General features: G+C 39.0%; 53 protein-coding genes and 1 tRNA gene (1 of these 54 cut by a window edge). 20 read left to right on the top strand and 34 right to left on the bottom strand.

Going from position 1 to position 57,671, the window contains the following annotated elements; genetic code table 11:
- The 5 genes from BM073_RS04275 to BM073_RS04255 all read right to left on the bottom strand — a co-directional run.
- Positions 1-172, bottom strand: partial view of an aspartate aminotransferase family protein gene (locus BM073_RS04275; protein ID WP_091650823.1) — the 5' end (the start) only. Its footprint begins 962 nt before the window's first position; 172 of the gene's 1,134 nt are visible here — the first part of the coding sequence; its start codon is at positions 170-172; its stop codon lies off the left edge, out of view.
- Positions 173-230: 58 nt separating this feature from the next.
- Positions 231-1,199 carry an N-acetyl-gamma-glutamyl-phosphate reductase gene (gene argC, locus BM073_RS04270; protein WP_091650820.1) on the bottom strand — a complete coding sequence of 323 codons (969 nt, stop codon included), beginning with the start codon at positions 1,197-1,199 and terminating at the stop codon, positions 231-233.
- Entirely contained in the window at positions 1,192-2,385 is a 1,194-nt protein-coding gene (locus tag BM073_RS04265) for an argininosuccinate synthase (protein WP_091650819.1), read from the bottom strand. The genes argC and BM073_RS04265 overlap by 8 nt, the downstream gene beginning before the upstream one ends.
- A gap of 32 nt (positions 2,386-2,417) precedes the next feature.
- The gene (locus tag BM073_RS04260; protein ID WP_091650962.1) at positions 2,418-3,101 is read right to left on the bottom strand and encodes a GNAT family N-acetyltransferase; all 684 of its coding nucleotides are present in this window, start codon (positions 3,099-3,101) and stop codon (positions 2,418-2,420) included.
- Positions 3,102-3,488: 387 nt separating this feature from the next.
- Positions 3,489-4,742, bottom strand: coding sequence for an aminotransferase class V-fold PLP-dependent enzyme (locus BM073_RS04255; protein ID WP_091650816.1), 1,254 nt, complete (start codon positions 4,740-4,742; stop codon positions 3,489-3,491).
- Between the two features lie 226 nt (positions 4,743-4,968).
- Between BM073_RS04255 and BM073_RS04245 the strand changes: the two genes are divergently transcribed.
- Complete coding sequence (locus tag BM073_RS04245) at positions 4,969-5,676, top strand: DsbA family oxidoreductase (protein ID WP_091650812.1); 708 nt, start codon at positions 4,969-4,971, stop codon at positions 5,674-5,676.
- 57 nt (positions 5,677-5,733) lie between these two features.
- Here BM073_RS04245 and BM073_RS04240 read toward each other — a convergent pair whose 3' ends face one another.
- Positions 5,734-6,657, bottom strand: a complete 924-nt coding sequence (locus tag BM073_RS04240; protein ID WP_091650810.1) for an SMP-30/gluconolactonase/LRE family protein — start codon at positions 6,655-6,657, stop codon at positions 5,734-5,736.
- Between the two features lie 9 nt (positions 6,658-6,666).
- On the bottom strand, positions 6,667-7,560 hold the full coding sequence (locus tag BM073_RS04235) for a hypothetical protein (RefSeq protein WP_091650959.1): 894 nt from the start codon (positions 7,558-7,560) through the stop codon (positions 6,667-6,669).
- A gap of 50 nt (positions 7,561-7,610) precedes the next feature.
- Here BM073_RS04235 and BM073_RS04230 point away from each other — a divergent pair, with 50 nt between their 5' ends.
- The 3 genes from BM073_RS04230 to BM073_RS04220 all read left to right on the top strand — a co-directional run bounded on the left by BM073_RS04230 (position 7,611) and on the right by BM073_RS04220 (position 9,474).
- Positions 7,611-8,693, top strand: coding sequence for an oxygenase MpaB family protein (locus tag BM073_RS04230; protein ID WP_091650807.1), 1,083 nt, complete (start codon positions 7,611-7,613; stop codon positions 8,691-8,693).
- Positions 8,694-8,801: 108 nt separating this feature from the next.
- On the top strand, positions 8,802-9,107 hold the full coding sequence (locus tag BM073_RS04225; protein ID WP_091650804.1) for a DUF2752 domain-containing protein: 306 nt from the start codon (positions 8,802-8,804) through the stop codon (positions 9,105-9,107).
- Positions 9,100-9,474, top strand: coding sequence for a TM2 domain-containing protein (locus BM073_RS04220; protein ID WP_091650801.1), 375 nt, complete (start codon positions 9,100-9,102; stop codon positions 9,472-9,474). The genes BM073_RS04225 and BM073_RS04220 overlap by 8 nt, the downstream gene beginning before the upstream one ends.
- 60 nt (positions 9,475-9,534) lie before the next feature.
- Here BM073_RS04220 and BM073_RS04215 read toward each other — a convergent pair whose 3' ends face one another.
- Entirely contained in the window at positions 9,535-10,236 is a 702-nt protein-coding gene (locus BM073_RS04215; RefSeq protein WP_091650797.1) for a VLRF1 family release factor, read from the bottom strand.
- Positions 10,237-10,481: 245 nt separating this feature from the next.
- Between BM073_RS04215 and BM073_RS04210 the strand changes: the two genes are divergently transcribed.
- Together BM073_RS04210 and BM073_RS04205 are read left to right on the top strand one after the other, a co-directional pair.
- Positions 10,482-11,003 carry a HEAT repeat domain-containing protein gene (locus BM073_RS04210; protein WP_091650956.1) on the top strand — a complete coding sequence of 174 codons (522 nt, stop codon included), beginning with the start codon at positions 10,482-10,484 and terminating at the stop codon, positions 11,001-11,003.
- A gap of 40 nt (positions 11,004-11,043) precedes the next feature.
- The gene (locus tag BM073_RS04205) at positions 11,044-11,664 is read left to right on the top strand and encodes a hypothetical protein (RefSeq protein ID WP_091650791.1); all 621 of its coding nucleotides are present in this window, start codon (positions 11,044-11,046) and stop codon (positions 11,662-11,664) included.
- On the opposite strand, the gene hrpB is transcribed toward BM073_RS04205, so the two are convergent.
- From hrpB to BM073_RS04185, 4 genes are all read right to left on the bottom strand, one after another.
- The gene (gene hrpB, locus BM073_RS04200) at positions 11,661-14,147 is read right to left on the bottom strand and encodes an ATP-dependent helicase HrpB (RefSeq protein WP_091650789.1); all 2,487 of its coding nucleotides are present in this window, start codon (positions 14,145-14,147) and stop codon (positions 11,661-11,663) included. The two genes, BM073_RS04205 and hrpB, sit on opposite strands and share 4 nt — an antisense overlap.
- Positions 14,148-14,213: 66 nt before the next feature.
- Positions 14,214-14,726 carry a DUF2911 domain-containing protein gene (locus BM073_RS04195; RefSeq protein WP_091650787.1) on the bottom strand — a complete coding sequence of 171 codons (513 nt, stop codon included), beginning with the start codon at positions 14,724-14,726 and terminating at the stop codon, positions 14,214-14,216.
- Between the two features lie 84 nt (positions 14,727-14,810).
- The gene (locus BM073_RS04190; RefSeq protein WP_091650783.1) at positions 14,811-15,959 is read right to left on the bottom strand and encodes a Gfo/Idh/MocA family protein; all 1,149 of its coding nucleotides are present in this window, start codon (positions 15,957-15,959) and stop codon (positions 14,811-14,813) included.
- A gap of 127 nt (positions 15,960-16,086) precedes the next feature.
- Complete coding sequence (locus tag BM073_RS04185; RefSeq protein ID WP_091650780.1) at positions 16,087-17,253, bottom strand: MBL fold metallo-hydrolase; 1,167 nt, start codon at positions 17,251-17,253, stop codon at positions 16,087-16,089.
- A gap of 210 nt (positions 17,254-17,463) precedes the next feature.
- Here BM073_RS04185 and BM073_RS04180 point away from each other — a divergent pair, with 210 nt between their 5' ends.
- A complete protein-coding gene (locus tag BM073_RS04180; RefSeq protein ID WP_091650774.1) occupies positions 17,464-17,922 on the top strand; it encodes a (2Fe-2S)-binding protein in 459 nt (152 codons plus the stop codon).
- 2 nt (positions 17,923-17,924) lie between these two features.
- Positions 17,925-20,087, top strand: a complete 2,163-nt coding sequence (locus BM073_RS04175) for a xanthine dehydrogenase family protein molybdopterin-binding subunit (protein WP_091650770.1) — start codon at positions 17,925-17,927, stop codon at positions 20,085-20,087.
- Between the two features lie 70 nt (positions 20,088-20,157).
- On the opposite strand, the gene BM073_RS04170 is transcribed toward BM073_RS04175, so the two are convergent.
- From BM073_RS04170 to BM073_RS04155, 4 genes are all read right to left on the bottom strand, one after another.
- A complete protein-coding gene (locus BM073_RS04170; protein ID WP_091650954.1) occupies positions 20,158-22,185 on the bottom strand; it encodes a glutamine--tRNA ligase/YqeY domain fusion protein in 2,028 nt (675 codons plus the stop codon).
- Between the two features lie 114 nt (positions 22,186-22,299).
- Complete coding sequence (locus BM073_RS04165) at positions 22,300-22,647, bottom strand: hypothetical protein (RefSeq protein WP_091650767.1); 348 nt, start codon at positions 22,645-22,647, stop codon at positions 22,300-22,302.
- Between the two features lie 28 nt (positions 22,648-22,675).
- Positions 22,676-23,293 carry an NADPH-dependent F420 reductase gene (locus BM073_RS04160; protein WP_091650765.1) on the bottom strand — a complete coding sequence of 206 codons (618 nt, stop codon included), beginning with the start codon at positions 23,291-23,293 and terminating at the stop codon, positions 22,676-22,678.
- Between the two features lie 4 nt (positions 23,294-23,297).
- Positions 23,298-24,074 carry a type 1 glutamine amidotransferase domain-containing protein gene (locus BM073_RS04155; RefSeq protein ID WP_091650762.1) on the bottom strand — a complete coding sequence of 259 codons (777 nt, stop codon included), beginning with the start codon at positions 24,072-24,074 and terminating at the stop codon, positions 23,298-23,300.
- 114 nt (positions 24,075-24,188) lie between these two features.
- Here BM073_RS04155 and BM073_RS04150 point away from each other — a divergent pair, with 114 nt between their 5' ends.
- Positions 24,189-24,539 carry a winged helix-turn-helix transcriptional regulator gene (locus BM073_RS04150; protein WP_091650759.1) on the top strand — a complete coding sequence of 117 codons (351 nt, stop codon included), beginning with the start codon at positions 24,189-24,191 and terminating at the stop codon, positions 24,537-24,539.
- A 10-nt stretch (positions 24,540-24,549) separates the two neighbouring features.
- Positions 24,550-25,692 carry a cysteine desulfurase family protein gene (locus BM073_RS04145; RefSeq protein ID WP_091650757.1) on the top strand — a complete coding sequence of 381 codons (1,143 nt, stop codon included), beginning with the start codon at positions 24,550-24,552 and terminating at the stop codon, positions 25,690-25,692.
- Between the two features lie 3 nt (positions 25,693-25,695).
- On the opposite strand, the gene BM073_RS04140 is transcribed toward BM073_RS04145, so the two are convergent.
- The 3 genes from BM073_RS04140 to BM073_RS04130 are packed head-to-tail and all read right to left on the bottom strand — an operon-like array spanning position 25,696 to position 28,672.
- Positions 25,696-26,283 carry a nucleotidyltransferase family protein gene (locus tag BM073_RS04140; RefSeq protein WP_091650754.1) on the bottom strand — a complete coding sequence of 196 codons (588 nt, stop codon included), beginning with the start codon at positions 26,281-26,283 and terminating at the stop codon, positions 25,696-25,698.
- Positions 26,280-27,398, bottom strand: coding sequence for an XdhC family protein (locus BM073_RS04135; RefSeq protein WP_091650752.1), 1,119 nt, complete (start codon positions 27,396-27,398; stop codon positions 26,280-26,282). The genes BM073_RS04140 and BM073_RS04135 overlap by 4 nt, the downstream gene beginning before the upstream one ends.
- A 14-nt stretch (positions 27,399-27,412) precedes the next feature.
- Complete coding sequence (locus BM073_RS04130) at positions 27,413-28,672, bottom strand: sterol desaturase family protein (protein ID WP_091650749.1); 1,260 nt, start codon at positions 28,670-28,672, stop codon at positions 27,413-27,415.
- A 157-nt stretch (positions 28,673-28,829) separates the two neighbouring features.
- Here BM073_RS04130 and BM073_RS04125 point away from each other — a divergent pair, with 157 nt between their 5' ends.
- The 3 genes from BM073_RS04125 to BM073_RS04115 are packed head-to-tail and all read left to right on the top strand — an operon-like array spanning position 28,830 to position 32,004.
- Positions 28,830-30,350 carry a M20/M25/M40 family metallo-hydrolase gene (locus BM073_RS04125; RefSeq protein WP_091650746.1) on the top strand — a complete coding sequence of 507 codons (1,521 nt, stop codon included), beginning with the start codon at positions 28,830-28,832 and terminating at the stop codon, positions 30,348-30,350.
- On the top strand, positions 30,347-31,492 hold the full coding sequence (locus BM073_RS04120) for a DUF819 family protein (RefSeq protein ID WP_175557838.1): 1,146 nt from the start codon (positions 30,347-30,349) through the stop codon (positions 31,490-31,492). Before BM073_RS04125 ends, BM073_RS04120 begins: the two co-directional genes overlap by 4 nt.
- 41 nt (positions 31,493-31,533) lie before the next feature.
- Positions 31,534-32,004, top strand: a complete 471-nt coding sequence (locus tag BM073_RS04115; RefSeq protein ID WP_091650742.1) for a hypothetical protein — start codon at positions 31,534-31,536, stop codon at positions 32,002-32,004.
- Between the two features lie 51 nt (positions 32,005-32,055).
- Here the strand turns inward: BM073_RS04115 and BM073_RS04110 are convergent, their stop codons facing one another.
- Complete coding sequence (locus tag BM073_RS04110; protein ID WP_091650739.1) at positions 32,056-33,639, bottom strand: CHRD domain-containing protein; 1,584 nt, start codon at positions 33,637-33,639, stop codon at positions 32,056-32,058.
- Positions 33,640-33,907: 268 nt separating this feature from the next.
- Between BM073_RS04110 and BM073_RS04105 the strand changes: the two genes are divergently transcribed.
- From BM073_RS04105 to BM073_RS04095, 3 genes are all read left to right on the top strand, one after another.
- Complete coding sequence (locus BM073_RS04105) at positions 33,908-35,377, top strand: SLC13 family permease (protein ID WP_091650736.1); 1,470 nt, start codon at positions 33,908-33,910, stop codon at positions 35,375-35,377.
- A gap of 205 nt (positions 35,378-35,582) precedes the next feature.
- Positions 35,583-37,004, top strand: coding sequence for a sensor histidine kinase (locus BM073_RS04100; protein WP_091650733.1), 1,422 nt, complete (start codon positions 35,583-35,585; stop codon positions 37,002-37,004).
- Positions 37,005-37,008: 4 nt separating this feature from the next.
- Positions 37,009-37,692, top strand: a complete 684-nt coding sequence (locus BM073_RS04095; RefSeq protein WP_091650730.1) for a LytR/AlgR family response regulator transcription factor — start codon at positions 37,009-37,011, stop codon at positions 37,690-37,692.
- Here the strand turns inward: BM073_RS04095 and BM073_RS04090 are convergent.
- Entirely contained in the window at positions 37,689-38,561 is an 873-nt protein-coding gene (locus tag BM073_RS04090) for an AraC family transcriptional regulator (protein ID WP_091650727.1), read from the bottom strand. The two genes, BM073_RS04095 and BM073_RS04090, sit on opposite strands and share 4 nt — an antisense overlap.
- A 132-nt stretch (positions 38,562-38,693) precedes the next feature.
- On the opposite strand from BM073_RS04090, the gene BM073_RS04085 reads away from it, so the two are divergent.
- From BM073_RS04085 to BM073_RS04075, 3 genes are all read left to right on the top strand, one after another.
- Positions 38,694-42,194, top strand: coding sequence for a PVC-type heme-binding CxxCH protein (locus BM073_RS04085; RefSeq protein ID WP_091650722.1), 3,501 nt, complete (start codon positions 38,694-38,696; stop codon positions 42,192-42,194).
- A gap of 1 nt (position 42,195) precedes the next feature.
- Positions 42,196-43,056, top strand: coding sequence for a sugar phosphate isomerase/epimerase family protein (locus BM073_RS04080; protein WP_091650720.1), 861 nt, complete (start codon positions 42,196-42,198; stop codon positions 43,054-43,056).
- Between the two features lie 69 nt (positions 43,057-43,125).
- Positions 43,126-44,244 carry a Gfo/Idh/MocA family oxidoreductase gene (locus BM073_RS04075; RefSeq protein ID WP_091650717.1) on the top strand — a complete coding sequence of 373 codons (1,119 nt, stop codon included), beginning with the start codon at positions 43,126-43,128 and terminating at the stop codon, positions 44,242-44,244.
- A gap of 186 nt (positions 44,245-44,430) precedes the next feature.
- Here BM073_RS04075 and BM073_RS04070 read toward each other — a convergent pair whose 3' ends face one another.
- The 5 genes from BM073_RS04070 to BM073_RS04050 all read right to left on the bottom strand — a co-directional run bounded on the left by BM073_RS04070 (position 44,431) and on the right by BM073_RS04050 (position 47,930).
- Positions 44,431-44,739, bottom strand: coding sequence for a GIY-YIG nuclease family protein (locus tag BM073_RS04070; RefSeq protein ID WP_091650715.1), 309 nt, complete (start codon positions 44,737-44,739; stop codon positions 44,431-44,433).
- Between the two features lie 78 nt (positions 44,740-44,817).
- Positions 44,818-45,144: a GIY-YIG nuclease family protein gene (locus tag BM073_RS04065; protein WP_245756363.1), complete on the bottom strand. Its 327-nt coding sequence runs from the start codon at positions 45,142-45,144 to the stop codon at positions 44,818-44,820.
- Between the two features lie 16 nt (positions 45,145-45,160).
- A tRNA-Thr gene (locus tag BM073_RS04060) sits at positions 45,161-45,233 on the bottom strand.
- A gap of 108 nt (positions 45,234-45,341) precedes the next feature.
- Positions 45,342-47,312: a DUF349 domain-containing protein gene (locus BM073_RS04055; protein ID WP_091650710.1), complete on the bottom strand. Its 1,971-nt coding sequence runs from the start codon at positions 47,310-47,312 to the stop codon at positions 45,342-45,344.
- A gap of 48 nt (positions 47,313-47,360) precedes the next feature.
- A complete protein-coding gene (locus BM073_RS04050) occupies positions 47,361-47,930 on the bottom strand; it encodes a YqgE/AlgH family protein (protein ID WP_091650708.1) in 570 nt (189 codons plus the stop codon).
- Positions 47,931-48,031: 101 nt separating this feature from the next.
- Here BM073_RS04050 and pdxH point away from each other — a divergent pair, with 101 nt between their 5' ends.
- Positions 48,032-48,667 (top strand): pyridoxamine 5'-phosphate oxidase, encoded by a 636-nt coding sequence (gene pdxH / locus BM073_RS04045; RefSeq protein WP_091650705.1) that lies wholly within the window; start codon positions 48,032-48,034, stop codon positions 48,665-48,667.
- Here pdxH and bshB1 read toward each other — a convergent pair whose 3' ends face one another.
- The 8 genes from bshB1 to BM073_RS04005 form a co-directional block, all read right to left on the bottom strand.
- Positions 48,668-49,384, bottom strand: coding sequence for a bacillithiol biosynthesis deacetylase BshB1 (gene bshB1 / locus BM073_RS04040; RefSeq protein WP_091650703.1), 717 nt, complete (start codon positions 49,382-49,384; stop codon positions 48,668-48,670). It lies immediately after the preceding gene.
- 5 nt (positions 49,385-49,389) lie between these two features.
- Complete coding sequence (locus BM073_RS04035; RefSeq protein ID WP_091650700.1) at positions 49,390-50,430, bottom strand: LysM peptidoglycan-binding domain-containing M23 family metallopeptidase; 1,041 nt, start codon at positions 50,428-50,430, stop codon at positions 49,390-49,392.
- Positions 50,431-50,438: 8 nt separating this feature from the next.
- A complete protein-coding gene (trxB, locus tag BM073_RS04030; protein ID WP_091650697.1) occupies positions 50,439-51,383 on the bottom strand; it encodes a thioredoxin-disulfide reductase in 945 nt (314 codons plus the stop codon).
- A 168-nt stretch (positions 51,384-51,551) separates the two neighbouring features.
- Positions 51,552-52,415: a sigma-70 family RNA polymerase sigma factor gene (locus BM073_RS04025; RefSeq protein ID WP_026954085.1), complete on the bottom strand. Its 864-nt coding sequence runs from the start codon at positions 52,413-52,415 to the stop codon at positions 51,552-51,554.
- Positions 52,416-52,471: 56 nt separating this feature from the next.
- The gene (gene pnp / locus BM073_RS04020; RefSeq protein WP_091650694.1) at positions 52,472-54,619 is read right to left on the bottom strand and encodes a polyribonucleotide nucleotidyltransferase; all 2,148 of its coding nucleotides are present in this window, start codon (positions 54,617-54,619) and stop codon (positions 52,472-52,474) included.
- A gap of 99 nt (positions 54,620-54,718) precedes the next feature.
- On the bottom strand, positions 54,719-54,994 hold the full coding sequence (rpsO, locus tag BM073_RS04015; RefSeq protein WP_091650692.1) for a 30S ribosomal protein S15: 276 nt from the start codon (positions 54,992-54,994) through the stop codon (positions 54,719-54,721).
- A 60-nt stretch (positions 54,995-55,054) separates the two neighbouring features.
- Complete coding sequence (locus tag BM073_RS04010; protein WP_091650689.1) at positions 55,055-56,848, bottom strand: LptF/LptG family permease; 1,794 nt, start codon at positions 56,846-56,848, stop codon at positions 55,055-55,057.
- A gap of 70 nt (positions 56,849-56,918) precedes the next feature.
- On the bottom strand, positions 56,919-57,314 hold the full coding sequence (locus BM073_RS04005) for an START-like domain-containing protein (RefSeq protein ID WP_091650686.1): 396 nt from the start codon (positions 57,312-57,314) through the stop codon (positions 56,919-56,921).
- Positions 57,315-57,671 lie beyond the last annotated feature (357 nt).

Below are 57,671 nucleotides of genomic sequence, written 5' to 3'. Positions count from 1 at the left end.
TCAATTGATCCTGAATCCTCTTCACATAATGCGGATGGGTATGTCCAATGGAAATTACAGCATGACCACCATACAAATCCAAATATTGATTTCCTTCATCATCCCAAAGTTTTGACCCTTCTGCCTTAGCAATAGTCACTGGAATTAGGGGATATACATCAAATAGATTCATTCTGTTTTTGATTGATTAAAAAGCTTCGAGTAATCTAAGCTTTGTTGGGTCTTTACTATTAGAAAGCAATAGATTTTAAATTCAGTCCGGTTTTTTCATCCAATCCAAAAGCTAGATTGAAATTTTGAACTGCCTGGCCGGATGCTCCTTTCAACAAATTATCTATGGCGGAATAGATTACCAATTGCCCTTCTTGTTTTTGAACATGAAGAATACATTTATTAGTATTTACGGCCTGCTTCAAATCAATATCTTGCTCCGAAACGAAAGTAAAAGCTGCATCCTGATAAAATTCCTGATAGGCCTTTACCGCCTCATCCTGAGTTCCCTCAAATGGAAAGTAAGCCGTAATCCAGATTCCTCTGGAGAAATTACCTCGATATGGTACAAACAGTATCTCAGAATCATAGGATAAATTAACCTGATTGAAAGTCTGCTTGATCTCTTTCAAATGCTGATGATTGAAGAGTTTATAGACAGACATATTGCCTGTTCTATAACTGAAATGAGATGTTTTTGCCAGCTTTTTTCCCGCTCCGGTACTTCCAGTGATTCCTGATAGATGCAAGGTTTCTTTTACCCAACCTTTTGAAATAGCCGGAAGTAAAGCCAATTGAATACCTGTTGCAAAACAACCAGGATTAGCAATTCTTTTTGAGGATTGAATTCGATTTTTGTTTATCTCAGGAAGTCCATAAATAAACCCATTAGACTCATCTCTAAAGTCAGTGGATAAGTCTATGATTACTGTTTGATCAGAAAAGGAATGATTTTCTAAAAAGCCCTTCGTTTCACCATGCGGAAGCCCCAGGAATACAGCTTCTATTCCTTCTGTTTGAACTTGATCTGTAAATACCAAATCACAATCTCCAATAAGATCAGGATGAACAGAAGTTACAGGCAGACCTTTTTGACTATTAGAATGCACATAAACCAATTCACACTGAGGATGATGAACCAGTAATCTCAGTAGCTCTCCACCAGTATATCCTGCTGCACCAATAATGGCTGTTTTGATTTTAGTCATTGCCAGAATTTACTTGATGGAAAATAGCTGTTTGATTGCCCAATATTCTGGTAAAACCTTTCACATCCTCACCGGTATAGCCTTTGTTCATTTCTCCGTAGCTACCGAACTTATTGGACATCAAGTCGTGGGCTGAATGTATCCCCAATAGCGTAAAACGGTAAGGCTGCAACAATACTCTGACATCACCACTCACAAACTCTTGGGTACTTTGCATAAAGGCTTCCAAGTTTCTCATGACAGGGTCCAAGTAATGACCTTCATGAAGGTGGTTTCCATAAAATTCAGCCTGCTGATTTTTCCAGAAAAGTTGCCATTTGGTCAAAGTATGCTTTTCCAAGAGTTGATGAGCCTTAATAATGATCAAAGGCCCTGCTGCTTCAAAGCCAACCCTTCCTTTAATCCCAATAATCGTGTCACCAACATGAATATCACGTCCAATTCCAAATGGGGATGCCAAGGCCTGAACCTTCTGAATAGCGTCTACGGGATTATCAAATTGCTCACCATTGACTCCCTTAAGTTCACCTTGAACGAAAGTCAATTTTATTTCTTTTGCTTCTTTTTCAGTCGCTTGTGTAGGCCAAGCTTCTTCCGGTAAATATTCGGATGAAGTCAATGTCTCTTTTCCACCTACAGAAGTTCCCCAAATACCCTTATTGATAGAATAAGCAGCTTTTTCAAAGTTCATAGAAACTCCGTGCTTCTTCAGGTATTCAATTTCTTCCTGGCGCGAAAGTTTCAGATCACGAATAGGGGTGATGATTTCAATATCAGGAACAATCGTCTGAAAAATCATGTCAAATCTTACCTGATCATTTCCGGCACCTGTGGATCCATGTGCAACAGCTTTAGCTCCGATTGATTTGGCATATTCAGCCAATGATTTTGCCTGCAAAATTCTCTCAGCAGATACAGATAGGGGATAGGTCTGGTTTTTTAATACATTCCCAAATACCAGATACTTGATAACCTCTTGATAATAAGTATCAACTACTTCTAATATTTTAAATGAAGCGATGCCCAGACTTTTTGCCCTGCTTTCAATTGCCTGAAGCTCTTCAGGAGAAAAGCCTCCAGTATTTACCAAAACCGCATGAACTTCATAGCCTAAATCCTTGGATAGATGTAAGGCACAGAATGTGGTATCAAGGCCTCCGCTATAAGCTAAAACAACTTTTTTCATAATATAAGGGGTTCCAAATAGGTTTGAGATGATTAAAGGAAAATGCTTGTTGCTGCGTTTTTGGTTTTATTCAGCTTGAGCATCACATATTTTTTTAATCTGACCCAGCGGTCAAATAATTTGATTTTCTTTTTAAAATCTTGTCTTAAAGCCAATTCTGCCATTTGATTTTTCTTGGCATGTGGATCATAAAGCATGGCTGTACAAAGACAGTTTTGTCTGTTTTTAGCCATCAAAATCTCATAATTGATACAGCTCTGACACCCCTTCCAGAATTCATTATCATCTGTCAGGTCAGAATAAGAAACAGGGATATAGCCCAACTCAGAATTGATTTTCATTACAGCAGCTCCTGTAGTCAATCCGAAAATCTTGGAATCGGGATATTTCAAACGGCTTAATTTGAAAATTTCCTGCTTGATTTTTCTGGCTAGCCCATATTTTCTGAATTCAGGAGAAACTATAAGCCCTGAATTGGCCACATACTTTCCATGTCCCCAAGCTTCAATATAACAAAAGCCCGCCCAAACTCCGTCTGAAGTTAGAGCAATGATTGCTTTCCCTTCATCCATCTTGGTTTCTATATAGGCTGGACTTCTTTTCGCTATTCCTGTTCCACGAGCTTTGGCTGAATTAGCCATCTCGTCAGTGATCACCTCAGAATAGATTTTGTGAGAAGGGTCTGCAACAAGGATTTTAAATGAAATTTCTTCCATGGCTTTAGGCATGAATTGAAAATCCGATAGGCCGGATTGGTTTTAATAAATGATTAAGAGGGAAAATTTGCCGGGGTAGTTTTCCGCGTAGGAAAACCAGAAATACTACAGGGTCAAACCCTGAAAAAGAACCTGTGCCTCCTAGATGGAGAAAAAAGTAAATTCGCAGCAAGACACAACGTTAGTGGTAACGTGTGATTGGTTCTTGGCGCTATTTTTACAGTGTTAATCATTTGAATAGGGTCGCAAAGTTGAATGCTTTGAAAAGGAATTGCAAGAAAATTTTTCAAAAATTTAAAATTTCTTGAACTTCTTTAAAAATGACATAGGCAAACAAGCCTTTCTTCCCTCTTATCCTAAATTACCAAATATTATTTGGCATTTATTCTAAGTATTCCCTGATAAAGTTTTGATAGCCAGTACAAATTGATCCAACTCTTTTTCGGAAGTATACACATTCGGAGAAATTCTGCATCCTTTTACACCGGCACCATCTATTGCAACTGTAAATATTTGAAAATCCTCAATCAGACGTTTGGCCAAATCAGCAGGCTTCATGCTTTCAATTCCTACATTAGCGATAGCACAGGACCTTTGGATTGCTTGAGGTGTATTGACTTGAACATTGGGGAGATCTCTGACCTGATCCGACCAATAGCGCTGAATATATCTCAAGCGGTCCTCCTTTCTTTTACTACCTATTTTATTATGGAACTCAATCGCATTAATCACAGCCAAGTCAGTTGCTACTGGATGGGTTCCTGTATGGTTTAAATTGAGGATTCCTTCTCTATCCAATTCGTAAGGTGCCAATAAAGGCTTTATTTTACTGGATTTCCCCTTTTTAACATAAAGAAGCCCAGCACCTAGAGGCACACTTAGCCATTTGTGAAGGCTACTTCCGTAGTAATCACAATCTAGCTCATTCATATTAAACTGGAAATGCCCAACAGCATGAGCTCCATCCACCATCACTTCCACGCCATGCGAATGAGCCATATCACATATTTTTTTAATAGGAAGAATATGACCGGTAATATTCACAATATGAGGAACCATCATCAATTTGGTGGCAGGAGTAATGGCTTGCTCATACACTGCCACGACCTCTTCATCTGTCTCCGGGTGCATGGGTATATCTATTTTTTTGACCTTGACACCGTGTCTCCTAGATGCTAATTCAAACATATTCAGCATACTCCCATAATCCTGATTGGACATGATGGCTTCATCTCCAGAATTCCACGGATAACCAGAAATAATCAAGTCCAGAGATTCGGTAGTGTTTCTGGTAATTGCAACTTCCTCAGGAGATGCACCTACCAATTCGGCCAGCATGGCTGCGCTTTTGGCTTTATTTTCCCATTGAACAGTCCTCATATAGTGAGAGCCCTGATAATTAACTTCCCGGATATGAGCTATATACTTTTCCAGAGTTTCCTCCGGTAAAAAACAATAGTACCCATTTTCCAAATTGATATAATCTGGCTTCAATTTATAGCCAGCTCTGATCTGTTCCCACAAAGAGTCGGACTCAAAGTCAATTTCGGTAAACCCCTGTTTTTGGGCTTTTGCAGAAAATATGGAGCCGGAAGAAATCCCTAAAAAGGCCAAGGATTTTAGAAATGCGCGTTTGTTCATAGGGTATGTCTTAAAGGATATAGCTGATAATCCAGATAAAAAGAAGGAGTAGGGCAACCCAGGTGATCCAAGGAGATCTTTTTGGAAATTCAAACTGACAGATGGGACAAACTTTTGCCTTCTCATCTATTTCCATGGCACAGGAGGGACATTCTTTCTTTTTCAAAATGGCTAGCGAACTCTTTTGATTCAAATTTGATTTCTACCAGTAATTAAGTCAAAATCTATGAAAATTGAAATCTGGTCGGACATCGTTTGTCCTTTCTGCTATATCGGTAAAAGAAAATTAGAAAGAGCTTTAAGCAAATTTCTCCATCAAAACTCCATTAAAATAGAATGGAAAAGCTTCCAATTGAATCCTGATGAGAAAACTAACCCTTCCATCTCCACTATTGAGAATTTGGCGAAAAACAAAGGTTGGTCAATGACTCAAGCCAATGAAGCTGTTTCTTATGTTAAAAACATGGCCATTCAAGAGGGTTTGGTCTTTAATTATGACAAGACAGTCGTTGCCAATACTAAGAATGGACATCGTTTGATTCACTTAGCTCAGCAGCAGGGAAAAGGAGACCAAATGAAGGAGCGATTACTGCAAGCTTACTTTACTGATGGTCTCAATATAGACGATGCGAATACGTTGGCTGCTTTGGGAAAAGAAGTAGGACTCGATGAAAAAACTATTCTGGAAATGCTATCTAGCGATCAACTGTTTGAAGATGTAGAAAAAGACATCTATGAATCTAGATTGATAGGAGTAAGCGGGGTTCCTTTCTTTGTTTTTGACAGGAAGTTTGGAATCTCCGGTGCGCAGCCTGATGAGGTATTTGATCAAACTTTAGAAAAGGCCTGGTCAGAATACTCCAAAGAAAACAATCCTATTATCATGAATTCAGCTGATTCAGGAGATAGCTGCGATATGGAAGGTAATTGTTAAAAAAATTAGCCGTTTCATCAATCGTGAAATAGTATTGATGAAACGGCTTTGTTATCTCTACCAAACTCCCTGGGTTTTCATACGAAGGGTGTAAACAGCATCCATGGCAGTAATAAACAGCGTTTTTCTGTCCAATGAGCCAAAAACTACATTCGCGGTCCATTTTGCAGGTACTGGGATATGAGCTATTTTTTCTCCTTTTCTGTCAAATACAGTGACTCCATCGCCTGTCAAGTATAAATTTCCTCGGCTATCTATAGTCATCCCATCAGAACCCATTTCGCAGAAGAGCTCTTTATTGGTTAAATAACCATCTTCCCGAATCTCATATTTATAGGTTTTTTTATCCCCAATATCAGCTACATAGAGGTATTTGCCATCTGGAGAACCTACGATCCCGTTTGGTTTCACGAGGTCCTCTGCAACCCGAAATAACTCCGCTCTATCTTCGGATAAGAAATAAACATGCTCTCCATCTTGTTCCATTTCCTTTCCTCTAATACCTTCCCAATAGGGTCTTACGTACAAAGGGTCTGTGAAGAACAAACCTCCTTTTGGTCTAACCCAAAGGTCATTGGGTCCATTCAATTTTTTCCCTTTAAAAGCCGAGATTAAAATCTGCACATCTCCATCAGAGTCAATAGACCAAAGTTGATTGTCTTCATCAGCACAAGTCAGAAGGTTTCCATCAAGCATGAAATACATACCATTTGATCTTCCCGCTTCATCTTTAAAAAGTGAAACTTCATTCGAAATTGCATTCCATTTGTAGATTTTATTATTAGGCTGATCAGTGAAGAATACGTCTCCAAATCGATTAACTGCAGGGCCTTCCGTAAATGAAAAACCGTCTTGTACTTTCACCAATTCGGCCCCTTTTTCTAGGATTCCTCTTTTATCTTCTATTTGAGCTTGCACATGGATGATACTTAGAGAGTAGGCTAAAACTGAGCCCAACAGCATTTTTTTAGTCAAATTCATAATTGAATATTATTTTCTTTCCATAGCCACGACAATGACATCTAGATCTTTGCTGTAAGCCAGTCTTGAAATATTTTGATGTGTTTCGGTTTGAATGGTACCCAGAAGAGACCAATTCTTTTCGTTCCACTTGCGAATGTAAAGAGAATTTCCTCTTCCCATCAACAAGGTTTTTTTATCCAGCCAAATGAAATCCTGAGATCCTGCAAGGCTTAATCCTAAATCACCTTTTTCTTGGGATTCCAAATCCATATACTTTAACTCAAATGCCTCTCCATCAGGTTGCTTAGCAGAAATATCTCTGGATAAATAAGTCATTTGAGATGTTTTTGGCCTTTTTTTAATGGATCTTCCAACATTTTCATCTATCTCCAACAAATCATTTCGGCCCTTGGCATAGATCAATTGATTGGGATTTCCCAATACAAACATGGCAGCCTTATTATCATACCAATCGTAATAACCCACCGGTTCAATATCATCATAAAGCAATTCGGGTTCTCCAAAATTGGTTGGATACAACCATATTCTTTGCTTTCTATCTGGCTCAGTTACCACCGCTGCAATATATTGACCACAATCTGTAATCGAGGGTGAAAATTCACTTCTGTCAGCAGTCTTTGTCAGATTAGTAAATTTTCCATTTTCAAAATTATAAACGATGATATCATGATTTCCTTTATCGTCAGCTGCTGAAAAAACCAATTGATACTCATTGATAAATGAGGGCTGATTATCATATTCTTTTCGGTCAGTTATTGCCTTTTCGGATCCGCTGATTAGCTGAATCTTATTTCCTTTCCCTTTGGTGCTGATTTGCCACAAGTCGAAAGAGGTTTGGGCAAATAGAGAAGAGCAGGTGACTAGGAGAATTAATGCGGTAGGGTAAATTTTTTTATTCATTGATTTTACTTTCTCAGCCAACCAAATTACAAAATGAAGGTTAGAATGCTGTGGATAAATTAAAGCTTTATACAAATTCCAATTTTCAAGCGCTGAGAGGTCAGGGTGACCCATTAGCTGATGAAGCAGTGAAAAGTCTCGTGGCCAAACCTGAATGGATTGAAATTATTAACTCATGGGAAGAAATTCCTCAGGATATTCCAGAGATTTTCGACTCTGCTGTTCAAAAATATTTCAATTTCTTCAATTCCTCAACGGATCACTATGATCTGGAAGTATTAAAAAAAGGCCAATTATTTTTTGAGAAAAAAGGGGATAGTTATTTAGGAATGCTTGGTTTTTATTCCTTGCCCTATTGTTATGCTTTTGCAGATGGAGCCGAAGTGCTGGTGAGATCTAATCGGATTGTCAATCAGATAGGAGAGAGGTTGGGCGAAACTGCTGTTTTTCTCATGGATATCTTCGCCCCGGGGGCGTTTTATGAGGATAAGAAGGCGATTTTAACTTGTGCTAAGGTCAGATTGATTCATGCATTTAGCAGATATTTTGTCGAGGCTTATGCAAAAGACTGGGATTTAAAATTTGGGAAGCCAGTAAATCAGGAAGATATGCTGGGTACTAATTTAGCCTTCTCCTATATTGTGTTGAGAGGTTTGATCAAAATGGGCAGAAGAATAGACAGGGAAGAAAGTGAAGCGATACTAGCCTACTGGAAGTGGATTGGTTATTTAATCGGCCTAGAGACTAAAAATTGGCCAAATACAGCAAGGGAGGCAATTGAAGTAGATCGACTGATAAGAAAAAGACAATTGAGGGCTTCTAATGCAGGCAAGCAGTTAATTCAGGCTTTGATTACTTATTACAAGAAATCTATTCCCGAACCATTATTAACTGAAAGAGTCGAAGATATTTTGTATTTCTTTTTGGGAAAAGAAGCCTCAGATGCCTTGGGGATAGTACCAAAAAATCAATTGGAAGGAGGTATATTAGGCTTAATCTTCCAATATTCCGGATGGAAATCCTATGGAGGAAAAAAGAGCTATGCTTCCATTCGAAGAATGATGGAGCAACAGCAGAAAGAACAGTTTGGAAAGGTGATGAAAATCCAATTACCTGTGCGAAACCGTTCATAAACGAACACTTTTTTGTACGAATATCAGGCAAGAAAAGAGAGTAATAGCCCTTTAAAGGCTTTTTGAGCAGGATTTGTCTACTGGCACCTTTTTCGTACTTTACTGATCATGAAAGAAATCAGCAAACGGTTCAGCAGACTACCTCTTGAGCTTTTCTTTTGGATAGGAAGTATCATCGCAATTTTGATGATAGATCCCTCATCGGCTAATCACTTCAGCCTGTGTCCTTTAGAAAATTTAGGAATCACCTGGTGTCCCGGATGTGGTCTAGGAAGAGCAATGAATCTTCTCGCGCGGGGAGAGTTTGAAGCCTCTTGGTCCATGCATCCACTAGCCATGTTGGCTTATGTGGTGATTCTTTCTAGAATTTGGAATTTGATTAAAAACCTAAAAACAACACACAATTATGGCTAATGTATTGAGACATCTTCCTGAATTGGAAGGTATGGAACTTGGATATATCCAGGGCTTGATGAAGAATATGGATGAAGATCAGGCTTCTCTATTTGCACAAGTTTACAGAGCAAGAAGAAAAGACTCCCAAATGATTCTAATCCTTACGCTGCTTGGATTCTTTGGATTTGCCGGATTACACCGTTTTATATTGGGTCAAATTGGATTGGGTATACTCTATATCTTGACAGTAGGACTTTGTTTCATCGGTACTATTGTGGATTTGGTAAACTATAAAAGTTTGGCTTATGAGTATAATGTAAAAATGGCTCATGAAACTTTGGCCATGCTATCCAATTCTTATCCGAATATCATAGAGGATAAATAATTAAACTTGATTACCACTTAACACCAACCTGAGAGCCTTGACGAAAGTCAGGGCTTTTTTTTACCAATTTTCATCAGAATTCATATCCTCATCATCGGAATTCAGCTCCCAAGAAATGCTAGAATTCGGATTTTTAAGCAGGTGAAAGGCTGACAAAATTTTTCCAGCCTCTTGTAATTCCTCGAAAGAGGCCTGCTGAAAATGAATGGGAATTTGATATAAATTACTGTCTTTAGAATCAAAGGGTGGGGCAACATCAGAATTAAAAAAATAAGGCCAAAGTGTCTTAGCACAGGAAATACCCCACCGATCAATAGCAAATTCAGCCTGGTAAGAATTTAACCTCTCATTTATTTCTTCAAAAAATCGATTGGTTTCACCTAATCTGATTCTGGAACCAGCTCTGGATTTACCTTTGGTTTTCAAATACTTGATTTGAGACTTTCCTTGTTTTTGTCGAACCATGTAAGCTCTAAAAACCTTATGATCAATCAATTCTCCATGATGAAAAAGTCCAGTCACCGCTTGTCCCGCCCGAATGGCTACCAGAGCAGCCCGAAAATCATCATATCGCTTTAAGCGCACTCCATCCCATTTCTGATCCCAAGGCAGGAAAACTTTAGCTTCCCAAGAATCTTCTCCTTCAAGGATAAGTTGGTGTTTTTCTGAATTATAAGATTTTTGCCAACTTCTAGCCTCTGCCAATCCCAACAGCTGTTCAAACTGGGAAAAAGTAAGTATTTCGGAATTGGGTATTTTCATGTGTTTATAATTTGTTTTTCGAAGGTCACATGGAATCTCGCAAAGGATATAATCATACCAGTGTGTATCGGCTCCGACATGCTCGATTTCATCTCTGTTATTGGTATTTCAGGAGTTTTAGATTGAGCGATTCAGCGGTCTAATCCAGACGTAAAAATATATGGAATAAACCAATTGACTTCTCCTGATTAAATCATATGATCCCCTTAGCAATTCGAGTATATTTGCAAAATAAAGGAAAAAGAATGGATCAAGATATAGAAAGACTTTTTGAAAAAATGTGTGACCCCAATGAGTCTGAGGCATATTTATTTGCAGATAAATTGGGACTGAAGGCAGACGAAGAAGCCAAAAATAGGCTGATAGAAATGATTAAAGGCGATAATTGGGAAGTTGCCTATCTAGCCTGCAGAGCATTATCTAAAACCCACTGGCAAGAAGAAGCATTGGACGCCATTTTCGAAGTGATTTTTGATAAAAAGAATAAAAACCTTCAAGGAGCTTTTGTACAAATTTTAGAAGAGTATAACCTATCCGAACGATTTGTAGATGTATTCAGAGTTTATCTTTTTGGCAACTTCAAAGCATCTACTTTAGCCAAGGACCTTTTGGATCAGGTAGAGTTTGAAATTACTCCCCGAACGATACGTAAAGCTGAAAAGCACTGGAACCACTACTTACATAATCCTGAGGATGAGGGAAGTGTTTCAATAAAAAAATCAGAAGTAGAACCTATGTTACTGGAAATGAGGGAATTATTTTCCTAATAATTTGCAACTTTTCTTAATTTCCGGAGTTCTTTACTATATGCTGAATATAGATATTAAAGAAAGGCATCAGGAATTTTTTCTTGACTTTGGGTTTGAATTCAATCCCAATTATTCCACCTATGAGAAATCATTTCCTCTGGGTAAGCAGGCTATTTTTGTCCATTTCACAGAGTATCCAGATACCAATTATTTGGAATACAATTTAGGGGTGAGAATAGATGCTGTTGAAGAATTGATCCACCGATTTTTACCAAGTCTCAGTGATTATTCTTCAAGGTCCTTAACACTTATCCAAACTCCCAACAAAATTGATCCTAACATCCCAAACAGATTTGCTATTACCAGTGATTTCGAAATGGAAGAAGCTTTAATCAAAGCGGAGAAGTTTTTTATCAAAAACGGTTTCAAATGGCTGGATAAAATGAGCGATCCTTTGACTTTAGAAAACGCTTTTGTAGCCAAAGAAAATTATACCTTTAAAAGTCAGAACTTTATCTATAATGCCTTTAGAGCTACAGCTTTGGCGAAATTATACAAGCCTGAGGATTATCTGATTGTGAGAGAAAACTTTTTAAACCTGGTAGAAAAGCAACAAGTTACACCTTTCACTATTGCTTCTTATCTACAGTTTCTCAGTCATCTAGATCAACAAGTTTAGAACCTCCGTTTCACGCCTCTAACAGCCTCTGCTTTGATAGGATCCTCTGGCCATTCATGTTTGGGATATCTTCTTTTCAATTCTTTTTTCACTTCGAAATATCCATTGCTCCAGAAGCTTTTTAAATCCTGCGTCAGCTGAACAGGTTTATACCCCGGAGACAATAACTCTATCAACAAAGGAATTTTTCCCTGATTGATTTTTGGTGTTTCCAGCATACCAAAAATTTCCTGAAGCCTGACTGAAAGGAGAGGAGCCTCACCAGGTGATCTGTATTGAATTTGAATCCTACTACCAGATGGAACTTCCAACTTTTCGGGAGCTAACTTTTCCAATTCTCCCTGCAGTTCGTAGTCTAAACTATGAATCAACAATTGTTTGAGATTGATTTTTTTCAAATCCTCATTTTTTTGAATATCATTCAAATATGGACTTAACCATTCTTCTGCTGATTCACAAAGGTCATCAACTGTCCAATTGGGCCATTTTTCATCTTGATTCCATATCCTCAAAGCATTCACTCTATGGATCAGCTGCAACGTTTCCTCATCAAAATTTAAAAGTAAATCACCCTCTTCACGAATAGCTTCTAAAATTGCTTCTTTGACCTTTGTACGATCATAATTTTTTAAAGATCTGGAGCCTAAAATAATGGCTCCAATTCTATGTTCTGTCTGAGCTATCAAACCACCGTTTTTTCTATCCCAGCGCAAAACTTCCTTGGTTTTTACCAAAGGCACCAAGTCACGTGGATTTAATGGAGCTGCAAGCCATATTTTCCCCATACCTTCTCTAGCATCTATATCGGCCACAGCTATCCAAGACTCATGGGCTAAATCATCTCTATGGCCTATTTGAGCTATTTTACCATTGGCTAACTGAAACTGAGCATTATTTCCCGGTCTTGCTGATGCAATGCGCTCTGGGTAAGCGAAGGCCAAAAGAATTCCTGTTTGCCAAGGATCTACAGCACCATTTTCCGCTTCGACTTGAAACATCCGTCGATATTGAGCTGCTACCTTTTCTATTTTCTTGATCCTCGGTATACTATGACCTCTACTTCTAAACCTTCTTAGGGCCTCAATTCTTAAATTCAAATCAACTCCAGCCTCTGGTCCTAATGGATCCCGCTCTTCCAAAACTGCTGCTATGTCTGTTCCCAAACCCAACAAGTTCTGTTTTTCTGCATAGAGCAATAAATGCGCGATTCTAGGATGGCATGGCAGCTGATGAATTTCTTTTCCATGAGAGGTAATTTGACCATGGTCTAATGCTTCCAGAGATTCCAAAGTCTTCTCTGCCAAGTTTAGATTTCCAGCCGGAGGAGGTGTAAGCCAGGTCATATCCCTGATTTCATCCTTTCCCCAGACTTTCATATCCAAAACTAAACCTGTCAAATCCGCCTCCATCAGTTCAGGAGTTCTAAATTCCTGTAATTGATTTTGTGTCGCAATAGACCAAAGCCTATAGGCTGTTCCTGCTGCTAACCTTCCAGCACGTCCGCTTCTCTGGTCCGCAGAATCAGTACTAATTCTGTGTAAAACCAACTTAGAAAGGCCTGAACGAGGATCAAATCTATTGGATTTAGCATATCCGGAATCAACAACCACCTTGACACCCTCTATAGTTAGGGATGTCTCTGCAATATCTGTAGATAAAACAATTTTCCTTTTACCGCCTGCATGAGGCTGGATAGCTCTATTTTGCTCTGTTGGACTTAGCTGCCCATAGAGTGGCAAAATAAGGTCCTGTGGCAAGGCTTTTCTTAAAAGTGATTCTGCTTTTTTGATATCCCCCTGACCAGGTAAAAATACCAAGAAATCTCCCTCATGCTTCTTGGTCAATGGGATGATAGCTCTCGCTGTATCTTCCCCAATTGAATATTCATCAACAGGATTTAAATAATGAATATCTACTGGAAATTGCCTACCAGAACTTTGGATTACTTTCGAATTCAACAAAGAAGAAAGCTCTTCCGAGTTGATGGTAGCTGACATCAATAGGATTTTTAAATCAGGTCTCAGTACTTCCTGAACTTCCCGGCATAAAGCCAAAGCAACCTCAGAATGCAGATTTCTTTCATGAAATTCATCAAAAATCACTAGTCCAACATCTTTCAATTCATTATCAGAATGCATCATTCTAGTAAGAATGCCTTCTGTAATCACCTCTAATTTAGTCCGATCACTTACCTGAGATTCAAAGCGAATTCTATAGCCTATTGTCTTTCCCACCTCTTCTCCAAGCATGGAAGCCAACCTGAGCGCGATACTTTTAGTAGCCAATCTTCTGGGCTCCAGCATCACTATTTTTTTTCCTTTGAGCCAGTCCTCCTGAAGTAAGGCCAAAGGTAAGAGTGTGCTTTTCCCTGCCCCTGGAGGAGCTTGAACGATCAAGGAATTATTAGATTGAAAATGGCTTTTTACATTGGGGATAATATCCGCAACTGGAAGCTGAAAGGAATAAGGATCAAAATCTGACATGAGTTTGCAAAAATAAAAAGGCCATCAAGATAATTCCTGATGGCCTCCAAAAACTTTAAAATCTAATTACATGCTAGGAGCAAGCTTTGCTTCAGCTTTTCCATATTCCCACATAATGCTTAGCTTATTATCGGCTACTTCATATTTCAAACGCTCCTGAAGAGAGGAGGATTGCTGAGAGGCAACTTTCACTCTCAACTGATCTTGGGAAGAATCGTAATCGAAAGCACCCCATTGCTTGGCAACTTTATTGAAGATGAAAGTGGATTCATATTCTCCAGGAATAATGAAGAAACTATAGGTTCCAGCTGGTAACTTTTGACCCTCTACCATAATATCCTTGGTAGTGGTAATCGTAGTGGCTTCATTAGCACCAGCACGCCATACTTGACCCAAAGGCACTAAATCACCCCAGATCATTCTACCTTTAACAGCAGGAGAGGAGTAATTCACAGTAATTTTAGCATCACCAACAGAGCCCTCTGCGGTCATAGCTGGGCTGGCTTTTTCTTGGGCTTGAGCGGCAAAAGCAAATCCAGCCAATACTGCCAAAGCAAAAATCTTTCTCTTTAAATTCATGGTTTTCAGTTTTTTTGAATTGGATAATTTACAGAAAATTCAGAAATATTTCAGATTCTATTTTCCCAACTCTGTTAAAGCATGCTAAATCTTTACCCAAGCTTGCTTTTTGTTACTCTCAATGATTCTTTCGCCAATAATTAATTCTCTTAAACCATCCGCAAACGTTGGGAAGCTTGGGCTATCAGGCTGTTTTCCAGTTCTTACAGCTGCATAAACTTCTTTAAACATCTGCTTAGAAGTATCTGGGAACCCTTCATTATGTCCGCCAGGGAAACTTATCAATCCGGCAGCTTCTGGAGTAAATAAAGCAGGATCTTTCATCAAATGCTGATTAGCACTTTCTCTTTTTCCAATCCACAATTCATTAGGTCTTTCTGAATTGAATTCAAAATTCGACTTGGAGCCTGCGATTTCAATATTCAACCTGTTTTTTCTACCCGCATTGACTTGAGAAACAGTAATTGACCCTTTGCTTCCATTGTCAAAACGAAGCATAACAGTGGCATGGTCTTCCGTATTGATAGGAACCTCTTCGTAATCATCCATGCTAAGCATTTTGCCTGAATATGTTTCAATCGCTTTGAGAGGCTTCAAACGGGTTTTGTGAACTGTAGAAAAATCTGCCATGACCTCTGTGATTTTCAAACCGGTCACATATTCTGTGATATCCAATAAGTGGGACCCGATATCAGCAATAGCTCTTGAATCACCGGATTTATCAGGTTCTAATCTCCAATTATAATCTGTTTGCAAAAAGAGCCAATCCTGAAGGTAAGAGCCCATAACTGCATAAACCTCACCCAACTCACCACTTTCTCTCATGGTTTTCATTTGTCTTACCACAGGATAATAACGGAGATTGAAATGCACTGCGTTAACCAATCCTTTGCTTTTAGCTAAAGACACTAACTCCTCTGCTTCATCTATTTTTACTGCTAAAGGCTTTTCGCAAATGACATGCTTTCCTGCCTCTAAAACTGCTTTTGCTTGCGCATAATGCAGGAAGTTTGGAGTACAAATATGAACAACATCGATTTCAGATACTTTAAGCATGTCCTCGAAGGTGTAAGCATTGGGTATACCTAAAAGTCTGGCTTTTTCTTCAGCCAATTCTTGATTGACTTCTACTAAGCCAGTGACCATTACATTAGGAATTCTTCGAAGTGCTTCCAGGTGAGCCGGTCCAATAAATCCGGTACCAACGATGGCTGCTTTAATCGTTTGAGACATAGGTTATGTAGGTTTTATATGTTTGAATAAAGTTTCAAATTAGGAAAAATGAATCAATTTCACTCATGACTTTTGATCACAAATTCAAGTCTTGAGAAAGCCCTAAAAGACTATGATCAAGAATGTATTAAAAAATACTGGCCTTTCTTTCCTGAAAATCAGAGAGATCTACCAAGTCGGGATTGATCCACCAAGGATAAAGTTCGGGTTGACTTTCTTCTTTAATTTCTATCATAGAACCGATTTTAGGCACTCTGATTTTCAATCCTAATTCCTGGGATTTGGCCAAAACACGCTCCACGGGGTCTGTCCAAGAATGCATAGCTAAGCTAAACGCTCCCCAGTGAATGGGCATAAACTCTTTTGCTTTCAGATCCAGAGCAGCCAATGCCGTTTCTTCAGGCATCATATGGATTTCTTTCCAATTTTCATTGTATTGCCCGCATTCCAGCATGGCAAAATCAAATGGCCCAAAACGATTTCCAATCTCCTGAAAATGTGGACCATACCCACCATCTCCGCTGAAAAATAGTTTTTCTTCTTCGCCAATAATCACCCAAGATCCCCAAAGTGTGCTAAAGCGATTATTCAATCCGCGGCCCGAAAAATGCCTGCTGGGTGTAAAAATCAAAGATATTTCCTGAACCTTGAAGTCTTCCCACCAATCCAACTCAGTTATCCTAGCTTTCTCAATTCCCCAGGCTTCCAAATGAGCTCCCACGCCCAATGGTACCACAAACTGTTTGGTTTTTCCAGCTAATTTCTTGACTGACCCATAATCTAAATGATCATAATGATCATGAGAGAAAAGAATCATATCAATCACAGGCAACTCTTCAATTTCTATAGGGAGCTCTTTGAAAAATCTGGGGTTTCCTAACCAAGGGTGGGGAGAGGGAACTTCCCCAAACATGGGATCTAACAAGATATTTTTGCCGTCTATTTGAAGTAAAAATGCAGAATGACCAAACCAAAATAGTCTTGTGGATGAACTATTTAGCAGTTCAAGAGAATCAATTTTTACTATCGGGATATCAAAGTCAGGTTTCCTGGCAGGATCATTTTTGAAGAATTCAGGAAGTAGTTTGATGGCTTTCGCTAAATCCATTCCCATTTCAGTTGCTTGAAGGTTATGAAACTTGCCATCTGAATAATGATCCAATTTTTCAAATTCGAGAAGTTGCTCTGGTGAAGGATTACCTCCAAACTGAGGACTAAAACTGATAAAAAGAAAACCGAAAAGGAGAGGTGCCAAAAAGAGGATAAGCAGGAAGAGCAATATTTTTTTTAGCACAGGAAAATGGATTTTAGGTTTTTGTTTAAGCCAGGACTTGAAAATTATTAACCAAAAAAGGAGAAAAAAGGTCCGAGTACTTTGATTTTTTTATCATTTATTTCAATCAGGCCTCAATATTTGCCTATCAGACAATTAGGAAGTCAGATTTCCATAAATGGCATTTATCAAGGGATGATTTTTTGTAACTTATGAGCAAATAAAAGAAACATGGCAATTTTCAACTTAAAAGTAAACGGTAAAAATCATCAGGTGGATGTGGAAGATGATACCCCTTTATTGTGGGTTTTGCGAGATCACCTGGGATTAGTCGGAACCAAATTTTCTTGTGGTGTAGCTCAATGTGGGGCATGTACTGTTCACATTAATGGCAATTCCACTTTTTCCTGTGTAACACCAATCTCAAGTGTGGGCAACTCAGAAGTTATCACCATCGAAGGTCTTTCGGAAGATGGAGATCATCCTGTTCAAAAAGCATGGGAAGAAGTCGATGTAGCCCAATGTGGCTATTGTCAGGCTGGACAGATTATGCAAGCTGCAGCATTTCTGAAAAGCAACCCTAATCCAAGTATGGATGAAATTGACAATGCGATGAATAGAAACATCTGTCGCTGTGGCACCTATCACAAAATTAGAGAAGCAGTAGCATTAGCCGCTAAAACCAAATAATCATGAGCACAGTAACAAGAGCGAGCAGAAGAGATTTTCTGAAGATTGCCGGAACCACGGCAGGTGGATTGTTTATTGGTTTCAACTGGTTCAGTTGCGATTCCCCGAAAGTAGAGGTGTTGAGTACTGAGGAAATTTTATCTCAGGCTAAAAACTTTAATAGTTATTTATCCATCTCTCCAACTGGTGATGTGGTGATTTATTCACCTAATCCTGAATTGGGGCAAAATATCAAGACTTCTTTTCCAATGGTCGTAGCCGAAGAATTGGATGCTGATTGGGAAAAGGTCAGAGTAGTTCAGGCCAATTTGGATACTGAAAAATATGACCGTCAGCTGACCGGTGGGTCAGGAGCTATGCCACACAGCTGGGAAAGATTACGTACAGCAGGCTCAACAGCCAAATATGTATTGGTAGCTGCTGCTGCGAAAACATGGAATGTTCCAGCAGAGGAAATTACAGTAGAAAAAGGCATCATTTCACACAAAGGAAGTGGGAAAAGTGGTCACTTTGGAGAGTTCGTGACAGAAGCCGCTACCATGACTGCTCCTGAGCAAGTGACTTTTAAAGACAAAAAAGATTTTAAAATCATCGGGACTCCGGTGAAGAATGTGGATGCCAAGGAGATGTATACAGGGCAGCCATTATACGGATTGGATTTTTACAGGGAAGGAATGCTTCATGCCATGATTCAAAGAGCACCTTTTGGAATGAAAATCAAATCTGTCGACGATGCTGCAGCAAGAGCAGTGACTGGAGTTCAGGAGGTGGTAACTTTTGGAAATTCAGTGGCTGTGGTAGGTTCATCAACTTGGCCATTAATGAAAGCTAAAAAGCTGCTTCGAATTGAATATGAGCCAGAAGGTAAGGTAGAAAGCTCAGCGGATCACGATAGAATTTTCAAGGAATTATTGGCTTCAGGAAAAGCGGAAGTTCGAAGAAAAGACGGTAACGTTGACGCAGCTTTTAAAAATGCCGCTAAAGTAGTGAGCGCTGAATATCAATGTCCTTTCTTGGCGCATTCTCCTATGGAACCAGAAAACTTTTTTGCCCATGTAAAAGGAGATAAATGCGAATTAATTGGTCCTACCCAAACTCCAGATAGAGCTAGACAGTCGGCTGCTCAAATCTTGGGAATTCCAGCTGAAAATATCACAGTGGAAATCACACGTCTGGGAGGAGGATTTGGAAGAAGACTTCGTGCCGATTATGTAGAAGAAGCGGTAGAAGTATCGAGAGTTATGAATGCACCTGTCAAGGTAACCTGGAGTAGAGAAGATGAACTCACAGGAGGCGCTTATAGACCGGCTGTTAGATACAAGTTCGAAGCGGCCTTGGACGAATCGGGAAATATGACTGCATATAAGCTACGTGGAGTAGGGATGAATGCGGGTAATACAACCCGGGAGCATAATTTTCCTTCAGGAGCTGTGGACAATGTCTTGATCGAATCAGTGAATTATGAATCAAGTATCACTACCAATGCCTGGAGAGCTCCAATTACAAACTTTCTGGCGTATGCTGAGCAGAGCTTTTTGGATGAGGTTGCATTGGAAGCTGGCAAAGATCCTGTTCAGTTTAGATTGGATTTGCTTCAAAGGGCTAAAACCAATCCGGTGGGAGAGCTAGGCTATGATGTAGATCGAATGATTGGGGTAGTTCAAGCCGCCAAGGAAAAATCCAATTGGGGTAAAAATCCAAACGTGAAACAGGGATTCTCTGTGTACTTCTCTCATAGATCTTATGTTGCTCAAGTAGCTGATATCGTTATGGAAGGAGGTACTCCGACACTAAAGAAAATAACTGCGGTTACAGATTGTGGAATGGTTATCAATCCAATTGGAGCAAACCATCAGGTAAGAGGTGGCATCGTGGATGGAATGGGCCATGCAATGTATGGAAATCTAACTTTCGAAAATGGTGTACCAAAGCAGAAAAACTATGACACCTATCGCTTAATTCGAATGAAGGAAGTTCCTGAAATTGAAACCCATTTTCTAACAACTGACTTTGATCCTACTGGCTTAGGAGAACCTGCACTACCTCCAACAGGTGGTTCTATTGCAAATGCGATATTTGCTGCGACAGGTAGAAGGTTGAGAAGTCAACCATTTATTGAGCAGAAAGAATTTTCAGATATCAAATTAGATATCCGAAGAGCCTAAGGTAATAAGGTGTTAAATTAAAAAGCCGCCAAATAATCATTGGCGGCTTTTTTTTGAATTAATTTATGAATTATTGAATTGCTGCTGCTTCAGCTTTTAGCATTTCATGATCATCATTTAGACCAGCATTAATAAATTCCTGAGCTGCCTCTGTTTTCTCTTGGCCATTTTTTAGTAAAACGCCCAAGACTAACATAACACCAATTCGAGTACCCACTTTTTTAGCAGCAGTATTGAATAAAGGTTCAATTTCCTCATAGCTCACTTCTTCAGCTAATTTGAGTATGGATGCTTTAGCATTCGCCAACTTTTCTTCTGGAAGATTGGTTAGCTTTTTACTCAATTGTTGAATCTCGTTCAAAGGACTTCTTTTACCTTGATTCTGCTGAACAGCAGGCTGTTTTGGTTGCTGCGCTACTGTATTTTGCTTAGCCCAAGAGTCTTTTAAGCCAACAGTTTTATTGAAAATCAAATGCCCCTCCTTGGAATCTGTGTCTAAAGTGAAGTAACCCAATCGCTGAAATTGGTATTTATCATCCAAAGTTGCTTGAGCTAAATAGGGCTCCAAATAAGCCTTTTTGATGATATTCAAAGAGTCCGGATTGATAAACTCCATGAAGTTTTTGTCCTCATGTGCATCAGGAGCCTCATCAAGGAACAACCTATCATACTCCCTTACTTCAGCAGTGATAGCATGGACTATTGAAACCCAATGAAGTGTTCCTTTTACTTTTCTTAAACTTGCTTCAGTACCGCTTCCGGATTTGGAGTCCAAATCCACTGTACAATGAATTTCTGTAATATTTCCCGCTTCATCTTTTACTACAGAATCCGCTTTGATGATATAGGCACTTTTCAAACGAACCTCATTCCCCAAAGAAAGTCTGAAGAATTTCTTATTCGCTTCTTCTTTGAAATCCTCTCTTTCAATGTAAAGTTCTTTGGAAAATGGTACTTCATGAGTTCCAGAGTTAAGGTCTTCAGGATTGTTTTCCATGGATAGCATTTCTACCTTACCCTCAGGATAATTGGTCAAAACCACTTTAACAGGGTCCAAAACCGCCATTACTCTGGTAGCAGTTTTATTCAAGTCTTCCCGGATACAATATTCCAATAAGGATACGTCAGTGACATTATCCCGCTTAGATATTCCGGATAGGTCAGAGAATTTTCGGATAGATTCAGGAGTATATCCTCTTCTTCTCAAACCGGAAATAGTTGGCATTCGAGGATCATTCCAACCGGCAACCACCTTCTTCTGTACCAATTCCAATAATTTCCGCTTACTCATCACTGTGTAGCTCAGATTTCTTCGAGCGAATTCCCGCTGCTTAGGTCGAAGTAGGGAAGGATCATAGATTTGATCCAGGTACCAGTCATAAAGCTCTCTGTGTAGCTTAAACTCCAAGGTACACAGTGAATGAGATACCTGCTCAATGTAATCCGATTCACCATGAGCCCAATCATACATTGGATAAATACACCAATCACTTCCTGTACGATGATGCGGAGCATTAATAATTCTGTACAGAATAGGATCACGCATATGCATATTTGGAGAGGCCATGTCAATTTTGGCTCGAAGGAGATAAGATCCGGCAGGAAACTCCCCATTCTTCATCTTTTCGAAAAGTTCCAGACTTTCAGCCACAGGTCGATCTCTAAAAGGGCTAGGTTTTCCTGGAGTAGTAGGGGTACCTTTTTGCTCTGCAATCTGTTCAGATGACTGTTGATCTACATAAGCTTTGCCTTCTTTGATCAATTGAACAGCCCAATCGTACAGCTGTTGAAAATAATCAGAGGAATAGCATTCATTAGCCCATTTGAAGCCAAGCCATGCAATGTCTCGTTTGATTGCATCAACATATTCCTGCTCTTCTTTGGCAGGGTTGGTGTCATCAAAGCGAAGATTGACAGGAGCATTGTACTTTTCTCCCAATCCAAAATTCAAACAAATGGAAGCTGCGTGGCCAATATGCAGATAACCATTCGGCTCCGGAGGAAAGCGAAAACGGAGTTTTTCCTTCGGAAGACCTTTAGCTAAGTCCTCTTCTATAATTTGTTCAATAAAATTGAGTGTCTCTGGTGATTCTTTCATAATTGAAAAACTGAATGCCAAAATTACTTCAAATGAAAGGAATTGCAACCTTTCATTTAAAATGAGGCACATGAATTTGAGATTAATTCAGATTATGTTGAAAGATGAAAAAAATCAGATCTCATCCATTTCTCTGCTAGGCCAATAAGGCCCTATCAGTTTTAATTTGGAAGATTTTGAATCAAATTCAAAATCAATTTTTAAAGATTCTCTCACTTGTTCATGAATGGCCAGGCAGGCATTAAAATGAACCAAGGAAAAATCCACCTCAAAACTGCCTGAATTAGAATCAGAAAATTGAGGCTCGGTTTTTAAGTTTACATCCTCGGCTACTGCACCTTCTTTTTTGTAATAATAGGAAAGAAAAATGCCCAAATCTTTCTTTTTGGCTTTCAAGAAAGAACTCAATGAATCGTCTTTTATTTGAGATTTGGGATAGTCAAATGTCCAAGTTTCTTGCATACTGCAATTTAACTATCTAAAATGAATTTTACCTTTTCAGTAACTTAAATCCAATTTCTCTTCCTTGTCCCTGAAACATGGCAAGATTAATCCAAAACCAAGCGAATTGCTCCATTAATTCAAATTTGTCATTTCCACCAATTGAATAGCAAGCTTCAAATCCACCATCTTTTGCAAGTTGGATTGCGACCGTTTTTCCTTTTTCACTATCGCCAGCGACAAACAAGTCCAATGAATGGGCTCCGTATTTAGGGTTTTGCATGTTATTGTAGCCAGTGGTATTGAAACATTTGACTACATCTCTTGAGGCAGTATGATCAAGTATTGCGGCTGAGGTTGATTTATATCCAATGGGGCCATTTCCCATAATAATATTCATGGCGTCTATGATAATTTTTCCAGAAGTATCGCCTAAGCTTTGGGCTACTTCAATTGCTGCCTTTGCTGGAGTTGCTATTAAGATCACCTCAGAAATTTTTACAGCTTCAGATACTGAATGAACTGTTGTATTTGGGTTTGAGACCAAATTATCTCCCTTAAAATTGGAGCTATCCTGAACACCCAAATGAATTTGATGTCCTGATTTTGCCCATTTAGTGGCTAATGCACCACCAACGTTTCCCGTTCCTATAATTGCTATTTCCATATCCTTACTTTTTTGATTTTAAATTCAACAAATCCACCACCAATTTCGCTGCTGCTTCACCAGAATTTTGCTGTTGACCTGTAATCAAGTTTCCATCTTGAATGGCATAGGAAGAAAATGGAGAAGAAACTTTAAAAGTTGTTCCTTTCAATTTTCTTGCTTCTTCTTCTATTCGATAAGGCTGAATTTTCATACCTACTGCCTGATCTGCAAATTCTTCCTCAGCATCTGCAAATCCCGTCCATGTCTTTCCTCTTACAAGGAGCTCACCGTTAGACTTTTTTGCTTCCAATAGGAGAGTAGTAGCATGACAAACAGCGGCACTGGGCTTACCTAATTCAAAAAATGTCACAAATAGCTTTTCCAAGTTGGTATTTCCTCTGAAAGTGTACATGGGACCTTGACCTCCAACAAGAAATATAGCATCAAAATCCGAAGGATTGACAGAATTCAATTTTCTAGTGTTTTTCAGCATTTCATTGAATTCAGGTTTTTGCATATAGCCCAATGAAATCACATCATGTGCGGAATAGCCACTGGAATCATTTGGATTAGAGTAAGCATCCATTTCCAGTTTTCCTCCCTCGGTAGAAGCCAACTCCATTTCATAGCCTGCTTCCTGGAAAACTCGAAGAGGATGTGTCAACTCTGCGGCCCAAAATCCAATTGGCCATCCAGTTTGTTTTGATATTGTAGGAGAACTGGCAACCATTAATATTTTTCCTTTAAATGGTGCACCATGGAAATGCACATAGCTTTGTTTTTCTTGAATCTTGCTCATAAAATTTTGGTTTAGCGAACAAGACAAATTTGAAATTAAACAGTACCTTTAACAATATACTTACTTATAGTTAGGATATACACTTTTAGGAAAGAAATGGAAAATTGATACGATATGCCTGATTTCTTGTTTGACAAAAAGCTTTATTACAATCCTGTAGAGTTTGCAATGGACAGGATCGGTGGAACTTGGAAAATGCCTATTCTTTGGAGATTAAAAGACCGGGTAATGCGCTATGGAGAACTTAAAAAAGATATTCCGCATATCACTCATAAAATGTTGACCAGTCAATTGAGAGAACTGGAAGCCGAAGGGTTTATTGATAGAAAAGTCTATCCCGTAGTGCCTCCAAAAGTGGAATACTCTATCACTGAGAGGGGTTTAAGTGCTATACCAATTATTGAAACAATCAGAAATTATGGACTTCAGTTGATGGAGGAGTTCAATGTAAATGAAAACCATTAATTCTTAACCAATGAAATACCCCATTTACTTAGACTATAATGCCACTACTCCTTGCACTGAAGAAGTAATGGAATCCATGCTTCCATTTTTTTCGAATCATTTTGGAAATGCGGCAAGTAAGAGTCATCCCTTTGGCTGGGTTGCAGAGAATGCGGTAGAAGAAGCCCGGGAAAAAATTGCTCAATTGATTGGTGCTAAGTCTAAGGAAATAATTTTTACATCTGGAGCTACAGAGGCCTTAAATTTGGCTATAAAAGGTACTTTTGAAGCATTTTTGCCCGGAAAACAGCATTTCATCACCTGTCAATCCGAGCATAAAGCCGTTTTGGATTGCTTTGAAGAAATTGAAAAAAGGGGAGGAGAGGTGACCTATTTACCCGTAGACGAGATGGGTAAAATAAGCATAGATCAATTAGTCAAAGCCATTCTCCCGACTACCAAAGCGATTTGCCTAATGTGGGCAAATAATGAAACAGGAATCATTCACCCCGTAGAGGAAATCGCAAAATTATGTGAGGATAGAAATCTGATTTTAATTACGGATGCAGTGCAGGCAGCTGGTAAGATCCCGGTTTCTACCCAAGGAATTCATTTGATGGCTATTTCTGCTCATAAATTATACGGTCCTAAAGGTATAGGCGCATTGTACGTGCGACACAATCATGAATTGCCCAAGCCACTGGCTCAAATCCATGGAGGAGGCCATGAAAAGGGAATGAGAAGCGGAACACTAAATGTACCTGGTATAGTGGGTTTTGGAAAAGCTGCAGAGCTGAGAATGGAAGAAATGAATGAAGAAGCTAATCGATTGCAAAAGCTTAGAAATCAGTTGCAAGAGGGATTACTAAAAATCTCTGATACACAATTGAACGGAAGTCAAGATAATCGTTTGCCCCATGTTTGCAACATCGCATTTTCAGGAGTAGAAGGAGAGGAGCTATTGAAAAGAGTGAATCAAAAAGTAGCGGTGAGTTCGGGTTCTGCCTGCACATCTATTTCCCCTAAACCTAGTCATGTATTGAAAGCCATGGGATTGGATCCAGATTTAGGAAGAGCGTCAATACGATTTTCTTTGGGAAGAAAAACTAGCGAAGACGAAATTCTACAAACCGTAGATTGGGTAGAAAAAGTAGTAAAAGAATTAAGAGGATAGATCTTATTTGAGATTCTTGATCTTTTTCAAATCATCTTCAGTATCCAAATCAATCGCACCCTCGGGAAAATCAAGCGCCAAAACATCTTCAGAATGATTGAAAATCACCTTTTTAGCACCCTCTGAACCTTTGAGGCTCAGTAATTCATTGAAATAGGATGCATCAAAAAGCGCAGGCACACCTATGGTTCCAGAGTAAGAACAAGCGATGATTCCTTTACCAGAGCTTTCTTTCTCCTCAATCAATCGATTCAAAAGAACCGCATCAACAAATGGCTGATCACAGAGCATCAAAATCACTTGATCGGTTTGGATATTTTCTATCAAAAACTTGAGCCCTGTTTGCATACTGGAAGCCATACCTTCTTCCCAGCTCTTATTGATTACAACAGGTACGTTTTTGCTTTCAAAACCAGTTTGGATAAAGTCAGGATTCCAACCCAAAACAATTACTATAGAATCTGCTTGGCTTTTTTTAGATTCTTCTATAGCGTTTTGAATCAGCGTTTTACCTCCCAGCTCCACCAATTGCTTGGGTCTACCTAATCTGGAAGATGAACCTGCGGCCAAAAGAATTATGCCTGTTTTCATAGCCCAGACTCGTGAATGGGACCTTTTTTGTCCCGAAGGAAAATGGGACTCTTTTGATTTAGAACTGCTTTAATTTCTGCCATAATAGAAAGCGCAATTTCTTCAGAAGTTTCAGCTCCGATTTCAAGACCTACAGGGGCATAAATATTCTCCATGTTGACTTGCAAACCTTTGGATTCCAATCGCTGTACCAGTTTTTCTGTCTTTTTCTTAGGCCCAAGAATTCCGATATAGGGAAGGTCTGATTGCAGGAGCTTTTCCAAAATAATCACCTCATATTCAAAATTATGGGTCATTAAAAGAGCAACAGTATTGGAATCGGTACTTATGCTTGGCAACACTTCTTCTGCAGAACCAACAATAATATTTTGAGCCGATGGAAAACGTGCAGATGTAGCCTGATTTTTTCTTCCATCGAAAAGAAATAGCTCCATTCCCAATAATTCGGCCATTTGGGCTACAGGCCTTGTGTCGTTTCCCGCACCAAAAAGTAATACCCTCGTTACAGGATGTATTTTTTCGAAGAATACGGAAATCTGATCCAACTCTTCGTATTCCATGATTTGACTCTGATTTTCTTGAAAGCCATTGATTTCGTGTTTTATCCTGAGCCATTGCTGAGGATTCAATTTTCCAGAATTGCCGAATTCCTGATTTCCTCTTTTTAAAAAGATGGTACCTATTTGCTCTGATTTAGATCTAGGAATAGAAAATACAGTAAGCAGAAGACTGGATTCACGCTCTTGGATGGCCTCCTTGATTAATTCAACGGGGTTGCTTGGATTAGAAAAATCCAATGGTTCAATCAATACGTGGATTATTCCATTACAACCTAGCCCTACGCCGAATTTTTGATCATCTTCATCCGTAGTATCATAAGTTACAAGCATGGATTTTTGCTGAAAAATTACCGTTTGGGCCTTTCTCAAGGCATCTCCTTCCAAACAGCCCCCACTGATCGCACCTGTTAATTGTCCATCTTGGGTTACGAGCATTCTCGCACCTGGTCTTCTATAGGCAGATCCATCTACTTTTACCACAGTAGCCAATGCGGCTGAAATGGATTCTTCCTTGCAAACTTCGTAAGCCTGAATAATCTGCTTGAACTCTTTCATGCGCCTAAGTTAACTCAATTGGCTAACTGCATCCTTTCATTTTTCAAACAAAACCATACAGAAAGCAAACAGGATAAAAATAAATAGACAATAAAGAAAGTCAAGGCTCCGGGGAAAACTTCATTGATCCCAAACCAATCACCTGAAGTAAAAATGAAGTAAAAGGCATATATCACTTTCAAAACTTCCCAAACCCAAGCATTGGGATTTCTATCCATTAATTCGGTGTAAGAGTAAACTGTCAAAAAGACAAAGGCTCCGTAATAAAAGATATCAGGCACTCCAATGCTGGCTAAATTTCCAAACAAATAGCTGAGAAGGAGCAAAAGCACAATTAACTGGGCAAAACTCCAAATCAACATTCCTTTGCTGAGGAATGGGTTGTATTTCTCAAAGTGATAAACGTCTTCAATTTTGTAGACAGGATATTTCTCGGAAACATCTTTGGGTCTCCAACCCAATGGCATAAACCAAATTTTTAGCTTGTCTTTCCAATCTTGAGCTCTCCAGGCATCTTTGATCAGAAGCCAAAGGTGCATAAAATTGATTTTAATCGGATTCCAGGTTCGAACTGGTCTTGTCACCCCATAAACTGCTGGGACATTCTCCTGTTCTTCCTGATAAGTTCCAAATAGCTTGTCCCAAATGATAAAAATTTGCCCATAATTCTTATCCAAATATTCCGGATTGATGGCATGGTGAACCCGGTGATGGGAAGGGGTAACTATGATTTTTTCCAAGAAACCCATTTTGCCGATATGTCTGGTGTGATACCAGAACTGAGCAAAGAGATGTAAGGGAGCTACAATGGCAATTACTTGGGCTGGAACACCCAATAGAGCAGCCGGAAGTAAGAAAATTCCGAATATTTTGACGATTGAGGAGATGCTTTGTCTTAAGGCACAAGCTAGATTAAATTCCTCTGAGCTATGATGAATGATATGATTGTTCCAAAATAGATTATACTCATGGGAAATTCTATGCACCCAATAGCCTGCAAAATCCAAAGCAATAAAAGCGATTACGTATGTCAACCAAGAGGCATCGATTTGAAATAATCCAAATTTTCCGGCCATCCATTCATAAGAGATAACTACGATACTTAAACCCAAGACATCTTTGGTCACATTGGTTATTCCCGAGCTGAGACTCGCAATCATATCATTTACAGGAACCGTATCATTTCCTTTCCATACTCCCCAAAACTTCTCAAACAACACCAGCACAAAAAAGGCGGGCATAGCGATTAATAAGATTTTACCGTAGGTTTCCATTTGAGTTTATATTCCAATACTAAACTTAGGAATTATGCTGATTTCATTCAAATTCCATGAATTTGAGCAGCTTTTTTTGATACATATCAACCAAAGAATATCTTTTAAAAAGATACCAGAAAAATATTTCTATTTTTCTACTCTCTAAATCCAAGGCATGAATCGATTATACCTACTAATAACCTTATTTTCTTTGGTCTGGTTTCCAACTTTTGCTCAAATAGATAAAGTTGAGATTCAGCGCCTTTCAGAAGAAAGTTTGCTTCCGTCTTTAAACAAGCTTAATGAATTCCTGAAAATCCCGAATAACGGCCGGTTTCCTGATCAAATTCAAGCAAATCTCAATTGGTGTCAAAAAGAATTGGACAAACTTGGATTTGAAACTCAAGTACTCAGCGCAGGGGGAGTTCCTCATTTATTTGCAAAAGGAAAAATTGACCCCGCGAAAAAAACGATTCTTGTTTACATGCAGATTGATGGGCAAGCAGTGGATACCACAGCTTGGAACCAAAAAAGTCCATTTGTCCCTGCCTTGAAAAAAGAAGTAGATGGGAAATTGCAGGAAATAAATTGGAGTTCATTGAATGACAAGATCGATTTGGATTGGAAAATTTTTGCCCGGTCGGCCTCAGACTCCAAAGGTCCAGCCATGAGCTTTTTGACGGTTATGGAAATTTTTCAGCAAAACCAAATTGAGCCGGCAGTTAACCTGAAGCTGATTCTCGACTTTCAAGAAGAACTCTCATCTCCAGAATTAGATGGAATAGTGCAGGCTAATCAAGCATTATTTGCAGCCGATGGAATATTGATCATGGACGGTACCCGTCACTTATCCAACCTCCCCAATCTAGCATTTGGTGCAAGAGGAATAGCTACTGCCACTATTAAAGTATTTGGAGCAAAAGAAAATCTGCATTCCGGACAATATGGGAATTTCTCCCCGAATCCGGTTTTTGGCTTATCCAAACTGTTGGCAGCAATGAAAGATGAGTCTGGGAAAGTAGCAATCCCGGGCTTTTATGAAGGAGTCAATTTGAGTGAATCCGACATGCAAGCAATGGCCGAAGTGCCGGAATCTATGGAAGAAATCCTGGATGAACTTGGAATAGCTAAAGCAGATCAAGTGGGAGGGAGCTATCAGGAAGCTATGCAGTATCCATCATTAAATATTAGGGGAATCAATGCAGGTTGGGTAGGAAAGGAGGTAAGGACTTTGATACCTTCTGTGGCCATAGCAGAAATTGATATCCGGACAGTCAAAGAGACTCCCGGAGAGAGACAAATAGCACTTTTGCGAAAATTTATCTCCGATCAAGGCTATTATATAATAGATGGCGAGGAGCCAAGCTTGGAAGAGCGAAAGGCTTACTCAAAACTTACCTCTTTTGATTTTCGCATCGGTTCCCAGCCTTTCAGAACCTCCATGGATTCTGATTTTGCACTATGGTTGGAAGCAGGAATGAGGCATGTTTTTGGATCAGATTATGTCAAAACCAGACAAACGGGTGGCTCCCAACCAATGGCACCTTTCATCAATATTTTAAATGCTCCGGCAGTTTCCGTACGGATTCCAAATCCAGATAACAACATTCACGGACCTAATGAGAATATCAGAATTGGTAACTATCTGGAAGGAATCCAAACATGTTTAAGTATTCTTTCCCAACCTTTTCAATGAATTCATTTGATGAAATCATATCTCTAGTAATTGTTTTATTAACAGTTACTTTTGTATTGAAAATCAATACTTTAAATAATAAAATAATTGAAGGAATTCTCAACTGGTTTCCTGCAATTTTATTTGCTTATGTGATCCCGGCAGGATTTACCCACCTCTGCGGGTGGGATCTATCCAGTGTTTATTTACACAGCCTAAGCAGAAACTGGATTATCCCAATCACCCTTTTGGCAGTGATGTCCGCATTACCTTTCAAGCAATTGGCAGTGGTAGGATTAAGACCTTTGGTTTTATTTTTTGGAGGAAGTCTCTTTATAGCAACATTACCCGTATTACTGGTTTCAGGAGTGCTTTTACTCGAACCAGGTAATGATGTTATCTTTTTCGAACAGGAATATTGGAAAGGACTCGTCCCCATAGTTGGAGGCTGGATTGGCGGAAGTACCTCTCAGTTGATTTTAAAAGAGCTCGCCCAAACCCCTGAAAATATCTTTCTCTCAGTTTTGGTATTGGATAATATTTTGGTCAATATCTGGACAATCTTGATGTTTCAGTTTATCAAAAAAGGTGAAGTTCTCAGCAAACTGATAGGAATCCAAGATCCTCTTCCAAGCACCTTGGCAGACCCCAAAATCAATTCTGGAAGGAAAATCAGACCCTTGGTGATCATTATAATTTTTGCTCTGATCACAGGTATCAGTTACTTTTTAAATCTATCATTCCTTGTGCTGGTTATAAGTTTATCAATTTTGGGAATGCTTTTGGGTAACTTGATTACACATTGGAATACCTCATTTTCCCTGAAAATGGGAGGAGTCTGTATTGTTTTGGTCATGGCCATTCTTGGTTTGCGATTAGATTTCAGCAACCTAACCTTACCTTGGAGCTTTGTAAGTTTGGTTTTGGTTTGGTTGATTTTGCACTTTATTCTGATGTTAGTCCTATCCAAAGTATTGAGGCTTAATCTGATCTGGGTTCCCATCGCATCCATGGCAAATTTGGGCGGAATTTCTACTGCTCCGGCAGTTACAGCTGCATATAGGAAAGATTTAATGCCTCATGCGGTGCTATTAGCCATTTTGAGTATGGTTACCGGAACAGGGTGGGGGATGCTCACTATTTATTTATTCCAACAATTCTAAAGCAAGCAGCTTATAATTCTGATTAAATTCTAAAAAAGTATATGGACATTCCCAGTTTAGCCACCTTGAAAAAAGACCTTGGCTATCTTTCTGAACAGGAAATTAAGGATCTTTTGATCGAATTAATAAAGTTTAGCAGGGACAATAAGGCCTATTTATTTTTTAAACTCTATGAAAGGGATCAGCCAGGATTATTTGTGGAAATGGTTAAAGAAGATTTATTAGTTGAATTTGAAAAGGCTAGGGTAGAGCATGGTTATTATGCGAAAAAATCAGCTCAAAGTATTCGTAGAAAAATGAATAAGCTTTTAAAATTATCAAAGTCCAAATCCGATCAGGCTGAGGTCATTCTTTTCTTTTGTGAAAAAATAAAGGAAATGGGATTTTTAAAGCATCGGAATTCTGTGATCAAAAATCTGTATGAGATCCAGAAAGGAAAAGTTGAAAAGTTAGTAAGTGGATTACACGAAGATTTACAGTACGATTTCCAGTTTCGACTGGAGGAACTATAAAAAAAAAGTCCGGGCAAAATACCCGGACTTTTTAAAACCAACCATCTACTATTAATTTACATTCACCCCAATATTTCCTTGGGCAACAACTGTTGCAAGTTCTGCCATGGAGAGGTGTACATTGATATATCCGTTAAATTCCAATAGTTGCTCATAAGTAATTGCTGTTTCATCATCTAAAGCAACAATATTGGTCATGCTCATTCCTGTAGTACCATCAACTGGCGTAAAGGTAAATGCAATGCTTCCACCCATTTCGGCTGTATTATTGTGAATATGGGCTGGGTGAGAAGAGCCTGCTATTGTGTTTTCTACATCTAAAATTGCTAGGGTAGTACCATTAGCTCTTTTTCTAAAAGTCGCAGTACCATTAATTCCTACTACATCTTTTTCACCTAATACATAGGTAGTTGACTCTCCGGTTAATTCATTGGATCCGATATCACCTTGAGCAACGATGGTTCCCAATTCGCTGGCAGATAGATGCACATTGATATATCCATTGAATTCTAAAATATCATCATACCCGATCATAGAATCATCGTCTAGCGTGGCTACGTTGGTCACACTTACACCAGTTGCACCATTGACTGGAGTAAAAGTGAAGGCAATTCCACCACCTTCTAATGCTGTATTAAAGTGAATGTGTGCTGGATGCATTCCGTCTTCAGGAGTGTTCATCAACTCGATCATAGCTAAAGCTTCACCGTTCACACGCTTCTTGAAAGTAGCTGTACCGCTAATTCCATCCACATCTTTTTCTCCTAACTCATAAACTTTTTCTTCTCCAGTAAGCTCATTTTGACCTATATCTCCTTGGGCCACTAAAGTTCCTAGATCTTCTGCAGACAAGTGAATATTCACATATCCATCAAAATCCAATAATTGAGTATAGGTAATAGGAGTACCGTCATCTAGAGTTGAAATATTGGTTGCACTCATTCCTGATGCACCTACAACAGGGTTGAAAGAAACTGCGATTGCACCACCTTCGGCTGCAGTATTAAAGTGAATGTGACCTGGGTGCATTCCATCGTCCGGAGTTCCCATTAACATAATTTCCGCCAATGTTTCACCATTAACTCTTTGACTAAAAGTAGCAGTACCGCTAATTCCATCTACATCTACAGAACCTAGGGCATAAGTCTTAGATTCACCAGTTAAGGCATTCTCACCGATATCACCCTGAGCGATCAAGGTTGCCAAATCGGAACTTGACAAATGCACATTGATATAACCATCAAAATTAATTAGCTGCTCATAGGAAATGGCGCTACCATCGTCTAGTGAATTTACTGTGACGCTGCTCATTCCGGTTGTACCGTCAACTGTTCCTAAGGTTAATGCAATATCACCACCTTCAGCTGCAGTATTAAAATGAATATGAGCTGGATGCATTCCACCAGAAGGTGTACTTGACAGACGAAGATTAATGGTGGTTGTGTTATCGTCATTTTCAACAAATTCAGCTGTTCCAGAAATCGATGGATCAGATACTGAGCTTAATTGAAAAGTTGCTGTTTGACCCGTAGGCATTGGCATGGGGTCAATTGGATCGATGTTTTGGTCGCAACTGACCAAAACTGCGGAGAATAATAAGAGTAATCCTCCCAAAATTTGTCTTGTGTAGTACATAATTTTTGAGGTTAGTTAAAATTTTAAATAGCAGGATTGGTTTCCTGTACTTTGATCTACTTTTTTAGCTACGAAGTGCTTTTAGGGTATGGATTGACTAAAATCAAAATTTTCAGGATTTTCTTTCTCTGCGGATGCTTAATCGATTTTGAGATATTTATTATTTGTTACATAATTTACATTATGTTAAGTATTAAATTTTGATACCTCGATTCCATTATAATTTTTTAACTTCAGCGAAATTTATCCCTACCCCAGAATTCACTGAATGAAGATCAATCTGTCTACCCTCGGTTTATTTGCAGGACCGCTTTCTTATTTTCTTATTTTATCTTTTGTCCAATCTCCGGATTTAAATCCTCAAGCTTTAGCCATGCTAGCCTTAGCATCCTGGATGGCTATCTGGTGGATCACTGAAGCTTTGCCAATTGCAGCTACGGCTTTTCTTCCTTTAATATTCATGCCCACTTTGAATATTCTGCCAATTGCTAAAGTTTCTTCCAATTACATGCATCCTACGGTTATGTTATATATGGGTGAATTTCTAATGGCTACAGGGATAGAAAAATGGAATCTACACCGCAGGATCGCCCTATCCATAATTAACTTAATTGGCACTGATCTTCGAACTATTGTTTTGGGATTCATTTTAGCCACTGGATTTCTATCCATGTGGATTTCGAATTCAGCCACTTCATTGATGATGCTACCCATTGGATTGGCTGTAGTAAAGCAATTTGAGGATTCATTTGGCTCCGAAAATTTAAGCCTCTCTCAAAAATTGGGGAAAAATATCATGTTGGGAATTGCCTACAGCGCTTCTATTGGAGGTGTGGCAACCCTTATCGGAACTCCTACCAATACGATTTTAGCTGCCGTAGTCTCAGACCTTTATGATTATCAAATCGGTTTTAATGAATGGATGCTTTTTGGCTTTCCTTTATCCATTACACTTATTTTTATATGTTGGTGGTATTTAGTGACTTATGCCAACCCTCTTCCAAAAAGGTTTAAGCTAAACGATGCTAAAACCATCGTGTCTGAACAGCTCCAAAAACTAGGAAAAATCTCCTATGAGGAAATAAATGTATTGGTCGTTTTTTCCTTAGTTTGCTTTGCATGGATATCCAGAAGCTTCCTCTTAGATCAGCTTATACCCGGTATTGACGACACCATAATTGTACTAACCGGAGTGGTAATTTTATTTCTCCTCCCCGATTCAACTAAAACTAAAAGAATTCTAGACTGGAAAACAGCAGAGCAAATTCCTTGGGGAATTTTGATCCTCTTTGGAGGTGGTTTGGCTTTGGCAGAAGGTTTTAAAGAAACAGGCTTAGCCGAGTGGATCGGTCAAAGATTCACCCTAATTGAAGGTGTGGGATTTTTCTTCCTGCTTTTGGTGATTATAGCATCTGTTAACTTTTTAACAGAGGTTACTTCTAATGTGGCAACTGCTTCCATGCTTCTCCCAATTCTCGCTTCTGTAGCGATCAAATTAGACTTACATCCTTTCGGTTTGATGGTTGGCGCTACTCTGGCGGCAAGTTGTGCATTTATGCTCCCTGTTGCCACCCCTCCCAACGCAGTCGTTTTCGGATCTGGTTTTCTACAAATGAAAGATATGGTCAAGGCTGGATTTTGGCTTAATATTTTATCAATTCTGCTGGTAACGCTTATGGTCTATTTCCTTCTTCCTTTGTTCTGGGATATTAATTTGCTTCAGAACCCATTTGATTAATTAAATAGCCTTTCCATCCCATAAACTAACCTATTCATCCCAACAAATTGACGCTGATTAGCCAACATGGTATTCTTGTATCCATGAAAGCAAGGGAAACAAAAAATTCAATTAGGCAGAAAAACGGGAAATCAGGTTTCTATTTTCTGATGATTGCGGCCTTGCTTTATCACATTTATTCCATTTTGACCCAATTCTAAAACCTATGAAGGTAAAAAGCTTTGATTTCAGGCAAATCGAATGGTGGCTGGTGAGCAGCGCTACCCTAACAGCATTCTTATTTATCCTCTTTGGATACAGACCACAGTTTTCTAATGACTCTGGTCAGGAAATATTCAAATTTATTAGCAGACTTGTCATTTTGGGAACAATCTACACTGCTTTCCATTTGGTGCAGATGATTTTGATACCAAAGTTTCAAAATGATAGCAACAAATGGCCTTCAATCTTACTGATGGCTTTAACCGGCGTTTTGACTTTTGTCATTTGCGCTATTTTCAGCTATCAATCAGGTTTAGTCAAAGCGGGCTTTCCTACTTTTTTGGTGGGGATTTTAGTCTTATTTATCTGCTATCTTCTTGCCGGAAGTCTCTTAAATCAAGCCTTAACTCCGCCAAGAGTCAGAGATTATCAATTGTATAATTATGCTCGTCTGATTATAGCTTTCTTATTTACCTTTTTCTTTCTAATTCAACTAGACCCCATCACCGGATTTGGTCCCTCCATCATTTTTGGCGTATTTATCCCTATTATTTTCATCGCAGGATTATATAATTTCTTTTTGGTTTATGGAAAAAGAAGAGAAGGCAAAATCAAAGCATCAAGATGGTATAATTGGGGTTTGTCTTCTATCATACTTTTAATATTTTTAGTCATCTCCTTAGAAGAAAATCAGGAGGAGATTTTTGTGATTGGTGGATTGGGAACTGTTGCTTTTATTCAGTTGATCTTCTTTCCTCTCACAACTTTTCTTTTCAAAAAGTATGACAATTATATAGGCCAGATTACTTCCCTTAACACTAAAATTGATCAGGGACAGGCCAATATTGATTTTCTAAGATCTCAGATTAATCCACATTTTCTTTTCAATGCTTTGAATACGCTATATGCGAGTTCATTGATAGAAAATGCAGAAAAAACATCAGATGGAATTCAGAAGCTTGGCGATATGATGCGCTTCATGCTTCATGAAAATCAAATGCCTCAAATTCCATTATCTAGGGAAATTACCTATCTCAGAAATTACCTGGATCTACAAATGCTACGATTTGGTGCTCAGAAAAACCTGGATACTGATATTCAAATTAATGAGAATCAATGTTCCGGAGAGATTGCTCCCATGCTGATTATTCCATTTGTAGAAAATGCTTTCAAGCATGGAATAAGCGCCAAAGAAAAATCCTGGATAAAAATTAACCTCAGATGTATTTCCGGTTCTCTGCACTTGGATGTGGTCAATAGCGTTCACCCTAAAAGTTCAACCAAAGAATCAAAACAGGAGGAATCAGGCATAGGACTAGAAAATGTTAAAAAACGATTGGAGTTACTATATCCTCATCAACATCAATTAAATATCGTTTCCAATGACAATGATTTCTTTGTACATTTTTCAATCCAATTAAAATAACCCTATGCTGCAAGCAGTTGCAATAGACGATGAATCCTATGCGCTGGAAGTAATCAAAGCACATGCTTCTAAAGTGCCTTTCTTGGAAGTCAATGCATATTTCACCAATGCTATTGAGGGATTGGAATACATTAAATCCAATCCTGTGCAAGTAGTATTTCTGGACATCAATATGCCGGATTTATCGGGAATTGATTTGGCGGAACTTCTACCTACTGATGTGCAGGTGATTTTCACCACGGCTTACTCGGATTTTGCAGTGAAAGGTTTTGAGTTGAATGCCATGGATTATTTATTAAAGCCATTCTCTTTCCCTCGATTTCTAAAAGCTTGTCAAAAGGCTCAGGAATGGATCTCGCTGCACGAATCGGATAAAGATTCCCATCTATTCATCAAGACCTCTGAGGGAATCGCCAGAGTGGATTTCGACGAACTTCTGTACTGCGAGTCTCAGGGGAATTATGTCAACTTCCAGCTGGAAAATCATAAAATTGTAAGTCGAATGACTCTTTCTCAGGTAGAGAAAGAGCTCCCCTCCTACTTTTTTCGAACTCACCGTTCTTTTCTAGCCAATCGAAATCTCGTAAATAGAATAGAAAAGCATCAACTTCACCTCAAAGGGCACACTGTGCCTATCAGTTCCAGCTATGCTGATGAAGTGAACGAAATTTTCAAAAACAATTTTTAAAAACTGGTTACAAACTCCTTTCTATATTCTAAAGGAGTTTTTCCTATTTTTTCACGAAACTGCTTATTGAAGTTGGAAAGGGTGAAAAATCCACTTTCATAGCAAATTTGACTAATGTTCAACTGCTCATTTTGCAAAAGCTTACAGGCGTGATTAATGCGGATAGAAGACAAGAAATCACTAAAGGACTGATTTGCTCTACTTTTAAAATAGCGACTAAAAGCACTTTCCGACAGATTACAGATATCCGCAACTTCCTTTAAAGCTATTTTTTCATTGAATCGATGCATGACAAACTCATAAACTAATCCCATTCTGTCTTTTTCAGATTCCTTGAAGGTATTAGTGTAGGCTGCATCAGCGATGATTTGATACTCTTCGGATTGAGCGATTTTTTCCAGTATGGTCAAAAGCTGAATGAGTGATTGGACTCCTTCCATTTTAAGAAGCTCCTTCATCATTTGAGTAATCTCTCGATTGGTTTTTCCTTGTACTTCCAATCCTCTTGAGGACTTATAAAGCATGTTTGCAATAGATGAGAATTCATTCAACTCAAATACTGCATTCTGGAGGAAGTGATCGGGGAAATAGATGACAATTCCATGGGTCTCTAACTTACTATCTATCTGAAAATATTCCTGATCATTTCTCCATAGATGAGGCAAATTCGGACCAGTCAAAACCATATCTCCTTCTTTAAATGAGCTCATATGGTTACCAATAAAGCGTGTTCCTTTCCCTTTAAGGACTACAAAAAGCTGGAATTCGGAGTGAAAATGCCAATTTACATCGAAAAATGGGGCTTTTAATTCACGGATTAGAAAAGATTTGTCTTCGGGAATTCTTGACTTTTGAACAGGCTTTTTCACTACTTTTTGCTATTTATTGAAGGAAAATTAAGAAAAAATATCAAAATTCAGTCAGAATTTAAAAGTAAACAGTAAGATTTCCTGCCTAAAAATATGGAATATAGTAGCCTGCAATTAAGGTAAACCCAAATCATGAATCAACCACCTAATTACTTTCTCAAGAGTCTATATTTCCTAGGATTTATTCTCCTTTTGACTGCTTGCAATAAACCTAAAAGTTTTCTCTCCATGACCGAGCCCAGAAGGGTTGAAATATTGGTTTTGGGGCATGAAAGTGAGCATCACAATTCCGAGCAACTGATGCTCTATTTAGGAACTCCCCTATTTCAAAAAGGGATTAATTTGACTTACACCACCAATCCTGAGGATTTGAATGAGGATGTGCTTTACAATTATGATGGGCTGATGATTTATGCTAATCATGATTCAATCAGCTCATCACAGGAAAAAGCATTAAAAAAATACGTTCAAAGTGGAAAAGCTTTGATTCCGGTACATAGTGCTTCCTGGTCTTTTAGAAATTCTGACTGGTACGTTAATGCGGTAGGTGGGCAATTCAAATCCCATGGGGCTGAAAGATTCAAGGCTGAAATCGTGGATGCAGCACACCCAATCATGCAGGGAATTTCTGAGTTTGATACTTGGGATGAAACCTATGTGCATTCTCAATTGAATCCTGACATGCATGTTTTGATGGAACGAGTGGAAGGTGATCATAGAGAACCTTATGCTTGGACATTGGAGGAAGGAAAAGGAAGGGTATTCTACACTGCATATGGTCACAATGAAGAAACCTGGCAAAAGGCCGAGTTCCAAAATCTAATCGCCAATGGTATACTGTGGGCGGTGGGCGATAAAGTAAATGAGCTTTTACAAGCTTATGAAATTCCAACTCCTGAATTTCGGGATGCTGAGATTCCAAATTATGAAAGAAGAGATCCAGCCCCAAAATATCAGCTTCCGCTTTCTCCTGAGCAAAGCATGAAATTGGTACAGCTACCTGTTGGTTTTGAAATGGAATTATTTGCTAGTGAACCCATGATCATCAATCCTATGGCAATGACCTGGGATGAAAGAGGAAGGCTTTTCGTCATCGAAACTGTGGATTATCCGAATGAGGTTAGGACTGAAGGAGGAAACGACAAAATCAAGATTTTGGAAGATACAGATGGAGATGGAAAGGCAGACAAAGTCACTGTTTTCGCGGATAATTTGAATATTCCAACTTCAATTATGGCGGTCAATGGAGGCATTCTAATTTCTATGGCTCCTGATTTTCTCTTCTTAAAAGATACAGACGGAGATGATGTGGCGGATGTGAGGGAAGTATTGATGACTGGCTGGGGCAAAAGTGACACCCATGCAGGACCTTCAAACCTGAGATATGGATTTGACAATAAAATCTGGGGAGTCTTAGGCTATGCAGGCTTCAATGGAGAAGTAAGTGGCCAAAGACATTCCTTCGGACAAGGTGTGTATAGATTTGAGCCTTCGGGTGATAATCTGGAATATTTGGGAAATACATCTAATAATACCTGGGGACTTGGTTTCACAGAAGATTTTGAGACATTTATTTCCACTGCCAATGGACAGCATAGCGTATATTTTTCCATGGCCAACAATTATGTCAAAAGGCCTATTTTCCAAGGTTCTGCTAATACGGTTCATGGAATCGACAGCCATTATGATATGCCTCATTTAACACCATTTTTGAGGCAAGTAGATTGGCATGGTGGCTACACCGCTGCTGCTGGACATAATTTTTATACCGCCAGAAGTTTTCCAGAAGAATATTGGAATAAAATAGCCTTTGTAGCAGAACCGACTGGAAGGGTCCTTCACCGAGCAAAAATTCAGGCTGATGGCTCTGGATATAAAGAAAAAAATGACTTCAATATTTTGGCGAGCTCTGATGAATGGTTTTCACCAGTTCATGCAGAAGTTGGTCCTGATGGAGCTTTATGGGTTGCTGATTGGTACAACTTTATTATTCAGCATAATCCTACACCGAGAGGATTTGAAAATGGAGCTGGAAATGCCTACATCAATCCGCTTCGGGACAGTCAACATGGTAGAATTTATAGAATCAGTTATAAAGGTGGAAAAGATTCCAAAACTTTTGATCTCAAGGATGCCAGCGGAAAAGAGCTGATTGAAGCCCTAAAAAGTGATAACATGTTTTGGAGATTGACAGCGCAGCGCTTAATCGTGGAGAAGCAGGACAAATCTGTTATTTCTGATTTATACAAGATTATCTCTGACGAAAATGTAGATCAAGTTGGTTTAAATGCTCCTGCTGTCAATGCATTATGGGCTTTACACGGTCTGGGAGAACTGGATGGAGAAAATGAAGAGGCATTTAAAACTGTCACTGAAGCCCTCTCCCATCCTTCTGCCGCGGTTAGAAAAAATGCACTTCGCGTTTTACCAAATACTCCGGCGTCTTTGGATGCGATTATGAATTCCGGAATTACTCAAGACCCGGATTTAGCTACCAGAAAGCACGCTTTTCTAGCAGTTTCAGACATGCCTTTTTCTGAAAAGGCGGCTGCTATGTTAATTCAAGCTGCAGAAAGAGAAGAGAACGGGAAGGACAGCTTTTTACCTCAAGCGATTTTTGCAGCTGTTTTGGCGCACCCAACTGAATTTGCAAAAAGAGATAATTCCACAGCTTTAAGAGCTTCTGGAGATAGTGAACTTTCTTTGGCAGATAGAATTAGTCGTTCACTAGTGGCAGAGCAATACCCACTTGATCAGAGGAACAGTATCTTATTCCCTCCGGACGTTGCTGGAAAAGAAATAGCACTTCGAGTTATAGTGTCCAAAGGGCAAAACCCATTGGAAGGCGTTTTGGTGGCACAGGGAAATAATACCAATGGATATAGCCTGTATTTTTATCAAGATGCCCTTCATTTTGCAGTTGCACAAAATGAAAAACTCAATATTCTCAGCTCTAAGAAAACCCTTCCTGAAACTCAGTTTACCATCGATGCGAGTTTGAAAGAGGATGGCAGTATGACATTAAAAATCGATGGTGAGGAAATAGCCAAAGGAAAGACCAATGGATTGTTTAAGGAGTCTTTATCTCCCAACCGAGTGAGAGTTGGTCAGAATGATAGTAGAAATGTGGTTGGAAAATACGAAGGCACTTGGTGGTTTGGCGGTAGACTCAGCAATAAATCTACTCTATCATTGAATAAGCCAGGAACCTCCTTGGTGGAAGAGGAGAGTTTTGTAGCCAGCCAACAGGTAAATGGAACTTCTATCATTAAACTTGGAGTCATTCCTCATGAAATGAAATTTGACAAAGCTTCATTCACTGTAAAGGCTGGTTCCCAAGTGACTATAGACTTTGAGAATCCTGATTTTATGCAGCATAACCTGGTAATAGGCCAGAAAGGATCTATGGAACAAATCGGAAAAGCTGCGGATGAATTGGCTAGGGATCCAAAAGGAGCTGAACAGAATTATGTTCCTAAAATCCCTCAAGTGATAGCAGCCACGCGTTTGGTAGACCCCGAAGGAAGAGAATCTCTGGTATTCATAGCTCCAACTGAACCGGGTGAATATCCATTTATATGCACAGTGCCGGGGCATTGGAGAATAATGAACGGAATTATGAAAGTAGAATAGTATGGCCTTGATTGTAAAATTCGGTGTTAGTACCTGGCTATGGACTTCTCCTTTCAACAAGGAAACAGTCTCCCTTTTTCCAAAAATCAAGAATTATGGATACGATGCAGTAGAAATTCCTGTAGAAGATCCTGAATTGGTGGATCTAGCTGCGGTTAAAAAGGCCTTAGAGGATAATAGTTTAAGCGCCATCATCTGCGGCGCTTTTGGACTCAGCAGAGATTTTACACATGATGATCCTGCCTTCCATGATACTTGTTTTAAGTACATGGATCAATGCTTTGAAATTGCCAGTGAATTGGGAGCAAAGTTTGTGGCCGGTCCTATGTACTCTGCGGTCGGTAAAGCTAGGCTTGTGTCTCCTGAGCAAAAGAAAATCGAATGGGACAGAGCGGTTCAAAACCTCCGAAAAGTCTGTGGTAAAGCTAGAAATCATGGATTAGATATCGCGATTGAAACCTTGAATCGCTTTGAAACTGATTTAATTAATACTGCTGAGGAATTGGCTCAATTAATCCAAGATATCAATGAAAAAGAAGCCAAAGCCCTATTGGATGGATTTCATGTAAGCATTGAGGAGCCAGATATTGAAAAGGCCATTCAGAGAGTTGGGGATAAGCTAATTCATGTGCAGGTATCTGAAAATTACCGAGGTACACCGGGTACTGGACAAACAAATTGGGCCGCCTGGAAAAGAGGTTTGGAGTCTATTAATTACCAAGGAACAATTTCCATTGAAAGCTTTACTCCGAAAGTGAAGGAATTGGCAGGAGCTGTTTGTATTTGGAAGCCTTTGGTTCCTAGCCAAGATGGATTTGCTAAAGAGGGTCTGGAGTTCCTTAAAAAATGGGCTTCTGAGTAGAAAAAAGAAATGTTTAATTAGGACTATAACACTTTAAAACTAAAATAAGAATTTTTAAAAAATAAACCCATGAGTAAAAAACCTATTAACATAGCCATCATAGGACTTGGATTTGGAGCTGAGTTTATACCCATCTATCAGCAACACCCAATGGCGAATATGTATGCCATATGTCAAAGGAATCAGGAAAAAGCTGAGGCCATTGGAAAAGCCTTTGGTATTGAAAAGGTCTACACCGATTATGATGAATTGCTAAAGGATCCTGACATTGATGCAGTACATATCAATACACCTATTCAAAATCATGCAGAGCAGTCAATCAAAGCTCTTAAGGCACGAAAACATGTGGCTTGTACTGTTCCAATGGCGACCACGGTAGAAGAGTGTAGGCAGATCGTTGAATTGACAGAATCGACCGGTTTAACCTATATGATGATGGAAACGGTCGTATACAGCCGTGAATTTCTGTTTGTAAAAAAGCTTTATCAAAAGGGTGAGTTGGGAAAAATCCAGTTTTTAAGAGCCTCTCATCAGCAGGAAATGGCAGGATGGCCGGGATATTGGGAAGGCCTCCCTCCTATGCATTATGCAACTCACTGTGTGGGACCGGTATTGGCTTTACCACAAGCACAGGCTGAGTATGTATCATGTTTGGGTTCAGGTCGAATAGACGAAAATTTGATCCCAAAATACGGATCTCCATTTGCCATTGAAACCTGCCATATCAAGTTAAAAAACAGTGATTTGGCTGCCGAGGTTACTAGATCACTATTCAATACAGCTAGACAGTATAGAGAAAGTTTCGATGTATATGGTTCAAAAAAGTCCTTTGAATGGACCTTGATTGAGCATGAGGATTCTGTAATTCATACGGGAGAAGTTCCTGAAAAAGTTAAGATTCCTGATTACGCACATTTATTACCAGAAGGCATTCAAAAATTTACGACTCATGGGGTTTATGACTCTGATGAGAACCAGCACTTATCTTTTACCCAAGGATCTGGCCATGGAGGTTCTCATCCCCATTTGGTTCATGAGTTTCTAAGCGCCCTTCAAGAAGAGCGAGCACCCTATCCTGATGCCAGAGAATCAGCCAACATCACTTGTGTAGGTATTTTGGCTCATGAATCTGCTATGGAAGGAGGAAAAATCAAATATTTACCTGAGTTCACACTCAAAAAGACCTAAACCTAAATAACCTATTGTACAAAAGCTGATCTTTCTAAGGTCAGCTTTTTTTGTGTTAAGGTTTGATTAATAAATAGTTGAAGGCTCAATCAAAAACAAGGTCAATATAAAACAAAAAACCACCCATTTCTGAGTGGTTTTTGAGCCCCTTGCCGGGATCACCCCGATAGCTATCGGGGCAGCGACCTACTGACCATTATCTTTATATTTTTCAATTAATCTCTCTGAAATCTCTGGATATTTTTTCAAGTTTTCCAGGTAAACTTTATTCTTAGCCTTTTTTAAATGGCTTTCAATCTTGATTCCCTGACTTCTAGAAGAACATATAATCAAATGAAAAATTTCCCAATCATCTGCGAATTTGGTTGAGGCACTTGAAAAAAAATGATTGTTATGTTCAATCAGTTGCCTGTCAATATCTTCCGTTTGACCAATATAAAATTTATCGTAGGAAGGAGAATAAATAACGTAAACAAAAAATTTAAAATCTGACATAATACAAAAAACCACTCATTTCTGAGTGGTTTTTGAGCCCCTTGCCGGGATCGCCCCGATAGCTATCGGGGCAGCGACCTACTGACCATTATCTTTATATTTTTCAATTAATCTCTCTGAAATCTCTGGATATTTTTTCAAGTTATTCAGGTAAACTTTATTCTTTGACTTTTTTAAATGGCTTTCTATCTTGATTGCCTGACTTCTAGACGAACATATAATCAAATGAAAAATTTCCCAATCATCTGCGAATTTGGTTGAGGCATTTGAAAAAAAATGATTGTTATGTTCAATCAGTCGCCTGTCAACATCTTCCGTTTGACCAATATAAAATTTATCGTAGGAAGGAGAATAAATGACGTAAACAAAAAATATAGAATCTGACATAATAAAAAAACCACCCATTTCTGAGTGGTTTTTGAGCCCCTTGCCGGGATCGAACCAGCGACCTACTGATTACAAGTCAGTTGCTCTACCAGCTGAGCTAAAGAGGCGTTCCTTAATTGTGATGCAAATATAGCCTGATCATCTTTTCACTCCAAACACTCAGGAATTAAAATTTAGCTATATTCTCTATCTCACTTATTCTGAGTGAGATTAATTTAAAACTCCCTTAAAATGGAAAGCTTCTTCTTCAGTTTTTCGATTTCTTCCTCTGCTTTCTGAATCTTCACATCAAACTGGTCTTTCAATTTGTCTGCAGTTTTTGAAGCAGCGAAAAACTCCAAGTTGTTTTTCCACAAGGTGATATTATTTTCCAAATCAGAAATCTGCTTTCTGATGCCATGTTCTTTCTTATTCAAGGTCTTCACAGCATTTGGATCGGATTGAATTCTATTCAAATTCAATCTGAACAAGAAGTCTTCACGATCGAAGTCATCATCCAATTTCTCCAAATAAGCATCTACAGCAGCCTTAAACTGTGCCTGAATATCTTTCATATTCTTTCTTGGCACAAAACCAATCTCGTTGAATTTCCCAACATACTCAGTCAGTTCTTCTTCGCTCGGATTTTCTTTGGAAGCTTTGATAATTTCATCACAAACAGCCTGCTTAGCCTTGTAATTCGCTTCGTACTCCTGATTTGCCTGCTTATTGGAATTCCTTCTGTTATCGAAGAAAGTATCACAGGCAGTCTTGAATCGCTTGTATAGATTATCTCTGCTTTTCTCCGGAGTTGGCCCCAACTTCTTCCATTCCTGCTGTAAGGCAATCATAGAATTGGCCGTATTTTGCCAATCTGTAGAATCTTTTAACTCTTCTGCCTTTTGAATTAACTCTTCAGCTTTGGCTTGGTTTGTAGCACGGATTTCATCGAGCTCCTTGAAGAACAGGTTTTTATTATGGAAGAATTTCTTGAAAGCAGTCCAAAAGGCTTTGTTGATTTCTCTACCTGATTCCCTAGGAACAGGGCCGATTTTCTCCCAGCTTTTTTGGATATCAAGAATCTCTTTGGTTTTAGTATTCCAGTCTTTGATTCTTTCAGCTTTGAAATCAGAGAAAGCATTTAACTTTTCGATCAAAGCTTCTTTCTCATTCTGATTCTTTTTAAAAACCTCTTTCTGGCTTTCGTAGAACTCTTTTCTTCTGTCGTAAACAGCATCAGAGGCAGCCTTAAAACGCTTCCAAAGTTCTTCCTGCTCCTCTCTCGGAACAGGTCCTATATGTTTAAACTCTTCGTGAAGCTCATTAAGCGCCTTGATAGCCTCTTTTAGATCCGGCATATCTTTCAAGGCTTCTGCCTTCTCACATAACTCCAGTTTGCTTTCCAGATTTTTCTTCCTGTCCAACTCTTTTAACTCGAAATAGATGCTTCTATTATCATAGAATCTATCCATCAAGGCATTGTAGCTGGCCCAAAGGCTTCTATTTTGCGCAGCAGGAACAGGTCCTATAGACTTCCATTCCTCCTGAATTGATTTGATTGCATTGATGCTGAGCGTAGTCTCTTCCCCATCGACCAATTCACGAAGTTTATTGAGAATTTCGGTCTTAGCGTCTAGATTTTTCTCTTTCTGCTTTTCGGCTTCTTTTCGAATGGAAGAAACCTGCTTTTTGAACTCGTAATAGTAGGTAATGAAATCTCTCTCCTCATCGGAAGGTCTGAAGTCAAAATCGTCCTCAGTTCCACCTTCAGCTTTAAATTTTTCTAAAGCCTCATCACGCTCCTTATGAGTATACTCGTCGAAAGCAGCTTTGATAGTATTCACCATCTTTTCAAGCTTCAGTGGGCTTGAACTCTCTTTGGTCTTTTCTTTAAGAAGCTTTACTAATTCGGCTTTGGATAAATTTTCTATATCCAAATCCTCATCGTGATGATCCTCCTCTTCCTCCTCATCAGTTTCATCCAATTCAGAAGTGACTGTTGCATCTTCTTCTTTGGCTTCAACTACTTCAGGTTCAGAAGTCTTCTCCTCAGCACTAGGCTCGGGAGCCGCTTCTTTGCTTTCTACATCTGAACTCTCTTTTTCAGATGAGTTTTCTACTTCTTTCTCTTTACCCTTGGCTTCCGGAGATTCGGAAGCTGAGGTCACCTTGTCCTTGTCGGACAAATCATTACTTTTCTCAGTCATAAAAACACTACTATTTCAAGGCAATATGGGCAAAAGTAGGGATTTTGCCTAATTTAATCTTGGGTCAGTGGGATAATTTGCAATCAATTTAAACTCCCCTCCCATATTTTTTAAAAGGCTTTTCCAAAGCTCTTCCGGAGAATAATTGAATGCTGTGATATTTAATTCTTCTTTGCAGACAATCCAGGTGTTTTCTGTAAGCTCATCTGTCAGTTGACCAGGCGCCCAACCGGAATATCCCAAAAAGAATCGAATTGATTCTAAATCGAAGGTTCCTGTTTTCAATCTGGACTTCAACTCCTCAAAATCACCTCCCCACCAGAGCTTTTCTCCAATTTGAATACTCTCGCTTAGCTGTTTATCACCACAATAAACAAAATGTAATGTGTTCTGTTCAACCGGACCTCCCACGTAAACTTCTAGGTCCAGAAAATCAAAACCTTCCACAATTTCATTCAACCTAAGAATGGATGGTTTATTGAACACCAATCCAAAGCTCCCTTCAGAATTATGCTCGCATAACAGAACTACAGAACGAGAAAAATTCTCGTCCTGCAAAAAAGGCTCAGAGATTAACAAATCTCCCGCTTGAGGTGTTGGAAGGTTGGATTCACTCATTTCCGCAAAAAGATTATTTCAGGAAAAATATATGCCTAAATTTTATAAATGCAATGCTCATTGTACTTTTATTCTGTTAAAATTTATACCAATCCCCTACTATGGATATTTCATCAATACGTAAAGATTACACCCTAAAGTCTCTGGATATCAGCGATATAAATAAAGATCCATTTAAGCAATTTAAGACTTGGTTAGAAGAAGCTGTTGAATCTCAGGTACTTGAAGTAAATGCCATGACCTTATCCACAGTAGGTTTGGATGGGAATCCAAATGGCCGAGTGGTCCTGCTCAAGGATTTAGATTATGGCTTTGTATTTTTCACAAATTACTCGAGCGAGAAAGGTCAAGAGTTGGCCAATAACCCTAAAGCATCTCTGACATTTTTTTGGGCAGAGCTTGAAAGGCAGGTTAGAGTGACTGGAAAAGTGGAAAAAATCAGCGAAGCTGAATCAGACGAGTATTTCTTTAGCAGGCCCCAGGGATCTCAAATTGGAGCTTGGACATCACCTCAGAGTAAGAAAATTAGCTCCAGAGAGGTTTTGGATGAAAACCAAGAGGCGGTTGAGGAAAGATTTAAATCAGAAAAAATGATCCGTCCACCACACTGGGGAGGATACAGAGTTATACCATCCAAAATTGAGTTTTGGCAAGGAAGACCTAGCAGATTACATGACAGAATCTTATTCGAAAGAACTGAAAGTGGAAGTTGGATAATCTCCAGACTTGCTCCCTGATTATTTTAAATCAAATAAATCAGTAGCTCCAATCATTCGTTCTACAGTAAACCCTTCTCCATAAGTGGTCATAATCCTGTGTCCCATTTCTCTAGCTCGAGCTTCAACAAATGGCAAAAAATCAGGATTTGAAATAAAGCTTTCAGGCTCCTGACTGTTGGGATCATGAAACTGAGATTGAAAAGCTAAAATACTTTCCACTTTGGTGTCCCAGAAATCTGTGATATCCACCACAAAGTCAGGCTCTATGTAATTATTTTGAATATAGTGATAAACAAACTTGGGTCTCCAAGCTTGCTGCGCCTTTCCGTCCAATTCAGTTTCAATCCTTCTCAATCCACTCATGAAACAGGAGTTTGTGGCTAGATCTGAGCCTTTACCGTGATCAGGATGCCTATCAGTAACTGCGTTAGCTAAAACTATATCTGGTTGATATTTTCGGATGATCTTGATAAGCTCTAATTGATGCTCCTGGTTATCCTGGAAAAAAATGTCCTTAAAGCCCATATTTTCCCGAGCAAATAATCCTAATATTTCAGCAGCCTTGTTGGCCTCTTCAATTCTCAATTCGGGAGTACCTCTGGTCCCCATCTCTCCTGCTGTCAGGTCAACGATACCTACTTTGTACCCTTTTGCAATATGCGCAGCAATTGTTCCCGAGCAACCTAATTCCGCATCATCTGGATGCGCCGCTATTACCAAAATATCCAGCTTCATCTTATTTATCGCACTCTTAGATTTTGTCCAATTCTTAATATTGACCTAGAAGTGATGCCATTCAATTTAGTCAATGTACTAACTGAAACGCCATACCTTCTAGCAATGGAGCCTAAAGTATCTCCACTTTTCACCCTGTGATAGGCTCTTGCTCTAGCTTGAGCTACATGAGAAAATGTATCTGAAGTCAACAAAAATTCTTGGTTAAGAATTCGGTATTCCTTGAAATCATATACATTTTCAGGATCAAAAGGCTGACCTCTATACCTTAATTCATAATGTAAGTGAGATCCTGTACTTCTACCGGTATTTCCTCCCTTGGCAATTAATTCACCGGCTTTTACTTCTTGACCAACCTCCACCAAATACTTGGATAAATGCCCATAAAGGGTTTCAAGTCCATTTTTATGCCTGATTACTAAATAATAACCATAGCCATATCGATCATAGGATCGAACTCTAACAATGCCATCGAAAGTACTATATACAGGGTCGCCGGTATTTAGGTCTAGATCAGTTCCGTAATGCCATCTTCTCCATCTATAGCCAAAGGGAGAAGTAATGGGTGTTTGATCCAAAGGCATACTCCAATTGTAACCAAAAAATGGATCGTATAATCTGATTTTTACAGAGTCTTGAAAGCTTTTGATATCAAAGTCGTAGATATCGATTTTTTTAGAGTCCCAAGCAGAAAAATATTCATAAGCCGTCACCCAAATACTGTCTATTTGAATTTGTTCAGACACCTTCACTAATCGGTTGGTAGGTGCCCAGATCATCACATTTTGATCTTCAGCTATGATTGATCGAACCTTTCCCAGGTTCACATTATTTTCAAAAATCATGGAATCCGTCACTGTAGAAAGCGTTCTCAGATAAGATTCCTGGTCAAATCCTCTCAACTCAATGTTTTTCCTTTCTTGAGGAACAACAGGAGTTGTATTGGAATTTCTCTTGATAATCTTAGGAAAAATTTGAGCATTAGACTGGGTAAGTCCAATGCTCAAAAATATTCCGCAAATAAGTATCAGTCTAAGATACCTCATGAATTCATTTAATGATTTTCAGTTTCGGCCAAATACCGCTCTGCATCCAAAGCTGCCATACAGCCAGTTCCCGCTGCTGTGACTGCCTGCCTATAGATATTATCCTGGGCATCTCCGCATGCGAAAACACCTTCCACATTAGTCCTGGTACTTCCAGGAATGGTCTTGATATATCCAGCATCATCCATATGGATGAATTTTTTGAATACCTCGGTGTTTGGTTGATGACCAATAGCAACAAAGAAGCCAGAAATTTTAATTTCCCTTTTTTCTCCTGTTATATTATCTAAAATTCTTACTCCGGTCACTTCATCCTCACCCAAAATCTCATCTGTTTCAGTATTCCAGAGAATTTCAATTTTAGGATTATTCATTACACGTTTTTGCATGATTTGAGATGCTCTCATCTCTCCTCTTCTTACCAACATGTAAACTTTGCTACAAATATTAGCCAAATAAGAAGCTTCCTCACAAGCTGTATCTCCTGCTCCTACAATCGCCACTTCCTGACCTCTGAAGAAAAATCCATCACAGACTGCACAGGCAGAAACTCCTTTTCCATTCAATCTATTTTCACTTTCCAGTCCTAACCATTTTGCTGAGGCTCCAGTGGAAATAATCACAGTATCTGCTAGGACTTTTACTTGATCGTCCACCGTCACCACATGGGGTTTGACAGAAAAGTCCACATCTGTCACCATACCATATCGAACTTTAGTTCCAAAACGCTCGGCTTGTTTTCTAAAGTCTTCCATCATTTCCGGACCCATGATTCCATCTGGATAACCTGGATAGTTTTCTACATCAGTAGTGATGGTTAATTGTCCTCCTGGTTGTCCTCCGGTGTACAAAATCGGACTTAAACCTGCTCTGGAAGCATAAATGGCTGCTGTATAGCCTGCCGGTCCTGATCCAATAATCAGAACTTTGACTCTTTCAATTTCTTGACTCATCAACGAATTGTGTTAAATCGGGTAAATTTTGATATTTCTAGTTTGCCAACAAAACCGGGATAAGTTAAAATTCCCAAAAGTGATTTTATATTATTGGTAATCACTTCAATTTATTTTGAAGTACAAACTTCTAAAAATAAAAAAAGGGGCTTGAAACCCCTTTTTATTTTATCCCAGATAAGGCTTCAAGGTCTTACTTCTGGATGTATGTCTCAGCCTTCGAATGGCCTTTTCTTTGATTTGCCTTACACGCTCTCGGGTCAGATTGAATTTTTCACCAATCTCTTCCAAAGTCATTGCATGCTCTCCGTTTAAACCAAAGTACAAGGTAATCACATCAGCTTCTCTTTGAGTAAGCGTAGAGAGTGCTCTTTGAACCTCTTTTCTTAAAGAGTCATTCATCAAGCCATCATCTGGCTTCTCATCTCCATCATTTTCCAAAACGTCCAAAAGGCTGTTTTCTTCACCCTGAACGAAAGGAGCATCCATTGAAACGTGTCTACCTGAAATTTTCATGGTATCCACAACTTCAGATGCAGTCACTTCCAATACTTCAGCAAGTTCTTCAGGAGAAGGCTCTCTTTCGAACTTCTGCTCCAATTCACTGAAAGTTTTGGAAATTTTATTCAAGGAACCTACCCTGTTCAAAGGAAGTCTTACAATACGGGATTGCTCTGCCAATGCCTGAAGGATAGATTGTCTAATCCACCAAACAGCATAGGAGATAAATTTAAATCCACGTGTTTCATCAAATCTTTGGGCAGCCTTAATCAAACCTAAGTTGCCCTCATTGATCAAATCTCCCAAAGAGAGCCCTTGGTTCTGATATTGCTTGGCTACAGAAACTACGAATCGAAGGTTGGCTTTAGTCAATTTTTCCAGTGCAAGTTGATCGCCTTCCCGGATTCTTTTTGCTAAAACTACCTCTTCGTCTGCTGTTAACAGATCTACCTTACCAATCTCCTGTAGATACTTATCTAAGGATTGGCTTTCTCTGTTGGTAATCTGTTTGCTAATTTTTAGCTGCCTCATTCAGAAATATTATTGGTGTAATTGAATTTAAGATAATGAATTTAATAAATAGAAGCTTAGGACTGAGCTTTTGGTTCCTGTTTTTCAGGTTTTGGTAATAAAACCTTTCTGGATAGCTTAAACTTACCTGTCTTTTTGTCGACATCGATCAGCTTCACCACGATCTCTTCACCTGGTTCAAGCACCCCGTCCATACTTTCAAGACGCTCCCATTTAATCTCGGATATATGAAGTAAACCATCTTTACCCGGCATAAATTCCACAAACGCTCCAAATGGTTGAATATTCTTTACTTTTCCAGTATAAGTCTCTCCTATTTCTGGCTGAGCAACGATTGCTTTGATTCTGCTCAATGCTGCATTTAAGTTGTCCTGGTTAGCAGAGAATACATTGATCTTACCTTGGTTATCGATTTCTTCGATCACGATAGTAGTGTTTGTATCCTTTTGCATTTCCTGAATCACCTTTCCTCCAGGTCCAATCACAGCGCCAATCAATTCTTTAGGAATCATCATGGTATAGGATCTTGGAGTATGTGGCTTCAAATCAGACTTAGGTGTAGCCAAAGTCTTGGAAATTTCTTCTAGAATGTGTAGCCTTCCCTCTTTTGCCTGATATAATGCTTCTTTCAAAACACTATAATCCAAACCTTCTACTTTAAGGTCCATCTGACATGCAGTGATTCCTTTTTCAGTACCGGTCACTTTGAAGTCCATATCACCCAAGTGATCCTCATCTCCGAGAATATCAGATAAAATGGAATAATTTCCAGTTTTGGCATCAGAGATCATTCCCATTGCTATACCTGTTACTGGAGCTTTGATTTGAATACCTGCATCCATCAAGGCAAGTGAACCTGCACAAACTGTAGCCATGGAAGATGATCCATTTGACTCAAGAATGTCTGATACGATTCTAATGGTATAAGGGTTCTCATTTTCAGGAGGTAACACTTTCTTCAAGGCTCTCATAGCCAAGTTACCGTGACCTACTTCTCTTCTACCTGGACCTCTGTTTGGTTTCACCTCACCGGTAGAGAAACCTGGGAAGTTGTAATGCAAAAAGAATTTGTTGAATCCTGAAAGAACAGCTCCATCTACCATTTGCTCGTCCATCTTGGTACCGAGCGTACAGGTAGTTACTGATTGAGTTTCCCCTCTGGTAAATACAGCTGAACCATGAGCAGATGGCAAATAATCAACGACTGACCAAATAGGTCTGATCTCATTGAGTTTTCTTCCATCTAACCTTTTCTTTTCATTTAAAGTAAGGTTTCTCGCTGCTTCCTTATGGATTTTATGGAAATATGGTCCGATCAAAGAGGCTTCAAACTCATGCTCTTCACCTAAACTTTCTACAAACTCGTCTTTAATGGCTTTGATCAATTCAGATCTCTCTGACTTGTTAGCAATTTGCTTGCTTACAGAATTGTATAATTTATCATACAATTCAGCTTTCATTTTGTCATACAATGCAGAATCAGACTTCTCATGAGAGTACTCACGCTTCTGTTCTTTTCCTACAAGTTTGGTAAGCTCCATCTGAGCTTCACAATGTCTTTTGATTTCTTCATGGGCAAATTGCATAGCCTCTACCATCTCGTCTTCTGAGATTTCGTTGGCTTCACCTTCCACCATCAAGATGTAGTCCAATGATCCGGCTACTATAAATTCCAAGCTAGCTTTCTCTAATTCAACTGGCTTAGGGTTGATGATCAATTTTCCATCCACTTTAGCAACTCTTACCTCAGAAATAGGTCCGTTGAACGGAATATCTGAAACTGCTAAAGCTGCAGAAGCGGCTAAACCTGCCAATGCATCAGGCAATACTTCTTCGTCAGAGGACATCAAAGTAATAGCTACTTGAGTATCTGCATGATAATCGTCTGGAAAAATTGGTCTGATAGCTCTATCGACAATTCTTGAGATCAATATCTCATAGTCAGAAAGTCTACCCTCTCTTTTCAAAAATCCTCCCGGGATTTTTCCGGAAGCAGCAAATTTTTCTTGGTAATCCACAGAAAGCGGTAAAAAGTCTACACCTTCTAAAGCTTCTTTCTTTGAAACAACTGTAGCCAATAACATGGCTTTTCCCATCCGCACAACAACAGAACCGTCTGCCTGCTTGGCAAGAGCTCCTGTTTCAATAGTAATTTCTCTACCATCCTGAAGGGTGATGGTCTTAGTGATTAAGTTTGGTAACATAAATTATGATTAGTAATACTTCTTTCGTTTTAAAAATAAACGCATCCAGCTAAAAAAGAAAAAAGTAAGGTTCTCAGTTTAGAGAACCTTACTAAAGGGTTATTTTCTGATTCCTAACTCGGCGATGATCGCTCTGTATCGCTCGATGTCTTTTTTCATGAGGTAGTCAAGTAAGCTTCTTCTCTTACCTACCAACTTCAACAAACCTAATCTTGAGGAGTGATCCTTCTTATTTGACTTCAAATGCTCAGTCAAATGCTTGATTCTGTGAGTGAAGAGGGCAATCTGTGATTCAGGAGATCCTGTATCAGTAGCAGATTTTAACCTTCCATGATTCTTAAACAACTCTTGTTTTGTCTCTGATGTTAAATACATGTTTAGCTAAATTAATTAAAACAGCTACAAAGGTAAGGCTATTATTCTAAAAATAAAATATCAAGAATGAACAGTTCTCTTTTCTTTGAAGCGTTTTCTTACCCCTTTCCACCATTCTATGTAAAAGTCCGGTTCAAATAATCTGGCATCTTTCCTTGCCTGCTTCAAAAAGAACAATCCGAAAGGAAGTAGCATCAGACAGGAAAACCATGTTCCCAGGAAAGGATCAGTAACGCCTTCCTTCGCCCATTTCTCTCCGGTGATGGTCAGCATATAATAGACTATAAAGAAAATGATTGAAACTAGCACAGGCATCCCTAAGCCTCCTTTTTTGATGATGGCACCCAGCGGAGCACCTATCAAAAACATCACAAAACACGCAAAAGCTTGAGTATATTTTTGATACCAAGCTATCTCATATCTCCTAAACTCCTTCTGATGATTTTCAATCTGAATTTTTTTGATATTAAAATTATTTTTCAGGCTTCTAGCATTATTTAATGCCATAGTAAGAGCATTGGACTGATAGCCTTTTTTGAAAACCACTGAGTCGATTTTAGCCTTTTCTTCCTCTGACAAAGGATCTGTTCTTCGTATCTTCTTTGGCTGCTCCTGAATATCTTCTTGAGGGTTCTCAACCAATTCCTCAGCATCTAACTCGATATTTTCTAGATTTCTCCTCTGAATTTTTCTGTTGGAAACTTTCGCCTGAAAAAGTGAATCTGATTTGGATACAGAGCTTGAGTTTCTAACTGAAAGAGTTTTTGAGCTATCCGGTTTGAACTCTAACCTAGACTCAGGTTTGGTAGCCAAAATAGTACTGGTATCAGGTTTATTTTTCAGGTTTTCTAAGGAATCAGCAAATTCTCTGTTTTTTCTTGCCTTCTGAACCCTCAGTGAATCATCCTCCGCTTTTCTTTCCATAATTTTATCCAGTGGATCCAAATTACGATCTCGGGTGAAGAATGGATATATACTAGAAGCTGTTCTGTAGTTCTGAAATTGCTCGTCGTTAACCAAGGTGGAGATGGAATCTAATCCCACCTTTATTTCCGAAATGTTTTTGATTGCTCTATTAGTAGACCAAAGATCCTCAGGTGTTCTACTCAACTGAAAAGCATCCATATCGAAAATGATGACGTTTTCATCAAAAGTGGTGCGATTGAATTCTACCGGTTTTTCTGAAATCCCACGAGTGGCTCTTGCCTCTTTATAATTGGTACCTTTATATAAGGTGAGTCTCATGTAATTTTCGTTAAAAAATTTTTCCATGCGACCGGAATCTGCAATGGTCACATCCAAATTCCCCAATGCATCATTATGATTGTAGATAATAATATCTTTCAAGTCATTATCTCCGATTTTTTGATTGACTTTAATACTATAACCTGGGATACCTGCATAAAAAATCCCTTCTCTAATATCAAGAGCAGGAGACTTCATCCGAATGTCATAAAGTAAGCTGAAGGTTTTCAGATTGACTTTAGGTACCAAGAAATTATTGGATAAGAAGGCAGCAATTACCAAAAAGACGGTAAATATGGCTATCGGCCTTAAAGCCCGAACAAGTGAAATACCGGAACTTTTGATGGCTGTCAGTTCAAAGTGTTCTCCCAAGTTCCCGAAAGTCATCAAACTTGAAAGTAATACCGCCAATGGCAAGGCCATCGGAGAAATAGACACTACGAAATAGCCGATCAATTCGGCATAAATCCAAAAACCCAGCCCTTTGCCGAAAATTTCATCGAAATATTTCAGCATGTTGACGATTAATAGGATAAAGTCAACAACAACAAAAGTCAATAAAAATGGGCCTATGAAAGACCCAAGTATAAGTTTGTCTATTTTTTTCATGACACCTCTTCTACCCTGCTTCTAAACGAAACATAGATATGGATGTTCAAAGTTGCTAAAATCATTGAAATTAACCTCCAATTATCTCTTTCAATTTGGAAATTAAGCCATCCCAGATAGCCACCAGTTCATCTTCTTCATAGCTATCAGAATAATCAATAACCTTTAAGAAAAGAGATTGTGTCAATTCATTTTCTTCCAATTTGAACTCTATATAGGCATGATCACTTTCATATGGATCTTTGGGGTCGAAAAACTCAAATTTTACATGAGAATTGATGCGCAAGGAAGCAACTCGGGCATAATGCTCCTCATTGTCAAAGTCAAAGATGAAAACTTTGTCTTCATTGATCCGAACTCCCTCTGCAAACCATTCCTCCAAGCCACTTGCGGTACTCAAATATTGGAAAACAATTTTCCTTGACGCATTGATTTGATAATCAGCAACAAACTTATTTTTAACCATGATTTCTAAATTTTCTTAGATGAAAATTTCATTTTTTACAGAACGTCAACTTGCATTTAACAGTACAAGACCTCATATTTGCATTCCCATTCGCGAGGGAGGTTTACTGGATGAAAATAAAGATTTTCAGCCTTGAAATATTGAATTTCGACTGTGTCTTAATATAGGCATTAATTACAATATTCAATATCTAAAAATTATTAAAAGAAATTCTGGCGAGGTATCCCGATAGTTATCGGGAGCAGGACACGGGCCTGCCTGTCGCAGACAGGTTCAACTCCCAACGTATTGAAATAGTGATTAAAAAAATTCTGGCGAGGTAGCTCAGTTGGTTAGAGCGCAGGATTCATATCCGCC

It is taken from the genome of Algoriphagus ornithinivorans (assembly GCF_900115305.1).
In the GTDB taxonomy this organism is placed as follows: domain Bacteria; phylum Bacteroidota; class Bacteroidia; order Cytophagales; family Cyclobacteriaceae; genus Algoriphagus; species Algoriphagus ornithinivorans.
This window is presented reverse-complemented; position numbering and strand designations above follow the sequence as displayed.

Coding starts and splice junctions, on each gene's coding strand:
- BM073_RS04195 (WP_091650787.1), bottom strand. CDS start 14,726: ATGAATTTAAAGAGAAAGATTTTTGCTTTGGCAGTATTGGCTGGATTT.
- BM073_RS04165 (WP_091650767.1), bottom strand. CDS start 22,647: ATGCAAGAAACTTGGACATTTGACTATCCCAAATCTCAAATAAAAGAC.
- BM073_RS04065 (WP_245756363.1), bottom strand. CDS start 45,144: ATGGGTGGTTTTTTTATTATGTCAGATTCTATATTTTTTGTTTACGTC.
- BM073_RS04145 (WP_091650757.1), top strand. CDS start 24,550: ATGAAATACCCCATTTACTTAGACTATAATGCCACTACTCCTTGCACT.
- BM073_RS04215 (WP_091650797.1), bottom strand. CDS start 10,236: ATGAAAATACCCAATTCCGAAATACTTACTTTTTCCCAGTTTGAACAG.
- pnp (WP_091650694.1), bottom strand. CDS start 54,619: ATGTTACCAAACTTAATCACTAAGACCATCACCCTTCAGGATGGTAGA.
- BM073_RS04235 (WP_091650959.1), bottom strand. CDS start 7,560: ATGAATAAAAAAATTTACCCTACCGCATTAATTCTCCTAGTCACCTGC.
- BM073_RS04075 (WP_091650717.1), top strand. CDS start 43,126: ATGAGTAAAAAACCTATTAACATAGCCATCATAGGACTTGGATTTGGA.
- BM073_RS04265 (WP_091650819.1), bottom strand. CDS start 2,385: ATGAAAAAAGTTGTTTTAGCTTATAGCGGAGGCCTTGATACCACATTC.
- hrpB (WP_091650789.1), bottom strand. CDS start 14,147: ATGTCAGATTTTGATCCTTATTCCTTTCAGCTTCCAGTTGCGGATATT.
- BM073_RS04180 (WP_091650774.1), top strand. CDS start 17,464: ATGGCAATTTTCAACTTAAAAGTAAACGGTAAAAATCATCAGGTGGAT.
- BM073_RS04035 (WP_091650700.1), bottom strand. CDS start 50,430: ATGAGGTATCTTAGACTGATACTTATTTGCGGAATATTTTTGAGCATT.
- BM073_RS04110 (WP_091650739.1), bottom strand. CDS start 33,639: ATGTACTACACAAGACAAATTTTGGGAGGATTACTCTTATTATTCTCC.
- argC (WP_091650820.1), bottom strand. CDS start 1,199: ATGACTAAAATCAAAACAGCCATTATTGGTGCAGCAGGATATACTGGT.
- BM073_RS04260 (WP_091650962.1), bottom strand. CDS start 3,101: ATGGAAGAAATTTCATTTAAAATCCTTGTTGCAGACCCTTCTCACAAA.
- BM073_RS04190 (WP_091650783.1), bottom strand. CDS start 15,959: ATGTCTCAAACGATTAAAGCAGCCATCGTTGGTACCGGATTTATTGGA.
- rpsO (WP_091650692.1), bottom strand. CDS start 54,994: ATGTATTTAACATCAGAGACAAAACAAGAGTTGTTTAAGAATCATGGA.
- BM073_RS04220 (WP_091650801.1), top strand. CDS start 9,100: ATGGCTAATGTATTGAGACATCTTCCTGAATTGGAAGGTATGGAACTT.
- BM073_RS04155 (WP_091650762.1), bottom strand. CDS start 24,074: ATGAGCAAGATTCAAGAAAAACAAAGCTATGTGCATTTCCATGGTGCA.
- BM073_RS04080 (WP_091650720.1), top strand. CDS start 42,196: ATGGCCTTGATTGTAAAATTCGGTGTTAGTACCTGGCTATGGACTTCT.
- BM073_RS04095 (WP_091650730.1), top strand. CDS start 37,009: ATGCTGCAAGCAGTTGCAATAGACGATGAATCCTATGCGCTGGAAGTA.
- BM073_RS04160 (WP_091650765.1), bottom strand. CDS start 23,293: ATGGAAATAGCAATTATAGGAACGGGAAACGTTGGTGGTGCATTAGCC.
- BM073_RS04025 (WP_026954085.1), bottom strand. CDS start 52,415: ATGAGGCAGCTAAAAATTAGCAAACAGATTACCAACAGAGAAAGCCAA.
- BM073_RS04120 (WP_175557838.1), top strand. CDS start 30,347: ATGAATTCATTTGATGAAATCATATCTCTAGTAATTGTTTTATTAACA.
- BM073_RS04205 (WP_091650791.1), top strand. CDS start 11,044: ATGCTGAATATAGATATTAAAGAAAGGCATCAGGAATTTTTTCTTGAC.
- BM073_RS04010 (WP_091650689.1), bottom strand. CDS start 56,848: ATGAAAAAAATAGACAAACTTATACTTGGGTCTTTCATAGGCCCATTT.
- bshB1 (WP_091650703.1), bottom strand. CDS start 49,384: ATGAAGCTGGATATTTTGGTAATAGCGGCGCATCCAGATGATGCGGAA.
- BM073_RS04050 (WP_091650708.1), bottom strand. CDS start 47,930: ATGAGTGAATCCAACCTTCCAACACCTCAAGCGGGAGATTTGTTAATC.
- BM073_RS04150 (WP_091650759.1), top strand. CDS start 24,189: ATGCCTGATTTCTTGTTTGACAAAAAGCTTTATTACAATCCTGTAGAG.
- BM073_RS04070 (WP_091650715.1), bottom strand. CDS start 44,739: ATGTCAGATTTTAAATTTTTTGTTTACGTTATTTATTCTCCTTCCTAC.
- BM073_RS04225 (WP_091650804.1), top strand. CDS start 8,802: ATGAAAGAAATCAGCAAACGGTTCAGCAGACTACCTCTTGAGCTTTTC.
- BM073_RS04170 (WP_091650954.1), bottom strand. CDS start 22,185: ATGAAAGAATCACCAGAGACACTCAATTTTATTGAACAAATTATAGAA.
- BM073_RS04100 (WP_091650733.1), top strand. CDS start 35,583: ATGAAGGTAAAAAGCTTTGATTTCAGGCAAATCGAATGGTGGCTGGTG.
- BM073_RS04130 (WP_091650749.1), bottom strand. CDS start 28,672: ATGGAAACCTACGGTAAAATCTTATTAATCGCTATGCCCGCCTTTTTT.
- BM073_RS04055 (WP_091650710.1), bottom strand. CDS start 47,312: ATGACTGAGAAAAGTAATGATTTGTCCGACAAGGACAAGGTGACCTCA.
- BM073_RS04255 (WP_091650816.1), bottom strand. CDS start 4,742: ATGAACAAACGCGCATTTCTAAAATCCTTGGCCTTTTTAGGGATTTCT.
- trxB (WP_091650697.1), bottom strand. CDS start 51,383: ATGAGTCAAGAAATTGAAAGAGTCAAAGTTCTGATTATTGGATCAGGA.
- BM073_RS04105 (WP_091650736.1), top strand. CDS start 33,908: ATGAAGATCAATCTGTCTACCCTCGGTTTATTTGCAGGACCGCTTTCT.
- pdxH (WP_091650705.1), top strand. CDS start 48,032: ATGGATATTTCATCAATACGTAAAGATTACACCCTAAAGTCTCTGGAT.
- BM073_RS04115 (WP_091650742.1), top strand. CDS start 31,534: ATGGACATTCCCAGTTTAGCCACCTTGAAAAAAGACCTTGGCTATCTT.
- BM073_RS04135 (WP_091650752.1), bottom strand. CDS start 27,398: ATGAAAGAGTTCAAGCAGATTATTCAGGCTTACGAAGTTTGCAAGGAA.
- BM073_RS04245 (WP_091650812.1), top strand. CDS start 4,969: ATGAAAATTGAAATCTGGTCGGACATCGTTTGTCCTTTCTGCTATATC.
- BM073_RS04125 (WP_091650746.1), top strand. CDS start 28,830: ATGAATCGATTATACCTACTAATAACCTTATTTTCTTTGGTCTGGTTT.
- BM073_RS04140 (WP_091650754.1), bottom strand. CDS start 26,283: ATGAAAACAGGCATAATTCTTTTGGCCGCAGGTTCATCTTCCAGATTA.
- BM073_RS04005 (WP_091650686.1), bottom strand. CDS start 57,314: ATGGTTAAAAATAAGTTTGTTGCTGATTATCAAATCAATGCGTCAAGG.
- BM073_RS04210 (WP_091650956.1), top strand. CDS start 10,482: ATGGATCAAGATATAGAAAGACTTTTTGAAAAAATGTGTGACCCCAAT.
- BM073_RS04085 (WP_091650722.1), top strand. CDS start 38,694: ATGAATCAACCACCTAATTACTTTCTCAAGAGTCTATATTTCCTAGGA.
- BM073_RS04240 (WP_091650810.1), bottom strand. CDS start 6,657: ATGAATTTGACTAAAAAAATGCTGTTGGGCTCAGTTTTAGCCTACTCT.
- BM073_RS04175 (WP_091650770.1), top strand. CDS start 17,925: ATGAGCACAGTAACAAGAGCGAGCAGAAGAGATTTTCTGAAGATTGCC.